General features: G+C 57.2%; 55 protein-coding genes (1 of these 55 only partly in view). 31 read left to right on the forward strand and 24 right to left on the reverse strand.

Translation table 11 applies throughout. The features are described from left to right. The 16 genes from WNY39_RS16030 to WNY39_RS16105 form a co-directional block, all read left to right on the forward strand. Window positions 1-690, forward strand: a 690-nt coding sequence (locus WNY39_RS16030) for an acyl-CoA dehydrogenase (protein WP_342847131.1), incomplete at its 5' end; no start/stop codon positions are given. A gap of 3 nt (window positions 691-693) precedes the next feature. Then, on the forward strand, window positions 694-1,515 hold the full coding sequence (locus tag WNY39_RS16035) for an SDR family NAD(P)-dependent oxidoreductase (RefSeq protein ID WP_342847133.1): 822 nt from the start codon (window positions 694-696) through the stop codon (window positions 1,513-1,515). 9 nt (window positions 1,516-1,524) lie between these two features. Next, the gene (locus WNY39_RS16040) at window positions 1,525-2,451 is read left to right on the forward strand and encodes an SDR family NAD(P)-dependent oxidoreductase (RefSeq protein ID WP_342847135.1); all 927 of its coding nucleotides are present in this window, start codon (window positions 1,525-1,527) and stop codon (window positions 2,449-2,451) included. Between the two features lie 27 nt (window positions 2,452-2,478). Then, the gene (locus WNY39_RS16045; RefSeq protein WP_342847137.1) at window positions 2,479-3,675 is read left to right on the forward strand and encodes an acetyl-CoA C-acyltransferase; all 1,197 of its coding nucleotides are present in this window, start codon (window positions 2,479-2,481) and stop codon (window positions 3,673-3,675) included. Between the two features lie 6 nt (window positions 3,676-3,681). Continuing rightward, window positions 3,682-4,329 carry a histidine phosphatase family protein gene (locus WNY39_RS16050; protein WP_342847138.1) on the forward strand — a complete coding sequence of 216 codons (648 nt, stop codon included), beginning with the start codon at window positions 3,682-3,684 and terminating at the stop codon, window positions 4,327-4,329. 11 nt (window positions 4,330-4,340) lie between these two features. After that, window positions 4,341-5,369: a phosphotransferase family protein gene (locus tag WNY39_RS16055; protein ID WP_342847140.1), complete on the forward strand. Its 1,029-nt coding sequence runs from the start codon at window positions 4,341-4,343 to the stop codon at window positions 5,367-5,369. 4 nt (window positions 5,370-5,373) lie between these two features. Beyond that, complete coding sequence (locus tag WNY39_RS16060; RefSeq protein WP_341235760.1) at window positions 5,374-6,171, forward strand: IclR family transcriptional regulator; 798 nt, start codon at window positions 5,374-5,376, stop codon at window positions 6,169-6,171. 478 nt (window positions 6,172-6,649) lie between these two features. After that, the gene (locus tag WNY39_RS16065; RefSeq protein ID WP_341235761.1) at window positions 6,650-7,894 is read left to right on the forward strand and encodes a branched-chain amino acid ABC transporter substrate-binding protein; all 1,245 of its coding nucleotides are present in this window, start codon (window positions 6,650-6,652) and stop codon (window positions 7,892-7,894) included. Between the two features lie 82 nt (window positions 7,895-7,976). Further along, on the forward strand, window positions 7,977-8,933 hold the full coding sequence (locus WNY39_RS16070; protein WP_342847146.1) for a branched-chain amino acid ABC transporter permease: 957 nt from the start codon (window positions 7,977-7,979) through the stop codon (window positions 8,931-8,933). After that, entirely contained in the window at window positions 8,930-10,270 is a 1,341-nt protein-coding gene (locus WNY39_RS16075) for a branched-chain amino acid ABC transporter permease (RefSeq protein WP_342847148.1), read from the forward strand. Before WNY39_RS16070 ends, WNY39_RS16075 begins: the two co-directional genes overlap by 4 nt. Beyond that, entirely contained in the window at window positions 10,267-11,028 is a 762-nt protein-coding gene (locus WNY39_RS16080) for an ABC transporter ATP-binding protein (RefSeq protein WP_093917460.1), read from the forward strand. The genes WNY39_RS16075 and WNY39_RS16080 overlap by 4 nt, the downstream gene beginning before the upstream one ends. Then, window positions 11,028-11,732 (forward strand): ABC transporter ATP-binding protein, encoded by a 705-nt coding sequence (locus tag WNY39_RS16085; RefSeq protein ID WP_341235765.1) that lies wholly within the window; start codon window positions 11,028-11,030, stop codon window positions 11,730-11,732. The genes WNY39_RS16080 and WNY39_RS16085 overlap by 1 nt, the downstream gene beginning before the upstream one ends. An 87-nt stretch (window positions 11,733-11,819) precedes the next feature. Beyond that, window positions 11,820-13,022, forward strand: coding sequence for a serine hydrolase domain-containing protein (locus tag WNY39_RS16090; protein WP_342847151.1), 1,203 nt, complete (start codon window positions 11,820-11,822; stop codon window positions 13,020-13,022). Further along, on the forward strand, window positions 13,019-14,977 hold the full coding sequence (locus WNY39_RS16095) for an acetoacetate--CoA ligase (protein ID WP_342847152.1): 1,959 nt from the start codon (window positions 13,019-13,021) through the stop codon (window positions 14,975-14,977). The genes WNY39_RS16090 and WNY39_RS16095 overlap by 4 nt, the downstream gene beginning before the upstream one ends. Window positions 14,978-14,980: 3 nt before the next feature. Beyond that, on the forward strand, window positions 14,981-15,859 hold the full coding sequence (locus WNY39_RS16100; protein ID WP_342847154.1) for an acyl-CoA thioesterase II: 879 nt from the start codon (window positions 14,981-14,983) through the stop codon (window positions 15,857-15,859). Then, window positions 15,856-16,911, forward strand: coding sequence for an amidohydrolase family protein (locus WNY39_RS16105; protein WP_342847156.1), 1,056 nt, complete (start codon window positions 15,856-15,858; stop codon window positions 16,909-16,911). Before WNY39_RS16100 ends, WNY39_RS16105 begins: the two co-directional genes overlap by 4 nt. A gap of 21 nt (window positions 16,912-16,932) precedes the next feature. Here WNY39_RS16105 and WNY39_RS16110 read toward each other — a convergent pair whose 3' ends face one another. The 8 genes from WNY39_RS16110 to WNY39_RS16145 form a co-directional block, all read right to left on the reverse strand. Further along, entirely contained in the window at window positions 16,933-17,304 is a 372-nt protein-coding gene (locus WNY39_RS16110) for a VOC family protein (RefSeq protein WP_342847157.1), read from the reverse strand. Next, window positions 17,301-18,092 (reverse strand): SDR family oxidoreductase, encoded by a 792-nt coding sequence (locus WNY39_RS16115; protein ID WP_341235770.1) that lies wholly within the window; start codon window positions 18,090-18,092, stop codon window positions 17,301-17,303. Before WNY39_RS16115 ends, WNY39_RS16110 begins: the two co-directional genes overlap by 4 nt. 9 nt (window positions 18,093-18,101) lie before the next feature. Then, on the reverse strand, window positions 18,102-18,869 hold the full coding sequence (locus WNY39_RS16120) for an SDR family oxidoreductase (RefSeq protein WP_342847159.1): 768 nt from the start codon (window positions 18,867-18,869) through the stop codon (window positions 18,102-18,104). After that, window positions 18,866-20,152, reverse strand: coding sequence for an acyl-CoA dehydrogenase family protein (locus WNY39_RS16125; protein ID WP_342847283.1), 1,287 nt, complete (start codon window positions 20,150-20,152; stop codon window positions 18,866-18,868). Before WNY39_RS16125 ends, WNY39_RS16120 begins: the two co-directional genes overlap by 4 nt. A gap of 57 nt (window positions 20,153-20,209) precedes the next feature. Then, window positions 20,210-20,989, reverse strand: a complete 780-nt coding sequence (locus WNY39_RS16130) for an enoyl-CoA hydratase-related protein (protein ID WP_342847161.1) — start codon at window positions 20,987-20,989, stop codon at window positions 20,210-20,212. Beyond that, entirely contained in the window at window positions 20,986-22,278 is a 1,293-nt protein-coding gene (locus tag WNY39_RS16135) for a 3-hydroxyacyl-CoA dehydrogenase NAD-binding domain-containing protein (RefSeq protein WP_342847162.1), read from the reverse strand. The genes WNY39_RS16130 and WNY39_RS16135 overlap by 4 nt, the downstream gene beginning before the upstream one ends. 30 nt (window positions 22,279-22,308) lie before the next feature. After that, window positions 22,309-24,000: a class I adenylate-forming enzyme family protein gene (locus WNY39_RS16140; protein ID WP_342847164.1), complete on the reverse strand. Its 1,692-nt coding sequence runs from the start codon at window positions 23,998-24,000 to the stop codon at window positions 22,309-22,311. Window positions 24,001-24,305: 305 nt separating this feature from the next. After that, a complete protein-coding gene (locus WNY39_RS16145; RefSeq protein ID WP_342847165.1) occupies window positions 24,306-24,773 on the reverse strand; it encodes a DUF3237 domain-containing protein in 468 nt (155 codons plus the stop codon). 134 nt (window positions 24,774-24,907) lie between these two features. Between WNY39_RS16145 and WNY39_RS16150 the strand changes: the two genes are divergently transcribed. Beyond that, window positions 24,908-25,390, forward strand: a complete 483-nt coding sequence (locus tag WNY39_RS16150) for a MarR family transcriptional regulator (RefSeq protein ID WP_342847167.1) — start codon at window positions 24,908-24,910, stop codon at window positions 25,388-25,390. Window positions 25,391-25,439: 49 nt separating this feature from the next. On the opposite strand, the gene WNY39_RS16155 is transcribed toward WNY39_RS16150, so the two are convergent. Both WNY39_RS16155 and WNY39_RS16160 read right to left on the reverse strand, forming a co-directional pair. Beyond that, window positions 25,440-26,483, reverse strand: coding sequence for a TRAP transporter substrate-binding protein (locus WNY39_RS16155; RefSeq protein ID WP_342847169.1), 1,044 nt, complete (start codon window positions 26,481-26,483; stop codon window positions 25,440-25,442). A 78-nt stretch (window positions 26,484-26,561) separates the two neighbouring features. After that, the gene (locus tag WNY39_RS16160; RefSeq protein ID WP_342847171.1) at window positions 26,562-27,344 is read right to left on the reverse strand and encodes a crotonase/enoyl-CoA hydratase family protein; all 783 of its coding nucleotides are present in this window, start codon (window positions 27,342-27,344) and stop codon (window positions 26,562-26,564) included. A gap of 112 nt (window positions 27,345-27,456) precedes the next feature. On the opposite strand from WNY39_RS16160, the gene WNY39_RS16165 reads away from it, so the two are divergent. Beyond that, a complete protein-coding gene (locus tag WNY39_RS16165; protein WP_341235779.1) occupies window positions 27,457-28,329 on the forward strand; it encodes an amidohydrolase family protein in 873 nt (290 codons plus the stop codon). A 6-nt stretch (window positions 28,330-28,335) separates the two neighbouring features. On the opposite strand, the gene WNY39_RS16170 is transcribed toward WNY39_RS16165, so the two are convergent. Continuing rightward, entirely contained in the window at window positions 28,336-29,526 is a 1,191-nt protein-coding gene (locus tag WNY39_RS16170) for an amidohydrolase family protein (RefSeq protein ID WP_342847173.1), read from the reverse strand. Between the two features lie 129 nt (window positions 29,527-29,655). On the opposite strand from WNY39_RS16170, the gene WNY39_RS16175 reads away from it, so the two are divergent. The 7 genes from WNY39_RS16175 to WNY39_RS16205 all read left to right on the forward strand — a co-directional run bounded on the left by WNY39_RS16175 (window position 29,656) and on the right by WNY39_RS16205 (window position 37,617). Next, window positions 29,656-30,462, forward strand: a complete 807-nt coding sequence (locus WNY39_RS16175) for a ferredoxin--NADP reductase (RefSeq protein ID WP_342847175.1) — start codon at window positions 29,656-29,658, stop codon at window positions 30,460-30,462. Between the two features lie 87 nt (window positions 30,463-30,549). After that, window positions 30,550-31,386 carry a xanthine dehydrogenase family protein subunit M gene (locus tag WNY39_RS16180; protein ID WP_342847176.1) on the forward strand — a complete coding sequence of 279 codons (837 nt, stop codon included), beginning with the start codon at window positions 30,550-30,552 and terminating at the stop codon, window positions 31,384-31,386. After that, the gene (locus WNY39_RS16185; protein WP_342847178.1) at window positions 31,386-34,133 is read left to right on the forward strand and encodes a molybdopterin cofactor-binding domain-containing protein; all 2,748 of its coding nucleotides are present in this window, start codon (window positions 31,386-31,388) and stop codon (window positions 34,131-34,133) included. The genes WNY39_RS16180 and WNY39_RS16185 overlap by 1 nt, the downstream gene beginning before the upstream one ends. Next, window positions 34,126-35,613 carry a 6-hydroxynicotinate reductase gene (locus WNY39_RS16190; RefSeq protein WP_342847180.1) on the forward strand — a complete coding sequence of 496 codons (1,488 nt, stop codon included), beginning with the start codon at window positions 34,126-34,128 and terminating at the stop codon, window positions 35,611-35,613. Before WNY39_RS16185 ends, WNY39_RS16190 begins: the two co-directional genes overlap by 8 nt. Then, a complete protein-coding gene (locus tag WNY39_RS16195; protein ID WP_342847182.1) occupies window positions 35,610-36,467 on the forward strand; it encodes a UPF0280 family protein in 858 nt (285 codons plus the stop codon). Before WNY39_RS16190 ends, WNY39_RS16195 begins: the two co-directional genes overlap by 4 nt. Then, window positions 36,452-37,036: an amino acid synthesis family protein gene (locus tag WNY39_RS16200; RefSeq protein ID WP_342847184.1), complete on the forward strand. Its 585-nt coding sequence runs from the start codon at window positions 36,452-36,454 to the stop codon at window positions 37,034-37,036. The genes WNY39_RS16195 and WNY39_RS16200 overlap by 16 nt, the downstream gene beginning before the upstream one ends. After that, on the forward strand, window positions 37,033-37,617 hold the full coding sequence (locus tag WNY39_RS16205; RefSeq protein WP_342847186.1) for an amino acid synthesis family protein: 585 nt from the start codon (window positions 37,033-37,035) through the stop codon (window positions 37,615-37,617). The genes WNY39_RS16200 and WNY39_RS16205 overlap by 4 nt, the downstream gene beginning before the upstream one ends. Before the next feature lie 3 nt (window positions 37,618-37,620). Here the strand turns inward: WNY39_RS16205 and WNY39_RS16210 are convergent, their stop codons facing one another. Further along, a complete protein-coding gene (locus WNY39_RS16210; protein WP_093917439.1) occupies window positions 37,621-38,058 on the reverse strand; it encodes a MarR family transcriptional regulator in 438 nt (145 codons plus the stop codon). Window positions 38,059-38,214: 156 nt separating this feature from the next. Between WNY39_RS16210 and WNY39_RS16215 the strand changes: the two genes are divergently transcribed. The 5 genes from WNY39_RS16215 to WNY39_RS16235 all read left to right on the forward strand — a co-directional run bounded on the left by WNY39_RS16215 (window position 38,215) and on the right by WNY39_RS16235 (window position 43,957). Further along, entirely contained in the window at window positions 38,215-39,282 is a 1,068-nt protein-coding gene (locus tag WNY39_RS16215; RefSeq protein WP_342847189.1) for an aromatic ring-hydroxylating dioxygenase subunit alpha, read from the forward strand. 52 nt (window positions 39,283-39,334) lie between these two features. Beyond that, the gene (locus WNY39_RS16220; protein WP_342847191.1) at window positions 39,335-40,552 is read left to right on the forward strand and encodes an ABC transporter substrate-binding protein; all 1,218 of its coding nucleotides are present in this window, start codon (window positions 39,335-39,337) and stop codon (window positions 40,550-40,552) included. Between the two features lie 75 nt (window positions 40,553-40,627). Beyond that, entirely contained in the window at window positions 40,628-42,490 is a 1,863-nt protein-coding gene (locus tag WNY39_RS16225) for an ABC transporter permease (RefSeq protein ID WP_342847193.1), read from the forward strand. After that, window positions 42,487-43,263: an ABC transporter ATP-binding protein gene (locus WNY39_RS16230; protein WP_342847195.1), complete on the forward strand. Its 777-nt coding sequence runs from the start codon at window positions 42,487-42,489 to the stop codon at window positions 43,261-43,263. Before WNY39_RS16225 ends, WNY39_RS16230 begins: the two co-directional genes overlap by 4 nt. Continuing rightward, the gene (locus WNY39_RS16235) at window positions 43,256-43,957 is read left to right on the forward strand and encodes an ABC transporter ATP-binding protein (protein ID WP_342847197.1); all 702 of its coding nucleotides are present in this window, start codon (window positions 43,256-43,258) and stop codon (window positions 43,955-43,957) included. The genes WNY39_RS16230 and WNY39_RS16235 overlap by 8 nt, the downstream gene beginning before the upstream one ends. Before the next feature lie 11 nt (window positions 43,958-43,968). Here the strand turns inward: WNY39_RS16235 and WNY39_RS16240 are convergent, their stop codons facing one another. The 7 genes from WNY39_RS16240 to WNY39_RS16270 all read right to left on the reverse strand — a co-directional run bounded on the left by WNY39_RS16240 (window position 43,969) and on the right by WNY39_RS16270 (window position 50,216). Further along, entirely contained in the window at window positions 43,969-44,715 is a 747-nt protein-coding gene (locus WNY39_RS16240; RefSeq protein WP_342847199.1) for an amino acid ABC transporter ATP-binding protein, read from the reverse strand. Further along, a complete protein-coding gene (locus WNY39_RS16245; protein ID WP_342847201.1) occupies window positions 44,712-45,386 on the reverse strand; it encodes an amino acid ABC transporter permease in 675 nt (224 codons plus the stop codon). Before WNY39_RS16245 ends, WNY39_RS16240 begins: the two co-directional genes overlap by 4 nt. 5 nt (window positions 45,387-45,391) lie before the next feature. Beyond that, entirely contained in the window at window positions 45,392-46,144 is a 753-nt protein-coding gene (locus WNY39_RS16250; RefSeq protein WP_342847203.1) for an amino acid ABC transporter substrate-binding protein, read from the reverse strand. A gap of 299 nt (window positions 46,145-46,443) precedes the next feature. Continuing rightward, window positions 46,444-47,229, reverse strand: a complete 786-nt coding sequence (locus tag WNY39_RS16255) for a heme ABC transporter ATP-binding protein (protein ID WP_342847205.1) — start codon at window positions 47,227-47,229, stop codon at window positions 46,444-46,446. Beyond that, window positions 47,226-48,266 carry an iron ABC transporter permease gene (locus WNY39_RS16260; RefSeq protein WP_342847207.1) on the reverse strand — a complete coding sequence of 347 codons (1,041 nt, stop codon included), beginning with the start codon at window positions 48,264-48,266 and terminating at the stop codon, window positions 47,226-47,228. Before WNY39_RS16260 ends, WNY39_RS16255 begins: the two co-directional genes overlap by 4 nt. Before the next feature lie 28 nt (window positions 48,267-48,294). Further along, a complete protein-coding gene (locus WNY39_RS16265) occupies window positions 48,295-49,161 on the reverse strand; it encodes an ABC transporter substrate-binding protein (RefSeq protein ID WP_342847285.1) in 867 nt (288 codons plus the stop codon). Continuing rightward, window positions 49,161-50,216 (reverse strand): ChuX/HutX family heme-like substrate-binding protein, encoded by a 1,056-nt coding sequence (locus WNY39_RS16270; protein WP_342847209.1) that lies wholly within the window; start codon window positions 50,214-50,216, stop codon window positions 49,161-49,163. Before WNY39_RS16270 ends, WNY39_RS16265 begins: the two co-directional genes overlap by 1 nt. Before the next feature lie 226 nt (window positions 50,217-50,442). Here WNY39_RS16270 and WNY39_RS16275 point away from each other — a divergent pair, with 226 nt between their 5' ends. Then, window positions 50,443-52,470: a TonB-dependent receptor gene (locus WNY39_RS16275; RefSeq protein WP_342847211.1), complete on the forward strand. Its 2,028-nt coding sequence runs from the start codon at window positions 50,443-50,445 to the stop codon at window positions 52,468-52,470. Between the two features lie 170 nt (window positions 52,471-52,640). On the opposite strand, the gene WNY39_RS16280 is transcribed toward WNY39_RS16275, so the two are convergent. The 5 genes from WNY39_RS16280 to leuC all read right to left on the reverse strand — a co-directional run. Further along, window positions 52,641-53,948: a TRAP transporter large permease gene (locus tag WNY39_RS16280; protein WP_342847213.1), complete on the reverse strand. Its 1,308-nt coding sequence runs from the start codon at window positions 53,946-53,948 to the stop codon at window positions 52,641-52,643. Continuing rightward, a complete protein-coding gene (locus tag WNY39_RS16285) occupies window positions 53,948-54,454 on the reverse strand; it encodes a TRAP transporter small permease (RefSeq protein ID WP_342847215.1) in 507 nt (168 codons plus the stop codon). Before WNY39_RS16285 ends, WNY39_RS16280 begins: the two co-directional genes overlap by 1 nt. A gap of 60 nt (window positions 54,455-54,514) precedes the next feature. Beyond that, window positions 54,515-55,513, reverse strand: a complete 999-nt coding sequence (dctP, locus tag WNY39_RS16290; RefSeq protein WP_341235802.1) for a TRAP transporter substrate-binding protein DctP — start codon at window positions 55,511-55,513, stop codon at window positions 54,515-54,517. Window positions 55,514-55,597: 84 nt separating this feature from the next. Next, window positions 55,598-56,188, reverse strand: coding sequence for a 3-isopropylmalate dehydratase small subunit (gene leuD, locus WNY39_RS16295; RefSeq protein WP_342847218.1), 591 nt, complete (start codon window positions 56,186-56,188; stop codon window positions 55,598-55,600). Next, window positions 56,185-56,655 carry the 3' portion of a 3-isopropylmalate dehydratase large subunit gene (gene leuC, locus WNY39_RS16300; RefSeq protein ID WP_342847220.1) on the reverse strand. It continues 927 nt past the right edge of the window, so only the last 471 of its 1,398 coding nucleotides appear in the window; its start codon lies beyond the right edge, outside the window; it ends in the stop codon at window positions 56,185-56,187. Before leuC ends, leuD begins: the two co-directional genes overlap by 4 nt.

The raw sequence follows: 56,655 nt of genomic DNA on the forward strand, positions 1-56,655 counted from the left end.
GAGGGGAATGGTTTCCGCCTAAGCGGTAAGAAAACATTCGTCGTCGATGGCGCATTGGCGGATCGTTTGCTGGTGCTGGCGAAAACCGATGATGGCCTGACCCTGTTCGATATCCCGGCTGACCGCGCGGGTATCACCCGCAACGCGCAAAATATGATCGACGCACGGGATTCCGCGCGGATCGATTTCGACAATGTCGAGGCGACGGGCGAGGATGTCTTGGGTCAGGTCGATAGCGCGATGAGCGTGTTGAAACCCGCGATTGAAGCAGGTCAGGCAGCGCTGGCCGCTGAAATGGCGGGGCTGTCGGCGGGTGCCTTTGGGATGACCGTCGCGTACCTGAAAGAGCGCAAGCAATTCGGCACAGTCATCGGTAACTTTCAGGCGCTGCAACATCGCGCCGCGCATCTGTGGTGCGAGATTGAAGTAACGGCATCGGCAATCGTGAATGCAGGCCGTTTGCTGGACGAAGACCCTGATAACGCCACCATGGCCGTATCACTGGCCAAAGCCCGCGCCACATCGACGGCGCAACTGGCGGTGCAAGAGGGTGTTCAGATGCATGGCGGGATTGGCATGACCGACGCTTATGGCATCGGATTTTATATGAAACGCGCCCGTGTCGGCGCTGAATGGCTGGGCGACTATGGCTATCACGCAAACCAAGTCGCCAAGCACAGAGGATTTTAAACCATGGATATCAATACACTTTTCGGACTTGAGGGTAAAACTGCCCTTGTTACAGGTGGTGCGACAGGCATTGGCCGCATGGCCGCCGAAGGTTTGGTGCGTGCAGGCGCGACCGTGCTGATCGCAAGCCGCAAAGGTGACGCCTGCGAGGCCGTTGCGAAAGAGCTGAACGCCATGGGTGCCAGCGGCAAAGCCATCGGATTTGCGGGCGATGTCGGTACCGAAGAAGGTGTCGATGCGATGGTGGAAGCCGTGCAAGCCCACACAGATCGCCTTGATATCCTGATGAACAACGCGGGTATCACATGGGGTGCACCCTTGGGTGAATTTCCGTTCAAGGCTTGGGAAAAGGTGATGAACGTCAATGTGGCCGGTCTGTTCGACCTGACACAAAAACTGCTGCCGATGCTGAAAAAGCACGCGACCATCGAAGACCCAGCACGGGTTGTGAATGTCGGGTCGGTCATGGGCGAACGCGAGATGGGCGATGGTGCCTATAGCTATTCCGCGTCCAAGGCGGCCGTGATCCACCTGAGCAAAATTCTGGCCAAGGAACTGGCGGGGGATGCGATCACTGTGAACGCTTTGGCACCGGGGCCGTTCGTGTCGCGCATGACCGCGTTTGCCACCCATGACGAAGATATGCGCAGCAAAGTGGGCCAAGACGTGCCGCTGCGCCGCGTCGGGACGGACACCGATATTGCCGGCTGTATGCTGTTTCTATGCGGGACCGGCGGTGCCTATATCACCGGCGCTGTCATTCCGGTGAGCGGCGGCATCAACGTGATGAGCGGGCCGAACATCTTTGAACAAGCACTGCATTAAGGGGCGATGATGGACATCCGATTTGATAACCGCGTGGCGATTGTCACAGGTGCCGGTACCGGTCTTGGCCGCAGCCACGCCTTGGGGCTGGCCGCACGTGGCGCGCGCGTTATGGTGAATGACCTTGGCGTGACGACGGACGGGCAGGGCGCATCATCGACCGCTGCCGAAGCCGTTGCACAGGAAATCCGCGATGCGGGTGGCGAGGCGATGTCGCACGGCTGCGATGTGTCGGACGAGGTTGGCGTGGCCGATATGGTCGCAGAGGTGATGGAGGCATGGGGCCGCATTGATATCTTGGTGAACAACGCCGGTATCCTGCGCGACAAGACGTTTTCCAAGATGGAGATGTCTGATTTCCGCAAAGTCGTAGACGTGCATCTGATCGGCTCTGCCAATGTGACCCACGCCTGCTGGCCGATCATGCGCCAACAGAAATACGGGCGCATCGTGCTAACGTCGTCGGCATCGGGGCTTTATGGCAACTTTGGTCAGTCCAACTATGGGGCGGCCAAGGCGGCGATGATGGGGCTGATGAATGTGCTGCATCTGGAAGGCGCGCGTGACAACATTCGCGTCAACACGCTGGCCCCCACGGCCGCGACCCGGATGACCGCCGATTTGTTGCCCGAACAGGCGCAGGAATTGCTGGCACCCGAAACCATTACCCCCGGCCTGCTATATCTTGTCAGCGAAGACGGCCCCAGCCGGGTGATCCTTGGCGCAGGGGCTGGCAGCTTTGCCCAGACCCGCGTTTACGAAACGGAAGGCGTGACGTTGACTGGTCAGGACAATACCCCTGAGGGCGTCGCAGCTGCATTCGACAAAATTACGAACGAGGCAGGCCAGCAAGAGCTGACCGACGCCTTTAGCCAGACCAAGAAATACGCTCTCAATGCAGCCAAGGCCCAAGGTCTTGATCTGGATTGGGGCTAACAGACTATATTTTAAAGGGAGATCACCATGCGTGACGCAGTAATCGTATCCACAGCCCGTACCCCGATTGGCAAAGCCTATCGCGGTGCGTTCAATGCCACCACACCTCAGGCCCTTGGCGGCCATGCCATCAAACATGCGGTTGAACGCGCGGGCGTTGACCCTGACCAAATCAGCGATTGCGTGTTTGGCGCGGCGCTGCAGCAGGGGCATTCCGCCGGCAACATCGCCCGCCAGGTTGCCATGCGCGCCGGTCTGCCTGTCACCGTTGGTGGCATGTCGCTGGACCGTCAATGTGCGTCCGGCATGATGGCAATCGCCACAGCAGCCAAGCAGGTTGTGATGGACGGCATGGACATCGTGATCGGTGGCGGCGTTGAAAGCATTTCGATGGTGCAAACCCCGGAAATGCGCGTCAAGGCAGACCCTTACCTTAAGGAAAACATGCCTGACCTGTATGTCACCATGCTTGAGACGGCAGAAAACGTTGCATCGCGTTATGGCATCAGCCGTGAAGCACAAGACGAATACGCAGCGCGCAGCCAAGAGCTGACCCATCAGGCGCAACAAGCTGGCAAGTTCGACGATGAAATCGTTGCCATGACCACCACAATGATGACCCAAGACCGCGAGACCAAAGAAATCTCGTCGCATGAGGTCACGTTGGACAAGGACGAAGGCAACCGCCCCGGCACATCCAAGGAAAGCCTTGGTGGTTTGCAGCCCGTTTTCAAAGACGGCTTGGTCGTTAAAGAAGGCAAGTTCATCACTGCCGGTAACGCATCGCAGCTGTCCGATGGCTCCTCTGCCTCGGTTATTATGGAAGCCAAGCTGGCTGAACAGCAGGGTCTAAGCCCGCTGGGTCGTTATGTTGGCGTGATGGCTGCGGGCTGTGAACCTGACGAAATGGGCATTGGTCCGGTTTTCGCGGTGCCAAAACTGCTTGAAGCGCATGGCCTCAAGATGAGCGACATCGGCCTGTGGGAACTGAACGAAGCCTTTGCATCGCAAGTTCTGTACTGCCGTGACAAGCTGGGCATCCCTGACGAATTGCTGAACGTAAACGGCGGCGCGATTTCCATCGGTCACCCTTACGGCATGTCGGGCGCTCGCATGGTTGGCCACGCGCTGATCGAAGGCAAACGTCGCGGTGCCAAATACGTTGTCTGCACCATGTGTGTGGGCGGCGGCATGGGTGCTGCTGGCCTCTTCGAGGTTCTGTAAACCAAAATGGGAGAGCTTTTGGTCATCCGCCACGGACAGGCGTCATTCGGGGCTGACAACTATGACAAGTTGTCGGACCTCGGGCACCAGCAATCTGCGGCGGTTGGTCAGGCTCTTCGAGATATGGGATGGGTGCCGGATCGGACGATCACCGGCACCCTGACCCGTCAAAAAGAAACGCTTGCCTCGATGGGATTTGAGACGGGCGAAGAACACGCAGGATTCAACGAATATGATTTTCAGGATCTGTTAAGCGCGCGCTATAAGGGCGATGTGCCGGATCTGGTCAAAGGCGACCGCAAGGTTCATTTCCGCACCCTGCGCGAGACGGTGTTTCAGTGGCAGGCAGATGAAATCGAGAACCCCGCTGAAAGCTGGGGCACGTTTACCGGTCGCGTCGAAGCGGCACGTCTTGCCGCCTGTGCCACCGGGGCCGACCGCGTGTTGGCCGTCAGTTCGGGCGGGGTGATCGGGCAATTGACGGCGGCGTCACTGGGCGCGCCGGATAAGATGATGATGACCCTGAACCTGCAGATCAAGAATACGTCGATCACCAAATTTGTTTTCACCAACTCCGCGTTTTTTCTGCATGAATTCAACGCGACTCCGCATATGATGTCCGGCGACGCCGCTGGCATGATGACCTATAGTTAAGGAATGAAACCATGAGTACCGATACGCAAACGCTCGATATTCCAAAGGTCACTGCCTATCTGGAAAAGCATCTTGAGGGCTTTGAGGGCCCGCTTGAGGTGTCAAAGTTTCAGGCTGGCCAGTCCAACCCGACGTTCCTTTTGAAAACACCCAGCCGCAATTTTGTGCTGCGTCGCAAGCCCCCCGGGGTTCTGCTGAAATCGGCACACGCGGTTGACCGCGAATTCCGTGTGCAAAAGGCGTTGCAAGACACGGACGTACCGGTGTCGAAAATGCATCTGCTGTGCGAAGATGATGATGTTATCGGGTCGGCGTTCTATATCATGGACCACGTCAACGGGCGCAATTTCATGGATCCGCGGATGCTGGACGAGACCAATGAAGTGCGCGCCGGGATCATGGATGAAATGAACCGCGTTCTGGCAGCTTTGCACGAGGTCGACATTGATGCCGTCGGGTTGTCCGATTACGGCCCCCCCGGAAACTATTACGAGCGCCAGATCGCCCGATGGACCAAGCAATATCGCGCCTCGGAAACCGAAGATCAGCCCGCCATGAACGAGTTGATCGAACGTCTGACAGCCAGCATCCCAACCGATGACGGGCAACGCACGTTGGTGCATGGCGATTATCGCATCGACAATATGATGTTCGAAAAAGACGGCACAAAATGTCTGGCCGTGCTAGATTGGGAACTGTCCACCATTGGCCACCCCTATGCCGATCTGGCGGCAGTGATTATGCAATGGCAGATGCCAGCCGGCACCGAAGGGCGTGGTTTTGGGGGTGCTGATCGCGCCGCACTTGGCCTGCCAACGGACGAGGAATTTATCGCTAAATATTGCGAACGTCGGGGTTTGGACGGGATCGATAACTTTGGCTTTTACGTCGCCTTTTGCTTTTTCCGCATGGCGGGGATCATCCAGGGCGTGCTGAAACGTGCGCTGGATGGCAACGCGTCAAACCCGGAACGCGCAATGAAGGTCGGTGCCTATGTGCCGGTCTTTGCCGCTAATGGCTTGAAAGCGTTGGAAAGATAATAAGATGGCAAACCACGAGTTCGCAACCGATCCGTCAGAGGCAAAGGATAGGAACTTTGTCACGGCCCTGGCGCGTGGGCTCGATGTTTTGCGCTGCTTTCGCCAGAATGAATCCGCGCTGACGAACACGGACTTTTCCGAACGCACTGGATTGCCCAAGGCGACGGTCTCCAGATTGACCCACACATTGTGCGAACTGGACTATCTGATCGCTGATCCGCGCACGGGCACTTACCGGTTGGGCGCGGGCGTGCTGCAACTGGGCTTTGGCGTGCTGACGAGCATGGAAATCGGTGACCGCGCTGCCGAAGAGATGAAGGCGCTGCGGGACGGCCCAAACTCTTATATTACCGTCGCGATTGGTGAGCCGTATCGGCTGGATGTCGTTTATGTTTGTACGAAACGATCCCGCGAGGACGTCGCGCTGCAAATGCGTGTCGGATCACGTTTGCCGCTGTTCGACTCCGCGATTGGCCGCGCCATTATGGTGGGCATGGACGAGGCGATGCGCGAACGGGCCTTTGGCATCGCTGCGCAAACCGATGCTGCATTAGAAAAACGCGGGCGCGAAAGCTATGCCGCTGCGGTCACCGAATTTGCGGAAAAAGGGTTCTGCTCAAGCTATGGGGACTGGCGGCCAGATGTGAACGGGATCGCCGTGCCTGTGTTTTCCCCCAACGGGTCTTTGGTCTATGGCTTGAACATTGGTGGCCCCGCGTTTCACGTTAAAAAGAAGCAGCTTGAAACGGTCTATGCAAAGCGTCTGATCAAGGCGGCAGAGGCGATCAGCATCCGGATTTAACTGCTTGCCGGGCCGTGCCGTGGCCCTCCAGAATCAAGTGAAAAACCCTGCTCGAATTCGCGTCCCCCGCGAAAATTCTGTCATGTTGCGAATATGATAGCGGTTTCAGAATGCGCCAATTTGCATCGTCAAAAAAAAGTGACGTAAGGGAAAAAAATTTCGTTCCATTGTCTGGCGGACGTTTGTCAGGAAGCTGTTCAATTTGTTTGCAACGCCTCAAATTTCGCTGGTTTGGGAAACGATATAAATAACAAACGCTTAACGACCTCTCTGCTCAAAATATCGGCGACAGAGGTGAATTTGATCATATATTGCGCAAATATTTGATGGCGCAACATATGACATAACATGCCCCATACTGCCGCAACTTTTGAACAGAGGCGCTTGACAATGTAAGCCATTGTGCAAGGCTTCGACCAAGGCTTGGCATTCCATAAAAAACGCATCAAAGCGCCGGGCCGTCCTTGGGAGGATTAAAATGAAAAATATCACTAAACTGGGCGCTGTATCTGCGCTTTCTTTGGTCTTGGGCGCAAGCGCTGCCTTTGCCGAAAATATCAAAGTTGCATTCATTGACCCACTGTCTGGCCCGTTTGCCAGCACCGGTACGAACGGCCTGCATCAGTTTGAATTCGCTGCTGATTATATGGTCAACGAAAAGGGCGGCTTGCTGGATGGCCAGATGATGGAAGTCATCGGCTATGACAACAAAATCAGCCCCAAGGAATCGCTCATTCAGCTTCAGGTCGCGATCGACCAAGGTGTCCGTTTCATCGTTCAGGGTAACTCCTCGGGTGTTGCAAACGCGCTGACCGAAGCCGTTGACAAGCACAACCGCCGGAACCCTGACAGCCGCGTTCTGTTCTTGAACTACGCCGCTGTTGACCCTGCATTGACCAACGACAAGTGTAACTTCTGGCACTTCCGTTTTGACGCCAACGCAGACATCAAAATGGACGCGCTGACCGATGTGATCGCCGAAAACGACAGCATCAACAAGGTTTACATCATCGGCCAGGACTATTCCTTTGGTAAGTCGGTTTCCGCCGCCGCGAACAAAATGCTTGGCGAAAAACGCGCTGACATCGAGATCGTTGGTGACGAACTGCACCCAATCGGCAAGGTAAAAGATTTTACCCCATATGCCCGCAAAATCGTTGCTTCGGGTGCGGATGCTGTCATCACCGGTAACTGGGGCGCAGACATGCTTGGCCTTGGTAAGTCCATCATCGAAAACGGCTTTACCGGCCCGATCTACACCTATTATGCGGCAGGTTCCGGTATCACAGCGGCATTTGGTGAATCCGGTAAGGGTATCATCCGTTTGGTGGGCGAAGGCCAAATCAACCCGCCCGCAAGCCAAGAAGCGTCTGACTACTACAACGCGTACAAAGCGAAATACCCAGACGGCAATATTGACCAGGCGCGTATCTCGAACACAATCGGGATGCTGGCCAAGGCGATTTCAGAAGCAGGCACTGCTGATGACGTCGTAGCGATCGCCAATGCGCTTGAAGGCATGGAATACGAAACCATGTGGGGCGGCAAAGTGTTTATGCGTCCGCAAGACCACCAAGCGATCCAGGATATGCACATCAACGCGCATACCAACGAAGGCGTGACATTTACCTATGATAACTCGGACTACGGTGTTGTCACCGAATCCACAGTTGTCATGGCGTCGATGGACAGCCCAACCACTTGTGAAATGAAGCGCCCATAATCAGCGTTTCCCCGGCCCGTCTGGTATATCCTGGCGGGCCAATTTTCTCTCGTTTTTGCCACCACTCACCTGGAGGGGCCCAATGGACCTCATTCTCGTCAATCTGATCGACGGGCTGGTAACTGGATTGCTGTTGTTCATGCTTTCCGCCGGTCTGACCCTAATTTTCTCGATGATGGGTGTTCTAAACTTTGCCCACGCCAGCTTTTACATGCTTGGTGCCTATTTTGCCTATCAGATCAGTATTGCCGTTGGCTTCTGGATGGGGCTTTTGATTGCACCGCTGATTGTTGGTGTGTTGGGGGCAGGGGTCGAACGCTATGGCCTGCGCCGCGTCCACCAATACGGCCACGTGCCGGAACTGATCTTTACCTTTGGTTTGGCCCTGCTGATCGAAGAGCTGGTGCAGTTTATCTGGGGTAAGAACCAGATGCCCTATTCGGTGCCAGATGTGCTGAACTTCACCGCATTCGCGATCTCGGGCAACTCTATCCCCGCGTATAAAATCTTTATGATCTTCATCTCGATCGCGATCTTTATTGGTCTGCTTTATGTTCTGACCAAGACACGCGTTGGCATGATCATTCAGGCGGCCCTTAGCTATCCCCGCACGGTCGAGGCATTGGGGCACAACGTGCCGTTGATCTTTATGGGTGTGTTTGGTGTCGGGACGGCGCTGGCCGGTCTGGCGGGCGTGATCGCCGGCCCTGTTCTGGGTACCTTCCCGGGAATGGCCTTTGTGCTTGGCTCTATCGTGTTTGTGACAATCGTGATTGGCGGGCTTGGGTCCCTTTGGGGGGCCTTGGTGGCGTCCTTGCTTATCGGTTGGATCACAACCTTTGCCAAATCGTACAATATCGAAATGGAGGATTTGCTGAACGCGATAGGTATCTCAACACCTGAAAACCTAAGCGATAGCGTCTTTCGCGACTTCTGGAGCCTGACAAGCCCGCAGATCGCTGACATTCTACCCTATATCCTGATGGTGCTGATCCTCATCTTCCGCCCAGCAGGTCTTTTCGGAAAGCGCCAGTCATGACAGTTTCAGACCCTAAACACGACGTTCCAGAAGGCGCGCGCGAGCAAGATCAAATTACGACTGATCCTGCAAAGGCGTCCGAGAGAATGCGCGCAGGTTCCATGACACTGACGCTGGCCCCTTGGGTGATTGCGACTGTTGTCTTGGTGTTCTTGCCGATGTTTTTCACGAACAATTCGGCGCTGACAATCATGAACCAGATGTCGATCACCATCGTGTTCGCGCTGGCCTATAACATGCTGTTGGGGCAGGGGGGCATGCTGTCCTTTGGCCACGCGGTTTATGCGGGTGTGGGCGGGTTCGCCTGTATGCACATCATGAACATGTCGGATTTCTTTGAGACAATTCCGCTGGTAATCCTGCCCGTCTTTGGCGGCTTGTTCGGTATGGGTCTTGCGATGATTGTCGGATCGTTTTCAACGCGGTCAGCGGGGACTGTGTTCGCCATGATCTCGCTGGGTGTGGGTGAATTGATCGCCGCGTGCTCTGTTATCATCGTGGCCTTTTTCGGTGGCGAAGAAGGGATCAGCGGAGACCGTACATACGCGCAGCCTTTCTTTGGTGTCGAATTCCTTCAGCAGATCGAAGTGTACTACCTCACCATTGCGTGGCTCGTAATCTCCGCAGCCCTTATGTACCTGTGGAGCCGCACACCCGTTGGTCGGATGGCAAACGCGGTACGCGACAACCCAGAGCGTGCGCAGTTCTTGGGCTATTCCGCACGCTGGGTTCGCTACTACAGCTTTATCGCGTCGGGCTTTTTCGCAGGTATTGCGGGTGGCCTCTTCGCCATCAACTACGAGATCCTGACTGAAGAGAACCTGAACACTGCATCCTCTGGCGTGATCTTGTTGGTGACCTTCCTGGGCGGCGTTGGCTTCTTCTTTGGGCCGATCATCGGGGCGATTGCCTTTACCCTGCTGCAAACGGTTCTCAGCCTGTCGACTGAGCTGTGGGCGTTTTACGCAGGGACGCTTTTCGTGGCGACGGTGATGTTCTTTCCGGGCGGTTTGGCCGGACTGATCATGATGCATGTGCCCGCGTTCCGGCTGCGCAAGGCCAGCGGTCTCGTCGTGCCCTACCTCAAGACGTTGCTACCGGGGGCGATTGGGCTGTTGGGTCTGGCGGCACTTGTCGAGATGACATTCCATTACAGGCACGCAGCCACCGGAGACGTCGAAATGACGCTCTTTTGGACGACCTTTAACAGCCACGAGATCCTTCCTTGGATCATAGCAGGGGCCATTACGGTGATCGGGCTTGGCATCGCCAAAGTCACAGCACCATCCCTGAAAGAAGCGTGGAACGAAGCAAACACAGCAGGAGGCGCATCATGAGCACACCAGCCCTTGAACTGACCGGCCTCAAGAAAAGCTTTGGCAAAGCCGAGATTATTCGCGGCATTGATCTAAGCATCGGCAAGGCCGAACGTCACGCCATCATCGGCCCGAATGGTGCCGGTAAATCGACACTGTTCAACCTGATCACCGCGCGGTTTGCACCGACGGCAGGTACGGTGAAACTGCACGGCGAAAATCTGGCGGGGCTAGAGCCGTTCCAGATCAACCGCAAAGGCCTTAGCCGGTCTTTCCAGATCACCAACATCTTTCCGGCGATGACCGTGTTTGAAAACGTACGCTGCGCTTTGCTTTGGGCGCAGGGGTACAAGTACAGTTTTTGGCACTTGGTCAACAGCAAGCGCGACCTGACCGAAGGGGCCGAGGCCATTCTGGATCAGATCAACCTGCTGGAACGGCGCAACCTGCCGGCTGGCACGTTGTCCTATGCTGAACAGCGCGCGCTTGAGATCGGGATTACCATTGCTGGTGGTGCCGATGTGATCATGCTTGATGAACCCACAGCGGGGATGAGCAACACCGAAACGGATTACATCACTGATCTGATCCTCAAGGTTACGGCGGGCAAAACGCTGATCATGGTTGAACATGACATGAGCGTTGTCTTTGGTCTGGCCGACCGTATTTCGGTGCTGGTCTATGGCGAAATCATCGCCACCGGGGCACCCGCAGACGTGCGCGCAGACGCACGCGTTCAAGAAGCCTACTTAGGCGCCGCATTGGAGGCAGAACACTAATGATGCTCGAAGTCACCGATATGCACGCCTATTATGGCAAATCTCACATTCTTCAGGGTGTGAACCTGAACGTAAAAGAGGGCGAGATCGTCGCACTTTTGGGGCGTAACGGCGTTGGTCGTTCCACCACCTGCAAGGCCATCATGGGCGAGGTCGAGCCCCACGGGTCGGTCAAGTTTCAGGGCAAGGAAATTGCCGGCAAGAAGGCGTTTCAGATCGCGAATATGGGCATTGGTTATGTGCCCGAAAACCGCGATATCTTTCCCGGTCTGACGACACGGCAAAACCTGACGCTGGGCCTGAAACCCGGTCAAAAGGATGGCGCGGGGCGTTGGTCGATGCAGGCCATGTTCGAGATGTTTGAAAACCTTGACCGCCGCGCTGACGTCGAAGCGTCGGTTTTGTCGGGGGGTGAACAGCAGATGTTGACCATGTGTCGCACGCTGATGGGCGACCCTGATCTGGTGATGATTGACGAACCGACCGAGGGGCTTTCCCCGCAGATGGTTCAAAAGGTCGCCGAGGTGCTGAAAGAGATCGCAAACCGCGGTATTTCCACATTGCTGGTCGAACAAAAGCTTTCGATTGCCATGGATATCGCGGATCGTGTCTATGTCATGGGCCACGGTCAGGTGGTGTTCGAAGGTACGCCAGCCGATCTAAAAGCCCGCGATGATGTGCGCAAGGAATGGCTCGAGGTTTAATCCTCGGGGCCGTTCTGGCAGGTTAAAAACGTCGCTATTGGCGGCCTCATCCTCCTGAGGCGCTGATGCGTCACAGGAGGATTTTTTATGGGTTTTGATAGCAGTAGATTAGACCGTATTGGCAGCTGGATGGACAGCTATGTGGCGCGCAACCGCTTTGCCGGGTGTTCCGTCTTGGTCGCGCAAGCGGGCAAGGAGGTCTATTTTAACGCGACAGGTCTGCGTGACGTCGAAACCGGCAAACCGTTTGAACGCGACACCATTGCGCGCATCTATTCAATGACCAAGCCGATCACGTCGGTCGCGATTATGATGCTGGCGGAGCGCGGGCTGTTTCACCTTGATGCGCCATTGTCCGATTTCATCCCTGCCTTTGCCGATATGCGCTGCCTTGTTCCAGGGGCAACCAGCATCGATCAGACCGAAGCCTGTCAAACGCCGACCCTGCATCATTTGCTGACGCATACATCGGGCCTAAGCTATCCGTTTAACCCTGGCGTGCTGCCCCAAGCGATGGACGATCAAGACATTCTGTTCCGCGCGGATCAGGGATCATTGGCCGAGATGAGCGACCGACTGACCGAATTGCCGCTGGCCTTCCAACCGGGCAGTCGCTGGGAATATTCGGTCAGCATTGATGTGCTGGGCCGCGTGATCGAGGTGGTATCGGGCAAGACGCTTGAACAATTTTTGGTCGATGAGATCCTCGGGCCGTTGGGCATGGACGAGACTCGGTTTTCTGTGCCGGATGGCACGCAGGATCGGTTCGCCGCGCTCTACACTCCGCTTGCGGGCAGTGCCTATGCGATGAACGAAGCGAAACCGGCAGAACCCACGCTGCGCTGCGTCGACCGGCCTGAAAAATCGCCGTTCTTGAATGCGCAAATGCATTCCGGTGGCGGTGGGCTGGTTGGGACAATTGATGATTATCTCAAGTTTACCGAAATGCTGCGCACCGGCGGGGCGGGGCTGATTTCGCCTAAAACCCTCGACTTTATGATGCGCAATCACTTGCCCGGTGATATCGCATCAATGGGTCCGGCCAGCTTTGCCGAGCAACCGATGGAGGGGATGGGCTTTGGCCTTGGCGGGGCGGTTGTGCTGAACCCCGGCCGTGTGCGTGTGCCGTCCAGCGTTGGTGATTTCAGTTGGGGCGGCATGGCGTCCACCTTCTTTTGGGTTGATCCGGTGCTGGATTTATCTGTCGTCTTTTTCACGCAACTGGCACCGTCCAGTTCCTATCCTGCGCGCCCTGAGCTCAAGGCGCTGATCCACGGAGCAATGACATGAACGAAATCCTGTGGGAACCGGCGCTTGACCGCTATGACGCATCAACCATGGCCGCGTTCGAGAGGTTCTTGAAGGACACCAAAGAGCTAACGTTTGACGACTACAATGCCATGTGGCGGTGGAGCGTTGACGATCTGGAGGCGTTCTGGGGCGCGATCTGGGAATTTTTCGACGTTCAGGCCAGTGCGCCCTACACCAAAGTTATGGCGAAACGTCAGATGCCGGGTGCGCAATGGTGCCCCGGTGCGATGCTGAACTTTACCGACCAGATCATGAAACATGTCGACAGCCAGCCGGATGGTGATGCGCTGATCGTGCAGTCGGAAACCTTTGGTCGCAAGGTGCTGTCATGGTCTGAACTGCGGGCGCAAGTCGCCAGTGTGGCCGCCCGTCTGCGCGGCATGGGCGTTGAAAAAGGCGACCGCGTTGTCGCCGTTCTGCCCAACACAGAAACCGCGATGATCGCTTTTCTTGCGACGGCCAGCATCGGTGCCATCTGGTCGCTGTGCGCGCCAGATATGGGTCACGTCGCCATTCTGGACCGGTTTAAACAGATCGAACCCAAGGTGCTGATCGCGCAAGATGGCTATGTCCATGCTGGTAAAACCATTGACCGCCGCGAGGTTCTGGCAGGGATCGAAGCAGAGCTGCCCAGCCTGATTCAATGCGTCACAGTGCCATTTGTCGGCGACCTGCCAGCAGGGCATATCGCGTGGGATGATTTGCTGCATGACAAGGTCGACTATACCTCGACCCAAGTGCCCTTCGATCATCCACTGTGGATCGTCTATTCGTCCGGCACCACGGGAAACCCTAAACCCATTGTGCATGGGCATGGCGGCATCATTCTGGAGTCGGCTAAACAATCGCTGCACCATGATTTCATACTCGGCGGGCGCTATTGCTGGCTGACCTCATCCGGTTGGATCATGTGGAATTCGCAGTTCACCGCCCTTGGCCAGGGCACCACTGTCGCGATGTTCGACGGGGCGCCGAACCACCCCGATATGGGCGTGATCTGGCGGTTCGTTGCAGATGAAAAGCTTGATTTCTTTGGCGCGGGAGCCGCGTTTTTCAGCGGCTGCATGAAGGCCGGGATCACGCCAAGGGAAGAGGTGGATTTGAGCGCGTTGAAATCGCTGGGTGCCACGGGATCGCCGCTTAGTTCTGACGCTTACGACTGGATATATAAAGACGTCAAAAAGGACGTCTGGCTCGCGCCCATTTCGGGTGGGACCGATCTGGCGGGCGCGTTTGTGCTGGGCCATCCGGGCATGCCCGTGCGGGCGGGGGAAATGCAGTGCCGTGCCCTTGGCAATGCGGTGCGCGCCTATGACGAAGACGGCAATGAACTGACCGGCGTCGTCGGCGAATTGGTTTGCACCGAACCGCTGCCGTCTATGCCGCTGTTTTTCTGGGGTGATGACGACGGCAGCCGCCTGCACGACAGCTATTTTGACACCTACCCCGGCATCTGGCGCCACGGCGACTGGATCGAGATTAACGCTGCAGGCGGGTCGGTGATCTATGGCCGGTCGGACGCTACAATCAACCGTAAAGGTCTACGCCTTGGCAGCGCTGAGATCTATCAAGCCGTTGAAGGTCTGGACGAGGTGATGGACAGCCTCGTTGTCGACCTGGAATTTCTGGGCCGCGAAAGCTTTATGCCGTTGTTCGTTGTGCCTGCCCACGGCGTGGCAGTCGATGATGCGCTAAAAGACAAGATCAACGCGGCCATTCGCAAGAACGTCTCCGCGCGTTTTATCCCGAACGAGATTATCGAAGTCGCAGAAATACCCCGCACGCTTTCTGGCAAAAAGCTTGAGGTTCCCGTGAAAAAACTGTTGCTTGGGCAAGACCCCGAAAAGGTTGTTAACCGCGATTCAATGGCCAATCCGGACAGCTTTGATTTCTATATCGCCTATGCCGCAAAACGGGCGACCCAAAAGGACTAACCCATGACAGACGTCGCCCGCCAATTGCTTGAACTGCTCGATATTGAACAGCTTGAGGTCGATCTGTTTCGTGGCATCGGGTCGGGTGGGGAAACCACCACGCGTATCTTTGGCGGCCATGTTATCGCGCAGGCGCTTATGGCCGCCTATCGCACGGTGCCCGACCGGATGTGCCATTCGCTGCACGCCTATTTCATTCGCCCGGGCGATCCGTCTATTCCGGTGATCTATCAGGTCGACCGCGCCCGCGATGGTGGCAGCTTTACCACCCGCAGGGTCGTCGCGATCCAGCATGGTAAACAGATTTTCAACCTGTCTGCGTCTTTCCATGTGGAGGAAGAAGGCTGGGATTATCAGCACGCCATGCCTGACGTGAAAGGCCCCGAACATTGGCTGGACCGGCCCGACCTGCGAGAGCCTTACATTCAGAAAATCCCCGAAAAGCACCGTGCTGATTTCCTGCGTGAGCGCCCCATAGAAATCCGCGAGGTCGATCCGCGCGATCTGTTCGAGCCTGAGAAAACCTCGGACAAAAACTATCTTTGGTTCCGCATGGAAGCGGCCAAAGGCCAATCGCCGATCATGCAGCAATGCCTGCTGGCCTATGCGTCCGATATGAACCTGCTGGGATCATCGCTGCGCCCGCATGGGCTGACGTGGTTTCAGGGCAAGGTGATGACCGCCAGCCTTGACCACGCCATGTGGTTTCACGCCCCCATCGATTTTTCCGACTGGCATCTCTACGAACTGGACGCGCCGTTCACAGGTGGCGCGCGCGGATTTAACCGCGGGTTGATCTACAACCAAAATGGCCAGTTGGCCGCCACCACGGCCCAAGAAGGCCTGATGCGCCCCTATAAAAAGAGAGACCCTTCCTCATGACCGAGACCGGTGGCCGCTATCCGGGATGGCGCCCCGGTATTGAACTTCGCGATGATTGGTTGGGTTTGGTGACTGAGGAGATAATCGACCCTGAGCGCGAGATCGTGGACCCGCACCATCATCTGTGGCGGCACGGCACCGATGAAAACCCCGCAGTCTACGAGATGGACGCGCTGTGGCGCGATACCGGGTCAGGGCATAACGTTGTACAAACCATGTATATCGAATGCCGGTCGTATTGGGATTTGGACGCACCCGCACATCTGCAATCCGTCGCCGAAACGCGTGAAGTCGCGCGGATGGCGGCGACCGCCGGCGCGGGACAGGCCAAGATCGCAGGCATCATCGGGCAGACCGAACTGGTGCTTGACTCCGCGCTGCTGCATGAGGCGCTGGATGCCCATACCGAGGCGGGGCAGGGCTTGTTCAAAGGCATCCGAAACTCCGGTGCGCGTGACCCTGAACCTGCCAGCCTGGCCATTCCGGGGCGTGGTGTGCCGAACCAATATGGCGACCCAGATTTCAGACGCGGTGCTGCGATCTTGGGCGAACGCGGGCTGACGCTGGACAGTTGGCATTATCACCACCAGCATCAGGAGTTCCTTGATCTGGCCCGCGCGGTGCCGGGCACGACGCTGGTCCTTGACCATTTTGGCACGCCATTGGGCGTTGGCCGTTTTGAGGGCAAGCGCGACGAGATTTTCGAGGTATGGAAGGATCACATGGCCGAGCTGGCCGAATGCCCCAATGTGATGGCCAAGCTGGGCGGCTTATGTATGCCCGACAACGGCTATGGATTTATGCACCGCGATCTGCCGCCATCATCAGACGAGATCGTGGAGGTACAGGGCAAATGGTATGCACATATGCTTGAGGTTTTCGGCCCAAGCCGCTGCATGTTTGAAAGCAACTTTCCCGTGGACCGTACTGCTGTCAGCTATCCGGTGATTTGGAACGCGTTCAAGAAGATGTCGGCCCATCTAAGCGAGGCCGAGAAGACAGCACTGTTTTCGGGCACGGCGCGCAGGATCTATAATCTGCCGCCCGCGTGACGCGGACGGCAGTTGGTTCGCTTAGGCAAACTTGAAAAAGCAGATCTTATTGCCATCATGGTCGCGCACATAGGCACCGTAAAAACGGTCCGGAACCCGCTGACCCGGAGGGCCATCACAGGTCGCCCCCAACTCGATCGCGCGGGCATAGATTTCGTCGACCTCTGGTTTGGTCTCTGCGGTAAAGGCCACCATCACACCGTTGCCGGGGGTAGGGGCCTCTTTGTTATAGGGTTCGCAGACCGCGATCATCGGCGTGCCACGACCCGTCCCGATCATCGCAAGGCGCCCGACATCTACCAGTACCTTGGCACCCTTGCTCTGGAACAGATCACAATAAAACTGTTTGGCGCGTTCCATGTCGGTTGTGCCGACCGTTGTGTACCCGATCATGACGATGCTTTCTTTGGGTTGCGAACGTCGCCAAACTGACGGTTCAACTTGCGCATCCCACCAATCCAACGATCATAGTTGTCGGTTTTCTTGCGCATGTAATCCAACACCTGCGGGTGCGGCAGAACAAGGAACGTTTCATTTCTGATCGTCTCGACGCAGGCTTCTGCGACGGGTTCAGGCTCTAACATGCCGTCCAGAGCCGCTACAGATTCCTCGTGACCGCGGGTCATTTCGCTGCGCACGGCCTGTGGGCACAGAACCGAAACTTTAATCCCGTCATCACCATGGGTCATCGCGAGCCATTCAGCCAAGGCAACAGCGGCATGTTTTGTGACACCATACGGCGCGCAGCCGACCTGGTTTAGCAGGCCAGCGGCTGAGGCGGTGTTTAGCAGATAGCCGCCGCCCCGTTCGGTCATACGTGGCACCAGATGACGTGCGGCCCAGACATGGGACATCACATTGATATCCCAAATACGCTGCCAATCATCGTTTGAGACATCGACGCCACCCGCCGTCAAAATACCAGCGTTCGAGCAGAACAAATCGATCGGACCGATATCAGCCTCGACCGCTTCGATCATGTCCGCGATCTCTTGTTCGACACCAACGTTTACGCCAAACGCGACGCCACCGATGCTGTCTGCCACCTCTTGCGCGCCGTCCTTGTTCAGATCGACGCAGACAACTTTCTTGGCACCCTCAGCAGCAAAGCGAATGGCCATAGCCTTGCCGATACCACTTGCGGCACCGGTGACGACGACAATTTTATCCTTCAGTTCCATATCAGCCCCTCACGTCCACATGTTTGACCCGCCACACACGGTCAGCGCCTGACCTGTCATGTAGCGGCTGGCATCAGAGGCCAGAAAAACAGCAAGGCCCGCGAAATCTTCGGCCTCGCCCAAGCGGCGCAGCGGGATCTCGTTTTTGATGCGGTTCTCGACTTCGGGATTGTCCCACAGCTCGCGCGCGAATTCGGTTTTCACCAGCCCGGGGCAGATCGCATTAAAGCGAATGCCTTTGGGACCAAATTCCGCCGCAAGGTTCCGCACAAGGCCGATCAACGCCAGCTTGGACATGCCATAGGTGCCCAGCATGACCGACGGTTTGAACGCCCCGATAGACGATGTGAACGCCATGGAGCCTGCGCCTTTTTCGACCATGTCAGGGGCCACCATTTGCGCCAGCCACAGGTTGGACTGCACATTGGCATTCATGGTTTTCTGATAGGCGTCGTCGGGAATTTCCGACGTGGGGCCGTAATACGGGTTTACGCCCGCATTGCCGATCACGATGTCGATTTTTCCAGCCAGCTCGTGCGTTTTATCGACCAACGCTTGCAGTTGATCCTTGTAGCCGACGTTGCAGGCCACGCCATATGCCTTGCCTTTGCCAAGCGCGTTAATCTCGGCCGCAGCAGTATCAAGCTGATCCTGCTTGCGCGCGGAAATCACCACGGTCGCGCCATGTTCGGCAAGGGCGGTGGCCATCGCCAACCCCATGCCTTTGGAGGCGCCGGTTAACAGCGCCACCTTTCCGGTTAGATCAAACAGGGTCATACGCCCCCCCGTGTCCGGCCTGTGGCGATTTCCTCGCGGGCGCGGGATGTGCGCAGGTTGGATTCTTTGTAGTCCTTGACCTCGGCGCGGGCGATAACATGGTGGTGTACCTCATCGGGGCCATCCGCATAGCGCAAGGTGCGCTGCGATGTGTACATGCCGGACAACGGCGACCATTGCGAAATACCGGTCGCACCATGCACCTGCATGGCTTGGTCGATGATGTTGCAGACTTTTTCCGGCACCATTGCCTTAATCATGCTGACCCAGATGCGGGCTTCTTTGTTGCCCAGAACGTCCATCGCCTTGGCGGCCTTAAGAACCATCAGGCGCATGGCTTCAATCTCGATCTTGGCACGGGAAATGGTTTCCATGTTTTTGCCCAGATCGATGATCTTTTTGCCAAAGGCTTCACGGCTCAGACCGCGTTCGATCATCAGATCCAACGCCTTTTCCGCCGCGCCGATAGAGCGCATGCAGTGGTGAATACGACCAGGTCCAAGACGGACTTGGGAAATTTCAAAACCTTTGCCCTCACCCCACAGGATGTTGCTTTCTGGTACGCGGACGTTGGTGAATTTGATGTGCATGTGACCGTGTGGTGCGTCGTCGTGACCAAACACGTGCATGGGGCCAATGATTTCGACGCCGGGGGTGTCGATCGGCACCAGAATTTGCGACTGCTGACGGAAAGGTTCAGCGTCGGGCGATGTTTTCACCATTGTAATCATGATCTTACAACGTGGATCGCCGGCACCGGAGATATAATATTTCTCGCCGTTGATGACCCATTCGCCATTTTCAAGCACTGCCGAGGTCGAGATGTTTTTCGCATCCGAGGACGCCATATCAGGTTCGGTCATCGCAAATGCCGACCGGATTTCACCGGCAAGCAGCGGCTTGAGCCATGTGTCTTTTTGCTCCTGCGTACCAATGCGTTCCAATACTTCCATGTTGCCGGTGTCAGGCGCGGAGCAGTTCAGCGATTCAGACGCCAGCGGGCTCTTGCCAAGCTCGGCCGCGATGTACGCGTAATCAAGGTTCGACAGACCTTCGCCAGTTTCGGCATTGGGCAAGAAGAAGTTCCACAGCCCGCTTTCGCGCGCTTTCTTTTTGGCAGTTTCCAGCAGTTCCAACTGGCCCGGTGCATGGGACCAGCGATCGGCGCGCCCTTCACCAAGGCGGAAATATTCATCTGTAATCGGATCGACATTTTCGCGGATATGTTTGATTACGGCAGCCAAAAGCGGCTTGGCCTTTTCAGACATTTCCAGATTGTTCATTCCGGCCATTGCTTCGTTATGTGACATTCGGTGCCTCCCGGCTGTTAATTTCGGCTATTATTTGTTGACCCAATTGGGTTTGCGTTTCTCGACAAAGGCTTGCACGCCTTCTTTGAAATCTTCGGTTTGCGCCAGATCACCTTGAACCACACGGCTGTATTCAAGGCTTTCGGGCAGGCCTTCGGCCACGTTCATGCTGTTCAGAATACGTTTGGTCGCTTTGACCGACGACGGCGAGACAGAGCAGAGCTGTTCCGCCAGGTCCATTGCGCGCGCCATCAGCTGATCGGCTGGCAGCACCTCGTTACAGCACCCCAGTTTCAACGCTTCGGCGGCATCAATCGTACGGCCCGTCAGCATCAGTTCCTGCGCGGCAAGGCGCCCGATGTAGCGTGACAAACGCTGCACACCGGAGGCAGAGGCGAAAAAGCCGACTTTAACTTCGGGAAGCGCGAACTTGGCCGTATCAGCGGCAAGGATAATGTCGCATGACAGTGCGGTTTCAAAACCGCCGCCCATGGCAAACCCGTTCACGGCGGCGATGATCGGCTTTTCCAGATCAAAGCGCGAGGACAGACCGGCAAAGCCCGTGGGTGCCAGCGTTTTCTTGGACCCGCCCGATGCGGTCGCCTTGAGGTCATTGCCGGCAGTAAAGGCTTTGTCACCCGCACCTGTCAGCACCGCGACCCACAGGTCTGGATCAGCGGCGAATGCATCCCAGCAATCGCTCATTTCCTGATGCATCTCGGCATGAACGGCGTTGTACACTTCGGGCCGGTTCATGGTGACGATCAGGATATGACCTTTTTTCTCAGTCTTGATGAATTCATAGCTCATGTTTTCAGCCCTCCGGTATCAATCTCGGTAAATTTTCCGCCGTTTTTCGCCAGATCCCGCAGCAATTGCGCGGGGGCAAAGGCGGGGTCTTCTGCGCCCAAACGTTCCATCACGTCCAGCACGGCCTGCGCGCCAACCATATCGCCATAGAACATCGGGCCGCCCTTGTCGGCGGGCCAGCCATAGCCGTTCAGCCAGACCACATCGATGTCCGACGGGCGCTGCGCCTTGTTTTCCTCAAGGATTTTGACGGCCTCATTGATCATTGGATAGATGCAAATTTCGATGATTTGATCGGCGGACATTGATGATGCTTCCGCACCAGTGATGTCTTTGATCACGTCTGCAACCACATCCGACGGGATCGGGCGGCGGGCTTCGTCATAGTCATAAAAACCGGCTTTGGTCTTCTGGCCGCGACGGTCCATCTCGCACAGCGCATCCCGGATCGGGTTGTCGGTTTTGGCCCCTTTGGACCAACCGATATCAAGGCCCGCAAGGTCGGACATCTGGAACGGACCCATTTTAAACCCAAATGCGTTCAGCGCAGCATCGACATCCCAAGGCATCAAGCCTTTGGCCAGCAGTTTGTTCGCCTGAATTTGGCGGGCAAACAGAATACGGTTGCCCACGAAACCGGGGCAAACACCCACCAGCGCCGCGATCTTGTTGATCTTTTTAGCAAGGTCCATCGACGTCGCGACCACATCATCTGCCGTGTGTTTCGCACGGACGATTTCCAGCAGCTTCATCACGTTCGCAGGAGAGAAGAAGTGTAACCCGATCACATCTTCGGGGCGTTTCGTCATCGCCGCGATTTCGTCGATGTTCAGCGCCGATGTGTTGGTCGCCAGAATGGCACCGGGTTTCATCACGCGGTCAAGCTCGGTGAAAATTTTGCGTTTCAGCTCCATGTTTTCGAACACGGCTTCGATCACCAGATCGCAATCAGCAAGGGCAGAAATTTCAAGCTGGCCATTAAAACGATCCATCCGCGCTTCGACTTCGTCTTGTGGGAAGCGGCCCTTGTCACTGCTGCGCTGATAGTTGCCGCGCACAACCTTTAAACCACGATCCAGCGCCTCTTGCGTGGTTTCGACGATGGTCACAGGAATGCCCGCCGTGGCAAAGTTCATCGCGATGCCGCCGCCCATGGTGCCGGCACCGATGATGCCGACCGATTTAATCTCGCGCAGTTTGGTGCCCGCAGGCAGGTCAGGAACCTCCCAAGCGGCTTTACCGGCAGCGCCAATATAGGCACCGATTTCTTCGTCTGTGGGGTGGTTCATCTGTCTTCCTTTCAGCAAAGGCTCAAGGGCCTAAAGTTCCAGACACGCGGCGCGGATCGCACGGCGGTCAATTTTGTCGGTGGCACCACGGATCAAAGGCCCGTCTTGGCACCACAATTGTTCGGGGATTTTGAATTTCGCAATATGACCATCAAGATGTGCGGCCATCTCGGCAGGGGTCATCATCTTGCCGCTGCGGGTCTGCACTGCGGCGCCGACGACTTCGCCCAGACGTTCGTCCGGCACGGAAAAGGCGCAGGCCTCGATCACGTCGGGATGCGTGTGCAGCGCCCCTTCGACATCCAAACAAGCAATGTTTTCGCCGCCCCGAATGATGATGTTTTTCTTGCGATCCAGAATGGTAATGAACCCTTCTTCGTCGATCACACCCAGATCACCAGTGCGCAGCCAGCCGTCTTGCATGGTTTCGGCGGTGGCGTCGGGCTTGTTGAGGTAACAGCGCATGTTAGCTGGGCTTTTGACGGTGATTTCACCCAATTGGCCAACCGGCACGTCATTGCCGTTATCATCCAGAAACCGCACGTCTTGCAGCGGCGGGTGCAGCTTGCCGGCGGCATTGGGGCGTTTGTTATATTCCTCGCCGACCATGCCGATACCAAGGGCGTTGGTTTCTGTCATGCCCCAGCCGGTCGCAATCTCGGCGGCAGGAAACTGGTCTTGCAACTGTGCGACCTGGGCGGCGGGGCGTTTTGCACCACCGGCACCCAGCCATGTGAGCGTGGGCAGGGCTTCGCCCATCAGTTTTGCGGCCTCAAGCAAATCGGCGGACTGCGTAGGAACACCCAGAAACCGCGTGACTTTTTCACGGTTGATCACGCGCACGGCTTCCTCTGCGTCCCATTTATGCAGCAGCGATATCTTGGCCCCCGCTGGCAGGCTGAGCAGGAACAGGGGATGCGTTGCAGTGACGTGGAATAGCGGCGTCACAACCAGCCCCGAAGGGCGGGGCGGTTCAGGATCGCCGGGCTGCGGCGGGTTCACCAAGGGGGCGGCGACCGCCTGAATAAGCCAGCTGAATACGGCACTGACAGCGCTGCGATGCGTCTGCACGACGCCCTTGGGTTTGCCGGTGCTGCCCGAGGAATACATGACGGCAAAGTCGTCATCGGTGTCCAGGGTGATCCCGTCAATCGGCGTGTCAGGCATATTGGCGGCGAGTGTGGTTAGCGAATGATCAGTCATCCCCTCGCCATCGCGCACACCGATCAGACGCAGGCCAAGACTGTCTTGCAGCGGCAACATACGTTCCAACCGCGGGCCATCGGCAAAGATCGTTTTCGCGCCGCTGTCTTGCAGGGCGTAGTCCAGCTCTTCTGTCGTCCACCACGCATTGACGAACACCACCACAGCGCCCGCAGATGCGATGGCGAGTGTGAGCATAAGTAGTTCGGGGTAATTGCGCATGGCGATGCCGATACGGTCGCCTTTCTGGACGCCCAAGCTGTCGCGCAGCGCGTGAGAGATACGGTGCACCTGCGCGCAAAATTCATCATAGGTCCAGCGTTCATCCTGATAGACCAGAAATTCAGCAGCACCGTTGTCATGTTGTTCGCGGCTGGCCAGCATCAATGCGGCAACAGTACCGGGAATGTTCTTAAACGTGCGATACGTAACACCGCGTACATCTGCCTCAACAACCTCAAAGGTCGGGTTGGTGGCAACGGTGTGGCGAATGGCCTCCTCCATCGTCATGCCCGTCATAAACGGCCACCCCGCATTGGCAGTCCTTCCGATTTCTCGGCCATATATCCCCCTCCCTAAACGAGCCTTTGCGAACACTCCTCCACGATTGTTCGCGACTCTGATTTGCGTAGCCTAAGCCGTAAAATCCCATCTGCCAATACCGCATAACGGAACGAAGTTCCGCAAACTGACATTTGGCAGGATTTGGCGGGTCTTACCCCTGTGCCATGGCTTGATCTGCGCAATACTAGCGAAAACTGAACATGCTTGCCCCCAGAAAGAAAGCACTTCTTTACGTCACGGGGGAATTTCAGCGCCCGACGTCAGTCAATCGCAAACAAGGACATTTGCACCAACCCGTTTAGCCGTGCGCCGTTTCCGACAAACAAGGTATGGTTCACCCAATCATAGCGGGTATCGCCTGTCTCGAGCCGGGCGTGGGTACGCATATAATAGGCACCCGGCGGCACATCTTCGCCACGTACCAACGCATCCAGCACATCGGCTGGGCCATGCCTATAGCCATAATTCTTGATCTCGATGGTCGCCCCGTCATCGGTTTCGATGGCGTAGCGCGTATCAAGTTCGGTCAATCCGCTGGCAAATTGGGTTTGCCAATCCGCCCCTACATTCAGGATTTTACCGTTGATTGCGGGCCCTTTTGCACTGCCGCCAACGATGGGAATAATCCGGCGCACCCCGGCACGGCCTTGGTTCATGTGCCGGATCGGGTCCAAGGTGACGATAAGGTCGGTCACATGGCGAAGGGGCGGGGCAGGCAAAATAGACATGTGTTTCCTAAGCGGCATATGGGTTGATCCGATCATGCAATGACGGGGCCGACACGAACAAGCCCTCGCATCGGCCTTGCAAAAAATCATTGGTTCGGAATACTGTTCGGTGTCAGAACATAATGGGGCACGTAATGAGCAAACAAGCGGACACTTCGACGGGCGCGCGCCAAAACAGCGAATTACTGTCCCCCATCTGTAACAGTGCCCTTCCTGATTTTACCGGCTATCTGATCAAACGCAGCTGGGTCACCATCCAAAGGGATTTACGTGAATTACTGCTGGGTTTTGGCCTAAGCCAGCGCAGCATGTCCGTGCTCTCCGTTGTCATTGGGAACCCGGACATCAACCAAAGTGACGTCGCCGCCGCCTTGTCTATCGAACGGTCAGGGATGGTGGTTATCGTCGACGAATTGGAAGGCTTGGATTTGATCCGTCGCGAACGGGCGCTTTCCGACCGTCGGGCCTATGCGCTGCGGGCCACGTTGAAAGGGCATCAGCTTCATGACCGGGTGCGCGCAGCGATTATTGCCCACGAAGATCGCGTTTTCGCCAACATCAGTGCAGCTGAACGTGAAAACCTGCATGCAATACTGCTAAAGCTGGTCGAAGACTGATCGCGCCGCGCGAATGAGAGGCGACCCGATATGGGCCGCCTCTGCAAAATCACATGTCTGACTTGTCTTTGATCAACGCCTTGGCCCGATCAATCAGCGCCTGACCGTCAAAGCCTTTGCCTTCAGCTTCTGCCACCCAACGCTGGATCACGGGCTGGGCCGCTTCCTTGAAACGGGCAACTTCGGCGGCGTCCAGTTCGATGATGTTATTCCCGTTCTTCACCGCAATCTCGCGACCCGGCGCGTCATAATCAAACATCACCTGTGCCGCGAATTTGCTAAGCACGGCACCCGATTCCTGATCAATCGCCGCACGCTGTTCGTCGGATAGGGATTCGTATTTATCCTTGTTCATCACCAATACAATTGTCGCCGTATAAAGCGATTCTGGACCCGTGAATTCAGTGTGGTTGGTCACCAGTTCGGTCAGACGGATCGACGGGGTCACTTCCCACGGGATCACGGTGCCCTCGACCACACCTTTGGACAACGCCTCGGGTATGCCGGGCAGGGGCAGACCCACGGGCGTCGCGCCCAGTTCAGAGAGCATGTCGTTGATCACCCGTGTCGGGCCGCGCAGTTTTTTGCCAGCAAGATCTTCCAACTTGGTCACAGGTTCCTTGGTGTGGATCACACCGGGGCCGTGCACCCATGCGCCAAGAACCTTCAGGTCTTTGTATTCACCGGCTTGCAGATCATCTTCGACCAATTGCCAGAAAGCCTCTGACGTCGCGATGGGATCGGTCATCATAAAGGGCAGTTCGAACACTTCGGTCTTGGGATAGCGGCCAGGGGTATAGCCCACGACGGTCATCGACATATCAACGACGCCGTCAATCGCTTGGTCCATCAGCTCCGGCGGGCGGCCGCCAAGGGACATACCATCGAAATGTTCGATTTTCAGGCTACCGTTCGACGCCGCTTCGACGCGTTCGGCCCATGGCTTGAGAATATGTTTTGGCACGGTCGCAACCGGGGGCAAGAATTGGTGCAGGCGCAGTGTTGTTGTTTCGGCCGACGCAGTCGTGCCTGCAAACATGCCGCTTGCGAAAACCCCCGCCGCCACGGTTTTAATCAAAGAACGTCTATCCATCGTTTCCTCCCAGAGTTGATGATTCAGCTTTGTGCTGCTTATAAACTGCCGCAAGGTGCGCGACATTTTGCCAGTCTGCTAGCGAAACTTAGGGGCCCGCTTTTCCAAGAACGCGCGCAAGCCTTCGTCAGCGTCGGGACCTGACTGCGATACCGCCGCGCTCAGGCTTTCGACATACAGACCATCCGCCTTTGACATATCGTCAATGCGGCTGATCGAATTGATCATCATGTAATTGGACATGGGTGCGTTGCGCGCGATCTTGCCGGCCAAATCCATGGCAAGGGCCAGCGCTTCGCCTTCGCCCACTGCGTAATGCGCCAGCCCCAGCTGCACCCCTTCTTCAGAGTTGAACTTGCGGCCTGTCAGCATCATTTCGGTCATCCGGTCGGCCCCAAGGATACGGCCCACACGAACGGTGGCACCGCCCCCCACAAAAATCCCGCGACGTCCTTCGGGAAGCTGAAAGATCGTTGAAGGCTCTGCAATGCGGACATGGGTGGATGTTGCCAGCTCCAGCCCGCCGCCGATGGCCGCCCCAAAGATTGCTGACACAACCGGCAGCCCGCCAAACTGGATCATGTCCATCACTGCGTGCCAGCTGCGCGAATGATACAGCGTTTCCTCGGTCGACCGTTTGACGTGCTCGCTTAGGTCTAGGCCGGAACAGTAATGCCCGGCGGTTCCGGTCAGCACGACGGCCCGCGCGTCTTTGGGCGGATCCATGAAAAATGCCTTGAGTGCGCCAAGCAAATCATCGTTCATTGCATTACGTTTGTCCGGGCGCGTCATGGTCAGCACGGCGATGTTACCTTGCAGGTCAACATTCAGAACATCGGGGTTGGCAACGGCTTGGGTCATGGCGGCATCATCCTTGGGACATTTAATTTAGGTGAATAGAACAATTGTTCTATTGAATAGCAATATATTTTGTACCAAAGTTGCACAAAGCCTAAGCAGGGGAGCGACCTTAATGATCGACTTTGACAAAATCCGTGCCATCGATTTTCACACGCATGCCGAAGAACCCTGCGGCTGCCATTCTGACGACGGCTATGACGATTTGCAGTCGACCATGGCCAGCTATTTCGGTGCCCCTTGGCAGCACCCCCCGACCGTTCAGGAAACCGCAGCGCATTACCGCGAACAAAATATCGCCGCTGTCATCTTTCCCGTCGATGCAGAGCGTGAAACCGGATACCGCCGTTATAAAAACGAAGAGGTGGCAGCCATCGCAGCTGAAAACGACGACGTGCTGATCCCCTTTGCGTCAATCGACCCGTGGAAGGGCAAGATGGGCGTGCGCGAGGCACGGCGTCTGATCAAAGATTTCGGCATTAAAGGGTTCAAGTTCCACCCCACGATGCAGGGGTTTTTCCCCAATGACCGCATCGCATACCCATTGTACGAGGCCATCGCCGAAGAGGGCGGCATCGCGCTGTTTCATACCGGCCAAACCGGCGTCGGATCAGGCATGCCCGGCGGCAACGGCATGCGCCTGAAATATTCAAACCCGATGTATATGGACGATGTCGCAGTTGATTTTCCCGACCTGAAAATCATCCTCGCGCATCCCAGCTTTCCTTGGCAGGAAGAGGCGCTTTCGGTCGCGCAGCACAAACCTAACGTCTATATCGACATGTCTGGCTGGTCGCCGAAATATTTCCCAGACATTCTGGTGCGCTACGCCAATTCGATCCTCAAGAAAAAGATGCTGTTCGGGTCGGACTGGCCGATGATCTCCCCCGAACGCTGGCTGAATGATTTTGAGAAGATCGCAATCAAGGACGAAGTGCGCCCGCTGATCCTTAAGGAAAACGCGATGCGGTTGTTGGGGGTCAGCTAGGGGCGCTTACGCCCCTACTGTTCCTTTCACCAACTCCGGCAGGCGTGTCGCAGGCGGGGTGTTCCGGCTGCGCAGACTGCGCACGACACCGTCAATCACGGTCATGCCAACGCCGGGCAGATTGCCCAGTTGCACCGATTCCAGCAGGTTCTTACCCGGCGCGTGCTGTGCCTGATCCATCACGACGAAATCGGCGCATTTGCCAACCTCGATCAAGCCGGTATCCAGCTTGCGTTGCCGCGCGGTGTTACCGCTGCCAAAGCAAAACGCGATCTCGGCAGGAACGTCGCCCAGTGATGACAGCAAGGCCACCATCCGCATGATCCCCAAGGGCTGCACGCCAGAGCCTGCAGGCCCGTCCGTGCCTAATATCAGCTGGTCCAACTTATCCAATTCGCGTGCGGTATTCAGCGTCAGCAATGCCGCGCGTTCGTTGCCGTTATGCACAATCTCAAGCGCGGCTTGGCAGCCTTCGCAGATGCAAATGATCTGATCGTCCGGCAGGGCAGTATGCCCGCCATTGATATGGCCGACCACATCTGTACCGGTTTCCAGCACCATATCCGCATCGATCAACCCTGATCCGGGGATCGACGGGCCGCCAGTGTGGATCGTGCTTTGCATGCCGTATTTACGCGCCCAGCCAACCATCTCGTTCGCGGTTTTGCCGTCCTTGACGGTCCCCAGGCCAACCTCGCCAATCAGCGTCACGCCAGCTTCGCCCATTTGTTTGAAATGATGCTCCTCCAGCCCTTGTTGCAGCAGCGGTGCCCCTGCGTGCACCTTGACGCCGGACGGGCGGAAATTTTCGTACCAGCGCTGCGCCGCAATCGCCATTGCGACGGTACCAACAGGATCGTTGGGCCGCCCGGGCATGTGGACTTCGCCCGCCGAAATCAGCGTCGTCACGCCCCCGTGCAGGGTCGAATCGATCCACCCCAATTGCTGCTGGCGCGGGGTGTAGTCGCCAACGACCGGATGCACATGGCTGTCGATCAAGCCGGGGGAAAGCGTGGCACCATGGGCGTCGACCTCGGTCGTGGCCCCCTCGCAATCCAAGTCCTTTTCCTTGCCCCATTCAGTGATCTTGCCATCAATCGCGATCAGGCAATCCCCGTCTAGGATCGGTTCTTCCATCTTGCCAGACAGGATCATGCCAATATTGCGGATCACAAGCTTTGCGGGGGTGTCTGACATGGGGTCGCCTTTCAATCAGCTGGGTTTCATTTGAACGCTAACAGAAAAACCAGTCCGATCAAGATGAAACGCTTGACAGATAATCATATGTATACAAACAATATCAGAAATCGCAAAAAGGACGCCCCGATGCAGATAGCAGCAACACTCGACACCCCGTTCCCAATACCTGCAGGCGTCTTTGCGCAAACAGTGACCCAAGTGGAACATTACACGGACAGCCTGTTCCGCTTTCGCATCACGCGCCCGGACAGCTTTCGCTTTCGGTCCGGTGAATTTGTGATGATCGGCCTGCCCAATGCGGAAAAGCCGTTGTTCAGGGCCTATTCCATCGCCTCCCCCTCGTGGGATGAGGAGGTCGAGTTCTATTCGATCAAGGTGCCCAACGGCCCGCTCACCGAACACCTGCAAAAAATGCGGGTTGGGGACACGGTCCTGATGCGGCGCAAACCCACGGGCACGCTGGTCAATGACGCGCTGTTGCCAGGCAAGCGGTTGTGGATGTTCGCCACGGGCACCGGGGTCGCCCCTTTTGCGTCGATCATCCGCGATCCGGAAACATACGAGAAATTCGACGACCTAATTTTGTGCCACACCTGCCGCACGGCGGGCGAGTTAACTTATTCGCGTGATCTGGTCGAAAGCCTTAAGACGGACCCCTTGATTGGTGAATTTGCCCAACGGTTGACCCTATACGACACGCTGACACGTGAGGATTGGCCGCGCATGGGACGGCAGACAGATTTGCTGGCCTCGGGCAAGATTTTTACCGATTTGGGCCTGCCACCCATCAACCCTGAAACCGATCGCGGTATGATCTGCGGGTCGATGGAAATGCTCGCCGATACAAAGCGGGCGCTCGAAGGGTTCGGCCTTGAAGAAGGTGCCAACAACCGTCCCGCCACTTTTGTGGTCGAAAAGGCATTTGTGGGCTAACGCGCAGGCGAATTGATTTGACAGAATCCGCTGCATCGAATTCTTATTAGTACACCAACGACTTTTGGCAGATAGGAGCACGCCCCCATGAGCTATATCACCGCGACCACGCTTGAGGATGCGCTGACGGCTTTGGCGGCAGGGCCTGCGTCGGTGATTGCTGGCGGCACCGATTGGTTTCCCGCCCAAGGCGACCGCCATTTTGATGGCACGCTCATCGATATCTCGCGGCTGGCCGATTTGCGCGGCGTGACAAAAACGGACCGGGGGTGGCGCATTGGTGCCGCGACCACGTGGACCGATATTATTACGGCCGATTTACCGCCTGCTTTCGACGGGCTGAAACTGGCCGCGCACGAGGTCGGGTCGGTTCAGATCCAAAACACCGGCACCATTGCGGGCAACCTTTGCAACGCATCCCCCGCGGCCGATGGGGTGCCGCCGCTGCTCACGCTCGATGCCTCGGTCGAGCTGACCTCGCCCCAAGGCACCCGCGAGATGGCATTATGTGATTTTCTGCAAGGGGTGCGCAAAACCGACCGTGCGGCGGATGAAATTCTGACGGCGATCCATATTCCCGATCTGCCAGACGGGTCCAAGGGCGCTTTTGTCAAATTGGGTGCGCGCAAATATCTGGTCATCTCGATCTGCATGGTGGCGGTCGTGGTGCAGGTTAAGGATGGCACCGTCACTGACATCCGCGTTGCCATCGGCGCGGCGTCCCCCGTGGCGCAGCGGCTAACGACGTTGGAAACTGCATTGCGCGGATTGCCAGCAAAGGGGCTAACCAATGCGATCACCGATGATCTAATCCACGGGATCACGCCCATTTCGGATGTGCGCGCCACAGCTGACTATCGTCAAACAGCAGCAACACAGGTCATTCGCCGTGCTGTTATCCTGGCCTTGGAAGGGGATGCCTGATGGATAAATCTGCTGCCACGATGGCCACGTCGTTCACGCTGAACGGTGAAATCGTCCAAGTCGATCCGACCGCGGGCGAACGGCTGTCCCATTCCTTGCGGGAACGGCTGGACCGCAAAGATGTCAAGATCGGGTGCAATGCGGGCGATTGCGGGGCCTGCACCGTATTGGTTGATGGCGCACCGGTTTGCGCCTGTTTGATGGCCACGCAACAGGCAACCGGGCGCAAGATCGAAACCCTTGCCGGGCTGGTCAAAGCAGACCCAGATGCCCAAGCGTTGATGGAAAGCTTTCAACACCACCAAGCGGCCCAATGCGGGATTTGCACGCCGGGGATGATGGTGTCTGCCGTGGCTTTGCTGCGTGCCACGCCCCAGCCAAGTGACGCGCAGGTCCAAGACGCGCTTGGCGGTGTTTTGTGTCGCTGCACCGGCTATCGCAAGATTATTGATGCCGTCGTGGGTGCCCACACCGCCGATCAACTGGTTCAAGCGCCCTTCGAACTTGGCCATAACGCGCGGCGCTTTGATGGCTTGGCCAAGGTGGATGGGTCCGAGCGTTTTGGCGATGACGTCGCCCCCGCCGGTGCGCTGGTCGCCCGTGTGATCCGGTCGCCCTATCCCTCGGCCAGCTTTACCTTTGGTGATATTGATCTTTGGCAGGCCAATCACCCCGGGGTAGAGACTGTTCTTACGGCAAAAGACGTGCCCGGCCTAAACGCATTTGGCGTCATTCCCGGATTTATCGATCAGCCAGTATTCGCCGTTAACCACATTCGTTTCCGTGGCGAAGCGGTTGCCTGCGTTGTCGGTGATGCTGATACGATGGCGATGCTGGACATCGCGGGCTTTCCCGTCGAATGGACCCCGCAAACCACGCTATCCGACATTGGTGATGCACTCGCCCCCGATGCCCCACTGCTGTTTGAGGACCGCAAAGGCAACATTATGTGCGGCGGTTTTGTGCAATGCGGCGATGCGGATGCGGCGCTTGAGGCGGCGGATGTAACCGTCGAGGCGTCCTATAAAACCAGCTTTGTCGAACATGGCTATATCGAACCCGAGGCTGGATTTGCCGAGATGGTTGATGGCCGCCTGCATGTCCACGCTTGCACCCAAGCGCCGGGCATGGACCGTGAAACGCTGGCCTCGGTTCTGAACATGCCGATGGCCGATATTCGCATCGTTCCGACGGCCGTCGGGGGCGGGTTCGGGTCCAAGATCGACGTGTCTTTGCAGCCGTTTATCGCTTTGGCCACGCTGAAAACCGGCCGTCCCGTGCGCATGACCTATTCGCGAAATGAAACGATGAAATCGACGACCAAACGCCACCCGGCCCAGATCAATATCAAGCTTGGGGCCAAGGCAGATGGCACCTTATCCGGTATGCGTTTTGACGGCGATTTCAACACCGGTGCCTATGCCAGTTGGGGGCCGACGGTCGCGAACCGCGTGCCGGTTCATGCCTCTGGCCCGTACCACATTCCCGATTACCGTGCGCGCAGCAGGGCCGTGCATACGCATTGCCCACCATCAGGCGCGTTTCGTGGTTTTGGCGTCCCTCAGTCAGCGATTGCGCAGGAAACCGCCTTTGACCTGCTCGCTGAAAAGCTGGGGATCGACGCGCTGGACTTCCGCCTGAAAAACGCGCTGGACGACAATGTCCCAACCGTCTGCGGGCAGGTGTTCACCCAAGGTGTGGGCATCAAACCCTGCCTCGAGGCACTGCGCCCAGCTTGGGAAATGGCCAAGGCGGAATGCGCCGAATTCAACGCGACGCATAGTGGGTTTAAACGCGGCGTCGGTATTGCCAGCGCATGGTACGGTTGTGGGAATACGTCACTGCCGAACCCGTCAACGATCAAGGCGGGGGTACGTGCCGATGGCACGGTCGTCATGCACCAAGGGGCGATGGACATCGGCCAAGGCTCTAACACGGTCATTCCACAGATATTCGCCAAGGCGCTTGGCGTGTCGATTGACGGCGTGACCCTGCTCGGTGCCGATACCGATATTACGCCAGACGCCGGTAAAACCTCCGCTTCGCGCCAGACCTTCGTGTCGGGTAACGCCGCCCTGAAAGCGGGCAAAACCCTTCGCCGCGAGATACTCTTGCAAGCCAACGTGGGCCCTGATGCGACAATCACCCTTGAGGGCGGCAAAGTGACCGTGACCGATACGGGGCAGGCGCAGACCCTTGACCTGTCACGGCTTGAACCAAACGCTGATGGCTATGTGTTGATGGCCCAAGAAACCTATGACCCGCCCATCAAACCGCTGGATAAAAACGGGCAGGGTATCCCCTATGCGCAATTTGGCTATGCCGCGCATCTGGTGGTAGTCGAGGTCGATATCGCCTTGGGCCTCTGCAAACCTTTGCGCTTTGTTGCTGCCCATGATGTGGGGCGTGCAATCAACCCACTGCTGGTCGAGGGGCAGGTGCAAGGCGGCATTGCCCAAGGTCTGGGCATGGCGCTGATGGAGGAATATATCCCCGGCCGTACCGAAAACCTGCACGACTATCTAATCCCCACAATTGGCGATATTCCCCCGATTGAGACACTGATATTGGAAATCGCAGACGCCCATGGCCCCTATGGTGCCAAAGGTTTGGGCGAACATGTGTTGATCCCGACGGCCCCTGCGATATTCAACGCCATCTACCACGCGACGGGCGCGAAAATGACCCACGCCCCTGCAACCCCCACGCGCCTGCGTGCTGCCCTACAGGAGGCCAGACATGCCTGACGATCTGCGCGACGCCAAGCCCGCCAAAATTCGCTGCGACGCCTGTCCGGTGATGTGTTTCATCGCCGAAGGAAAATCCGGCGCCTGTGACCGCTATGCCAATCATGCGGGCGAATTGGTGCGTCTTGATCCGCTGACGGTGATCCAATCGGGGGCCAAGGCCGTCGCGTTTCTGGATCAGGGCAACAACGCGCAAGACTGGGATGGCGATGTTATTCAAGGTGGGCGCGATTTTGTGACCGCCGTCGGCGCGGGCACGACCTATCCGGACTATAAACCCGCCCCCTTTATCGTCAGCCAAGAGGTCGAAGGCGTCGATATGGTCACCGTGGTGACCGAAGGGATATTTTCCTACTGCGGGGTCAAGGTAAAGATCGACACGGACCGTCACATTGGCGACGAACGCGCCGTGGTGCGGGTGGATGGTGAGGCCATCGGCCATGTCATGACCTCCGAATACGGGTCGAAAATGCTGTCCTTGGGTGGGGTTGAACACCTGACCGGCGGGTCCAAGAAAGAGGGTCGCGTGACCTGCGATGCGTTGCTGCGTCTGTGCAATCGCGATGCGGTTGAGATGACGATTGATGGTGGCGTGACCATGGTGGTCGAGGCGGGTAAAGCGCCCGTTATCAATGGCACGCCGGAAAAGCTGATGCGGGTTGGCTGTGGATCAGCGACCATCGGCATGTTCGCCAAACAATGGCATGGCCACGTGGACGAGGTCGTTGTCGTCGATGACCACATCACCGGTGTGCTCAGTGAACACGAGGCGGGCAAGGGATTGGACATGACCCCGTCAGGCATCCGCATCAACGGGCGGAGGTCCACGCCGGGCCGCTATTTTCAGGTCGCGGATCCCGGCACCGGCTGGGGCGGAACCGATGTAGAAGACCCCCTGACCATCCTGCGCCCCGCTGATCCCAAGCGGGCATGGCCCGGGCTGCGGTTGCTGATGATCTCGACCACGGGGGAGCAGTGGGCGTACTTCACCCTCGATGATGATCTTGAGCCACAACCGGCAGACATCACCCCCGAACTGCTCACCGTTGCCGAACGCATCGCGGAAAACTGCGAACCATCGCTATGTTCGGTTTTGTTCATGGGCGGTGCGGGTGGCAGCTTGCGCGCCGGCGTCACGGAAAACCCTGTGCGCCTGACACGGTCCGTCAAGGAATCGCTGACCCATGTATCTTGCGGCGGGGCCGCCGCCTATGTCTGGCCCGGCGGGGGGATCACCGTCATGGTTGACGTGATGGACATGCCCACGAATTCCTTCGGCTATGTCCCCACACCTGCTTTGGTCGCGCCCATCGAATTCACCCTGCGCCGCGAGGATTACGGGACCCTTGGCGGCCACATGGAACATATCCAACCTGTCGGCGATGTTGTCACCAGCGACGTGCGCCGCGTTGCGCAACAAGCGCTGCAATCCGATCCGAACGCCCGTGAAAACTATGGCTGGTCAAAGGGCGACACATGAACGCACACGCCGCCCTTTTGCCCGGTGACAGGTTGCATCTGTCACATGGGCCAATTGATCTGATCATCGGCGCAGATGGCGCGCGCGACCTTGCGTATCGCGCCGCATACGCGCGGTTTGAGACTGTTTTGACTGAGCTGATGGACGAGCTTCCCCTGTTACGCCAACCCGTCGGCACCAAACCAACCGGTAAAATTGCCCGCCGTATGTACCGCGCCGCGCTACCCCATGCCGACGGCCTGACCACGCCAATGATCTGCGTCGCTGGTGCCGTGGCCGAGGAAGTGCTGGCAGCCATGGTCGATGCAACTGACCTGACCCGCGCCTATGTGAACAACGGCGGCGATATCGCCCTGCACCTGACGGAAGGGACCACATTTAACATCGCCGTTGCCTCGCCGGATGGCCAAAACCTAGGCACCGTCGCGATCGCCAGCACCGACCCCATTCGCGGCATTGCTACAAGCGGGCAACGTGGGCGCAGCCTCAGCCTTGGGATCGCAGACGCCGTAACCGTGCTCGCGCGGTCTGCTAGCACAGCAGATGCAGCGGCGACAAAGCTGGGCAATACCGTTGATCTGCCGGATCACCCCGCCATCAAACGCGCACCCGCAAACAGCTTGCGCGACGATACCGATTTGGGCATCGCGCCCGTCGTCACCCATGTGGGCATGCTTTCCCAAACAGATGTTGCGCGGGCCCTTGAACGCGGTGAGACTGCGGCCAACGGGATGCGCACGGCGCATCTGATCCACGGTGCGGGGCTGTTCCTACAAGGGCAGAACCGAACGCTGGGACTGCCCGAAAGAATGAAACACATACAGAAAGACCCGCACCCATGCCTGACGTCATAATCCGCAAGATGGTCACCAGTATCGAGGAAATCTTTCACGAAGGAGGGCCGCGCGCCAACACACCGCTGAAACGCGGATATGTGATGGCGGTCATCCAAAACCCCTATGCAGGGTCTTATGTCGAGGACATTCAACCCTTTATGGAGGACCTCAAACCGTTGGGTGTCGAGATGGCGCAAAAGCTGCTGGCCGCCCTTGGGGTAGATGCAAAACAAGTCGAAGGGTACGGCAAAGGGTCCATCGTCGGCACCGGCGGGGAGTTGGAGCATGGCGCGCTTTGGCATGCGCCGGGCGGCTATGCGATGCGCGATGTATTGGGCGGGGCCAAGGCAATTGTGCCATCTACGAAAAAGGTCGGCGCAGCTGGGGTGCGGCTGGATGTGCCCGTCACCCATGTCGACGCGTCCTATGTCCGCAGCCATTTCGATTCAATCGAAGTTGGGCTGAACGACAGCCCGCGCGCGAACGAGATGGCCGTGATCCTGGTCATGACCACAGGGGCGCGAGTACATAGCCGGGCAGGGGGCTTGGACGCCCAAGACATCAAAGGGGAGGATGGATTAAGATGAGCGCCGAAATTCGCAAAATCGCCGTTTGGGTCGAAGAAACACACCGCGAAATCGGGCAGGTTATATCGCCCGCAACCCGCAAGGCCGTCGCCGTCGCGGTGATCAAAAACCCTTTTGCAGGCTCCTATACCGAAGACCTGACGCCTTTGATGGATATCGGGGCCGAATTGGGCGGGTTGCTGGGCGATAAATGCGTGGCCGCCCTTGGGATCGAACCGGCAGAGGCCGAAAGCTATGGCAAGGCCGCCATGGTCGGCGAGGGCGGAGAGCTGGAACATGCCGCCGCAATTTTGCATCCAAAACTGGGCGCGCCCTTGCGTGTGGCTGTTGAAAAGGGTGCCGCCCTTGTGCCGTCATCGAAAAAGATGGGCGGACCGGGGCAGGTGCTGGACGTGCCATTGGGTCACAAAGACGCCGCGTATGTGCGCAGCCATTTCGACGGGATCGAGGTGCGTTTGAACGATGCGCCCCGCGCCGACGAGATCATGGTCGCCGTCGCCGTAACCGACAGCGGGCGGCCTTTGCCGCGCGTGGGCGGGCTGACACATGCGGACGCCGAAGGCAAAGATGGCCTGCGATAGGGTCTAAAGCTTATCCAACAACGTCAGCAACCGCTCCACCTCGCGCGGGGTCAGGTTGCCGACAGTTTCGGCCGAGATATCAAGCGCGGTCTCAACCGCGTCGGTCGCAAAGGCGACACCCGCATCGGTCAATGAAATCTCAAGCCGGCGCATGTCGGTCGCGGAGGGGCTGCTTTGCACCAGACCCTTTTTGCGCAGGCGGTCTACCACACCTTTGGTTGTGGCGGCGTCCATACCCACAAGACGGCCCAGCTGGTTCTGGCTGATCTTGACCTCGTCGCGCAGCTTGGCCAGCACGGCAAATTGGGTCGGTGTGATGTCCGGCATCCGGCGATTGAAAATCTCAAGATGGCGCTGGTTGGCCAAGCGCAGCTTGAAACCCACTTGATCCTCAAGCTGGTAGGGGGCCGTTTGGGTTTGTAGTTCCGCCAGGTTGGTCAATGTATCGTCCAGTATTTTACTGCAATCGCGTATTTGTTGTGCATTATCATCCCATGGTTTTTATCTGGGGTCCACAACAGAACCGATCATAAATATTGTTTGACAGCTAACAAGTTTTTGGTCCTTCATGAAGACAGTTAATACAAGGAGTCGCATGTGTCCTTTGTCAGAAACGCCTGGTATGTCGCCGGATGGTCCACGGATTTTGACCACGATCTAGTGCCGCTGACACTGCTTGCGCAGAACCTTGTTATGTTTCGGTGCAGCGACGGAAACCTTGCCGCTTTAGAGGACCGCTGCCCGCACCGCTTGTTGCCGCTGTCCAAAGGTAAGCGTATCGGCGACACCATTCAATGCGGCTATCACGGGATGACATTCGGGGCCGACGGCAAATGCGTGCGCGTGCCGGGACAGTCGAATTTACCCGCCTCTGCCTATGTTGACAGTTTTCCTGTGCTTGAACGTCATGGCATCGTGTTTGTCTGGATGGGCGATGCCGACAAAGCAGACCCCGCGCTGGCCTTTGATATGCCGGAGCTGTCGCAAGACGGTTGGCATCTGCACCACGGGGACAAGCTGCATATCAAAGCGAACTACCTGAACGTCGCCGAAAATCTGGTGGACCCTGCGCATGTCAGCTTTGTTCACCCGACGACCTTGGGGAATGCAGCCTCGGAAAACGTGCCAGTGCATGTGAAAACCGCCGACGAGGTCATCGTCGCATGGCGCTGGATCAGGGATGCTGAACCCATCGGGTTCTTCAAGGAGTTCGGTGGTTTTGACGGTAATGTCGACCGCTGGCATTATTACTATCTGCACATGCCATCGACCGCTGTGATTGACTTTGGGTCCGCCGATGCTGCGCTTGAACTTCCCGAGGAACAACGCAACAAAGGCGTGCGCATTTTTGCGCTGCATTTCGTCACCCCCGTGACCGAGGATTATACAATCGACCACTGGATGCATCTGCGCAATACCGCCCTTGGTGATGATGCCGCGTCTGATCAGATGGACGCGATGTTCCGGATTGCCTTTGCCGAAGACAAAGCGATCCTTGAAGCCGTACACGAGGAAGAACAGCGCCCGCAAAAGCGCAAACCCATCCGTATCGCCATCGACAAAGCGCCAAATGTGTATCGCAAGCGCATTCGCGACCGGGTCGAGGCCGAAGCCACAGATGATCTGGGCGATCCCGTTTCGCCGGTCTTTGTCCAGCATGATTAACGAATTAAAAATGCCGCAAAAGACGGCACCCACCCACCAGAGAGGACACCAAATGAACAGAAGTACATTCCTGAAAACCCTTGTCGGGGCCGCGGCCCTTAGCATGACGGGCATTGCCGCTTTTGCCCAATCGGGCGAACCAATCAAGGTTGGCGAAATCAACCACTACAAGCGTATGGCTGCGTTTGCTGAACCTTATAAAAAGGGCATCGAACTGGGCCTAGAAGAAATCAACGCCGCTGGCGGTGTGCTGGGCCGCCCGCTCGAGTTTATCTTTCGCGATGACCAAGGCGACCCCGGCGAGGCGATCAAAATCGCCGAAGAGCTGATGACCAGCGAAGGGGCTGTGATGCTCACCGGCACGATCTTGTCGAACGTGGGTTTGGCCATTTCATCTGTCGCCGCTGAAAAACAGTGGGTGTATCTGGCCGCCGAACCGCTGGCCGACGCGCTGACATGGTCGCAAGGCAACCCTTGGACGTTCCGTTTGCGCACATCGACCTATATGCAGGCCGCGATGCTGGCTGAACAGGCCGCCAAAACCGATGCGATGAAATACGCGACCATCGCGCCGAACTATGCCTATGGCAAAGATGCGGTTGCCGCGTTCAAGGAAGTGCTGACCGAACTGAAACCCGGCGTTGAATTCGTGGGTGAACAATGGCCGGCCCTGTTCAAGATCGACGCAGGTGCCGAAGTGCAAGCGCTGGAACGGTCCAAGCCCGATGCGATCTATAACGTGACCTTTGGCCCCGATCTGGCAAAGTTCGTACGCGAAGGCACGACACGTGGTCTGTTTGACGGCCGTACGGTTTATGGCCTGCTGTCGGGCGAGCCTGAATATATGGAACCGCTGGCCGATGAAGCACCCGAAGGCTGGGTTGTCACCGGTTACCCTTGGTATGACTTCACCGAGGAAGACGGCGCGAACAAAACCTTTGTTGATGCCTATCAAGCGCGTTTCAACGAGACACCCAAGCTGGGGTCGCTTGTTGGGTACATGACGGCAGCAACCGTTGCGGCGGCGATCCAGAAAGCTGGATCAACGGATGGCGATGCGATCCGTCAGGCGTTTGAAGGGTTGGATGTGGCGACGCCCGTCGGCGACATCACCTTCCGCGAGATCGACAATCAGGCGACCATGGGTGCCTTTGTTGGTACGACCGCATTGAAAGACGGGGGAGGGGTCATGACCAACTGGACCTATCTGGATGGTGCGGATTATCTGCCGTCTGACGAAGAAGTCGCAAAACTGCGCCCTGCAGAATAACGGCTGGCACCGCTCCGGAAGGGAACATCTTTCCGGAGCGGTCGCCCCTATTCCCCAAATTGATCGAGGTGGCTGATGGGCCTTTTTATCGCACAGATTCTGACTGGGCTTGCAAACGCTGGCGCACTTTTCATGGTTGCCTCGGGTCTATCACTGATTTTTGGTGTGACCCGCGTTGTAAACTTTGCCCATGGGTCATTTTATATGCTGGGGGCCTATGTCGGCTATTCGCTGATGCAGGTACTGCCCGGCATGGTCGGATTTTGGGGCGCTATTTTGCTGGCGGGGATTATCGTTGGCCTGATCGGTGTGATCGTCGAAATCTGCGTGCTGCGCCCTGTCTACAGCGCACCTGAACTGTTCCAACTGGTTGCCACCTTTGGCGTGATCCTTGTTATCCAAGACCTCGCGCTGATGATCTGGGGGCCCCAAGATCTGCTGGGCCCACGCGCGCCGGGCCTCAAGGGTGTGATCCGCATCATGGGCGAACCGGTACCCCAATATGACATCGCGCTGATCGTGATCACGCCCTTTGTGGCGATTGGTCTGTGGTATCTGATCACCAAAACCCGCGTCGGCACATTGGTGCGCGCCGCCACCCAAGACCGCGAGATGGTCAGCGCCCTTGGTGTAAACCAAGCGTGGCTGTTTACTGGCGTGTTCTTTCTGGGCTGTGCCTTGGCGGGTCTGGGTGGCGCGCTTCAACTGCCCAAAGGCGGCGCTGACTTGCTGATGGACTTCACCATTCTGGGATCGGTCTTTGTGGTTGTGGTGATCGGCGGCATGGGGTCGCTGCCGGGGGCCTATCTGGCGGCGGTGATCATCTCTGTGTTGAACGTCTTTGGCGTCACCTATGCACCGCAATCCACGCTGGTTCTGATGTTCGTGGTCATGGTTATCGTGTTGATGTTCCGCCCCTTTGGCCTGCTGGGGAAAGAGGAAATCGCCGGTGAACACGGCCAGGTTGGCGAACCGGAACGTCCCATCAAACCTGCGGGCAATCGTATGCGTTTGCTGGTCGCTGCCGGGCTGCTGATCCTTGGGCTGTTGCCCTTCTACAGCGGAAACTTTGCCGTCGTTCTGGTGACCGATATCATGATCTTCTGCCTGTTCGCCGCATCGCTGCATTTCATGCTGGGTCAAGGTGGGCTTGTTAGCTTTGGCCACGCGGCATTCTTTGGGGGCGGGGCTTATGCGGCAGCGCTGTTTGTCACCTACGCTGATACACCGATGGAGCTGGCATTGGTGCTGGCACCCATCTGTGCGGGTCTCGCCGCTATCGTGATCGGCTGGGTCTGCCTGCGGTCAACCGGTGTGTATTTCGCCATGCTAACCCTCGCCTTTGGTCAACTACTGTGGAGCCTTGCATTCCAATGGGGGGATGTCACCGGCGGCGATGATGGTTTGGTGAATATCTGGCCGTCTGACTGGGCCTCTGACAATGACGTTTATTATTACCTCGCCTTCGTGCTGTGTGTCGGCGGTATCTTGTTGCTGCGCCAAGCCGCCCATGCACCCTTTGGCTATGCCATGCGCGCCGCACGCGACAGCGCCCGTCAGGCCGAGGCGATGGGCATCAACACCAAGCGCATTCAATGGGTCGCCTTTACCTTTGCCGGTATCATGGCCGGTCTTGCGGGTGGGTTGTTCGTGTTCTCAAAGGGTAGCATTTTCCCGAACGAGCTGGAAACCGCGCGCAGCTTTGACGCGCTGATCGTGGTGTTCCTGGGCGGTGTGAAAACCCTGTCTGGCGGTTGGGTCGGTGCGGCGTTCTTTGAGGGGATCAAAGATTACCTGACGCGGTTTGAATACTGGCGCCTTGCCTTGGGCCTGTCGATTATCGTCGTTGTTATCCTTGGCCCCGAAGGCATCGTCGGATCGCTGCGCAAGGCGGGTGAACGCTTTGGCATTCTCAAGGTACCGGAGGACGCGAAATGAGCCCGATCCTGTCTGTTCGCAATCTGTCACGCAATTTCGGGGCCATCAAGGCCGTTGATAATGTCAGCTTTGATCTGGCCAAGGGTGAATTGCTGGCCCTGATCGGCCCCAATGGCGCGGGCAAAAGCACCTGTTTCAACATGTTGATGGGCCAGCTCAAACCATCCTCGGGCACGGTTCAGCTGATGGGCAAAAACATCGCTGGCATGCAGCCGCGCAAAATCTGGCGGATGGGTGTGGGGCGCACGTTTCAGATCACCGCGACCTATGCGTCGATGACCGTGGTTGAAAACGTGCAAATGGCGCTGATCTCGCATCACCGGCGGCTGTATTCGCTGACAACCTTTGCCCATAAGCTCTACCGCGACGAAGCGCTGGCCCTGCTTGATACCGTGGGCATGGTTGATCAGGCAGAACGCCACTGCGCCGTGCTGGCCTATGGTGACCTTAAACGGTTGGAGCTGGCCGTGGCGCTAGCCCATGATCCGATCCTGCTGTTGATGGATGAACCCACCGCCGGCATGGCCCCGCGTGAACGCATCGCGTTGATGCAGCTAACGGCTGACATACTAGACGCCAAGGGCATCAGCGTGCTCTTCACCGAACATGACATGGATGTGGTTTTTGCCCATGCCCACCGCATCATGGTTTTGAACCGGGGTGAGTTGATCGCCAATGGCACGGTCGATGAAATCCGCAATAACCCGCAGGTCCAAGAAGTATACCTTGGCGGCGGCACCCTGTTCAAAGCGCAGGAGGACGCCCATGCTTGAGGTCAAAGACGTCAATTCATTCTATGGCAAGGCGCATGTTCTCAATGACCTGAACTTTAGCGTGGATGCAGGCACTGTTGTTGCGCTGCTGGGGCGCAACGGCGCTGGCAAAACGACCACCATGAAATCGATCATGCAGCTGGTGAAACCCCGCAGTGGGACCGTCACCTATAAGGGTCAGAACATCACCGGATGGGCTAGCCACAAGGTCGCGCGGGCCGGCTTGGGCTATGTCCCCGAAGAACGCCGGATCTTTACGCAGCTTACTGTGTTGGAAAACCTCGAGGTTGGCCGCCAGCCCCCGCGTGAGGGTTGCACCACGTGGACAGAAACCATGGTGTTTGATCTGTTTCCCAACCTTGCGGAGCGGCGGCATAATCGCGGCAAGGCGCTGTCGGGTGGCGAACAGCAAATGCTGACCATCGCGCGCACCTTGATGGGCAACCCTGCATTTATCCTGCTGGATGAACCCTCCGAAGGCATCGCGCCCGTGATCGTCGAACAAATGGCCCGCGTCATCCTTCAGCTGAAAAGCGAAGGCCTGACCGTGTTGTTGTCCGAACAAAACCTGCATTTTGCCCAAGCTGTGGCAGATGGGGTGGTGATCATCGAACATGGCACGCAGAAATTCGTGGGCAGCCTGTCAGAGCTTCAGGCACATCCGGAAATCCGCGATCAATACCTGTCTGTCTAACCCGATACGCCTCAGGAAACGCGGCGCAAAAACGCCTTGGTGCGGGGGTCTTGCGGGGCCTCAAGCAGTTGCTTTGGCGGCCCTTGTTCAACGATCTTGCCGCCATCCATAAAGATAATCCGGTCCGCAATCTCGCGTGCGAATTGGATTTCATGGGTAACGATCAACATGGTTTGCCGTTTCTCGGCCACCCGCCGCATTAGATCAAGAACCTCGCCCACCCATTCAGGGTCAAGGGCCGAGGTCGGTTCGTCAAAAAGCATCAGATCGGCATCCAACGCCATCGCGCGCCCGATCCCAACACGTTGCTGCTGCCCCCCCGAAAGCGCTGCTGGATAGGCATCCGCCTTATCCGCCAGTCCGGTCTCGCGCAGGGTCGCATCCGCGCGTGCAATCGCATCGGCCTTGGATTGCCCTTTGACGGTAATCAACGCTTGAGTGATGTTTTCGCGGGCAGTTTTATTGGCAAACAGGGCGTAGTTCTGAAAAACAAACGACGTTTTGCGCCGCAGAGCCAGAATATCAGCGCGCGACGCCGTATCAGCATCAACACTCAGATCACCGATGCGAATGTTGCCGCCGTCAGGGTGATCCAGATAGTTCAGGCAGCGCAGCAACGTCGATTTACCCGTGCCGGAGGGGCCAATCACAACGACCCGCTCGCCCGGCGCGATATCGAGGTCGATATTCTCAAGAACATGGGTCGCGCCAAAGGACTTGCTGAGACCTTTGATGGAAATAGCGGCTGGTTTGGTCATCTTGCATGCGCCTTGTTCAAATAAACCTCTAGGTGACGCTGTAGAAATGCCAATGCCTCGACCATGATCCAATAGATTGCCGCCACCACGAGGAATGCTTCGAAATACAGGAAACTACCTGCCGCTTCTTTCTGCGTGGCCCCCATCAGTTCAGTCACACCAAGGGTAAAGGCCAGGGAGGTCCCTTTGATCATGTCGATGAAATAGTTAACGAGCGTCGGCGCGGCGACGCGGGCCGCTTGGGGAAGAATGATGTGATACATCATCTGGCCCTGCGTCATGCCAACGGCCTGCGCGGCCTCCCATTGGCTGCGGTCCACCCCAAGGATCGCGGCGCGGATGCTTTCAGCCATATAGGCGGAAAAATGCAGCGTTAACCCCATGATCGTGGCGGTCACACCATCGATATTCGTCAGAAACGACATGACCTGCGGTACGCCATAATAGAATAGAAACAACTGCACCAAGAGAGGCGTGCCGCGGAAAAAGCTGATGAACAGGCGTACAAAGCCGTCCAGCACAGGGATTTTAAACACCCGCTCCACCGCCAGAATGGACGCCAGAATAAGCGCAAAGAACATGCCGATGATGGCCATGAACAATGTCAGCGGCACATAGCCCAGCAGGACGGGCACCAGATCCAGCATGTATTCGAAATCCAGTGCCCGCATCAGCGTTACTCCGCTACTGTAATGTCAGTTCCAAACCACTTTTCCGAGATTTCGGCCAATGTGCCGTTCTCGCGTAGCGTTACAATCGCCGCGTCGAATTTATCGCGCAGCGCTTGTCCTTCTGCGTCATCGCGAAACGGCAACGCATTGCGGATTTCGCTGAACGGTTTACCAGCCAAAGCCAAAGGCAGCGGGCTTTCGGCGATCAGCTGTGCGGATGACACACGATCCATCACAAACGCATCGACGCGGCCCAACGCCGTGTCTTGCGCGATGTTGCTTTCATAGGTGCGAATGTCGATCTGGTCTGCGTTCGGCAATTGGCCAAGCAGCTCTTCGAAATTCGACCCAAGGTTCACAGCAACGGTTTTGCCGCTCAGATCCTCAACACTGCCGATGGTTGCCTCGTTACCCGCTTTGACCACGACCTGCGCACCGTCGAAAACATAGGGCTGCGAGAACGCGAATTTCGCCTCGCGGTCGGGTGTGATCGTGATTTGGTTGGCAATCGTATCAATGCGCCCGACTTCCAGCGCCCCGATCAGGCCCGAAAATGACATGGTGACAAAATTCACCTCATCGCCCGTCTCGGCGGCAATGGCGTTGATGAAATCAACCTCGAACCCTTGCAACTGATCCAGTTTGACAAAGGTGAAGGGAAAATAGCCACCGGACATCCCGACATTCAGGGTTTCGGACTGCGCCGAACCGACTGAGGCTGCAAAGGCGAGCGTGGCTGCTACAAGTACATTTTTCATAATCTGCTCCGTTTGTTCCCTGAGCAAATAGTCTAAGCACAGCCGCCTTCAATAGACGTAGTTACGACAAGTCCACTGTGATTGGATTACAGCCGCTATCAGAACAAAGTTCTGCAGGCGGTGATTTTTCTGGAACGCTCTGAAACGAAGATAGCGATAGATGCGTCAATTACGCGATGTTGTTCTATCGGTAGCTTGGGGAAACCCTTGTTGCGGCACCACCTTGAGAGAATCAGATTTCGGTAAAAAGATTACATAACTAACCTTATGGCGCATATTCTCCACAGTCGGGCGAAGCCCTAAAGCGCAGCAACATGAGGCAGAATGAAACTGCTGTTGTCCACCGGTGCCTGGTTTACCCTTAGCGAGCAGCCGTAGGCCTGCGATAGCACCTCGTCGGTCATGACGTCTTGCGGCGTGCCAGCGGAAAGAATGCTGCCTTGGACCACCATCACCATGCGATCGGCAAACATCGCGGACAGGTTCAGGTCGTGCATCACCGCGACAACCCCACCCCCGCGCGCGGCATAGTCTTTTAGCAAGCGCATCACCATCAGTTGGTGGCCGATATCAAGGCTGGCAACAGGTTCATCCAGCAACAGCCACCGCGGGGTGCCTGCTTGGTCAACAGGATCCCACACTTGGCACAGAACCCGTGCCAGTTGGACACGTTGTTGCTCGCCGCCTGAAAGCTCTTGATACAATCTGTTGCTGTACCCCTCCAGCCCGACGCGGGCCAGCGCGGTGTCGGGCAAATGCTCTTTCTGCCCCGAATGGCCGCTTAGCAGCCCCATGCGCACGACTTCGATCACGGTAAAGGGGAACGCAAGCATCGTGGATTGCGGCAACACACCGCGAATGGCGGCCAGATCCCAAGGACGCGCCTGCCCGGCTTCTTTGCCGTTAAAACGTACCTCGCCGGAAAAATCGATCTCGTTTGTGATGGCCTTGAGCAGACTTGATTTGCCCGCACCGTTCGGGCCGACAATGGCCGTAAACTGCCCCGCTACCGCGCGAAAGGACACATCCTGTAGAATGGTTTTATGGCCAATCCACGCCTTTGTGACATCTGCTTCTAACATCATAGGTCCACCAACCCGCGGCGGCGCAGCAAGATCCACAAGAACACAGGCGACCCGAGAACCGCCGTAATAATCCCGATCGGCAGTTCAGCGGGGGAAATAATCACCCGGCTGATCACGTCGGCAATCAGCAAAAGGCAGGCCCCCAGCAGTGCGACATTGACCAGCAGCGGCCGATGATCCGGCCCCGTTGCCAGACGCATAAGATGGGGCACAACGATACCGATAAACCCGATGCCACCCGATACTGCGACCGCAGCGCCTGTCGCAGCCGCGACGGCCAGCATCGCGATGCTTTTGACCCTTTGCACCGGGATACCCATGTGGGCAGCCGTTGCTTCGCCAAAGGCAAGGCCGTTCAACCCACGGCCCAGAAAGGTCGCACAGCCAACGGAGATCAGGATAACCGGCACCGCCACCATCGTCTTCTCCCAGGTGGCACCAGCCAGCGATCCAAGGCCCCAAAAGGTCAGATCGCGCAGCTGTGCATCGTCGGCAATATAAATAAGGATACCGGCCGCGGCATTCGCCAATGCGGCCAAGGCGATGCCAGCCAGCAGCATGGTCGCCACCGATGTGCGGCCCCGTCTGGTGGAAATCCGGTACAATAACATCGTCGCACCCCAGCCGCCGATAAAGGCCGCCATAGGAACCAACCAAAAGCCAAGGACCCCCTTAAGCCCCAGAGGCAGCAAACCACCCAATACAATGGCGAGAATAGCGCCCAGTCCGGCACCAGCACTAACGCCGACCAAACCCGGATCGGCAAGAGGGTTGCGGAACAACCCTTGCAACACAGCGCCTGACACGGCCAAGGACGCCCCAACGCAGATACCCAGAATGACCCGCGGCAGCCGAATATCCCACAGAACGATCCGTTCCATCTGGGTCAGCGGTTCGCCGACGACCAGCTTTTGCAGCGCACCCCATAGCGACGTGCCCGACGCGCCAATGGCAAGGCTGGTAATACTGATCACCACCAACGCGCCGGCCAGCCAGAAATGGGCCAGCCGGGCGGTGGTGCGACGATCACGTGGCATTGTGATATCTGCAACCTGCACCATTTGATCAGCTGCCGTATAGTGCGGCAGACAGGTCAGACACAGCATCCGCAGTCCGTGGTCCGAACCCCAACAGATACAGACCATCCATGCGGATTACCGCCCCTGTTTCACCAGCAGGTGTCGACGCGATCACGGGCAAGGCCAACAGCTCGGCAACGGTGCTGTTATGATCGCCTTCCCGTTCCATCATCAAAATCGCATCGGGCGCGGCAGAGATCACGGCCTCGTCGGTCATGGGCTTGTAGCCTTCAAACCCTGTTGCAGCATTCTGCGCGCCCGCCATTTGGATCATCGCCGAAGCGGCAGTATTCTGACCCGACGCCATAATCCGCCCGCCTTGTGTGCTAAGAATAAACAGCACTTTCTTGGGCTCCTGCCCCGCGTTTTTCTGGGCTGTCTGCACAACCGCATCCAGTCGCGCTTTCAGATCATCGGCCAGTTGCTTGGCCTTGTCCCCTTCACCAATCGCCTCGCCAACCGCGTTGATCTTGGCGGCGACACCCTCGGCCGAGTATTCCTCGGGAACGGTCATGAACGGGATATTCGCCGCCTCAAGCACGTTGATCGTCTCAAGCGGGCCAGCGCCGTCTTCCGAAATAATCAATTTCGGATCGACAGACAGCACCCCTTCGGGGGAAAGCGCGCGCATATAACCGACATCGGGCAGATCCTGCGCTGCGGCGGGATAGTTTGAGGTGGTATCGCGCGCAATCAAGCGGTCACTGGCACCTAGGGCAAAGATGATCTCGGTGATTGAACCGCCGATGGCAACGATGCCATCGGGTTTTTCTTGGGCCAACGCCGGGAATGCCGTCGCAACCAACAGGGCAAAAGCAGACGCCCGCAGCGTGAGACCTGAACGACGCCCCATCATGCTGGCACCTCGGTTTTCAGACCTTCAAGGCCCTCGACTAGCTTGCCCCATGCCGGGCGGCTGTCACGACCTTCTTTACCGACACCAAAGACCTGAAAGATCAGCCCGCCGTCTTTGTTAAATGCCTCGACCGATACGGCCGGGCCGCGTTGCGTTGGTTTATCAACCGCCCACACTTCGGCGATGTGATCCAGACGCAGGTGCAGGTTGAACCGTGGGTCCAGCACGTTCTGCCATGGCCCCATCGCCTTGAGTGTGTCAATCGGGCCGGAGTGGATTTGGATACAGCCCCGGTTGCCGGTGAACACCATGATTTCAAGATCGCTGGCCGCAACCTGTTGCAGCATCTGATCGACAGCACCCGGCTCCAACGCGCGGACAAACGGCGCGCCCGCGATGCGGTAGGCACCCAAACGGTTCATCTTCAATTTCGACGTCAGACGCATGAACTGATGCGTGTCGGTCATTCTGGCCCATTCCTTGCGCAGGATATCGACCTTGGACTCGTCCGCCTTTGGGGTTTCATCAGGCTTGCGCTCGGCGACCTCAACCGTCTGCGACTGGTCGTCCAGCTTCAGGTCTTCCTTGGCTTGCGCCCATGCGTTCAAGTCAGAGCCGTCGCGCAGGAAAATCTTGTGAACGGCATCACCTGCCGCATCAAACACTTGCAAGCTGCGCCGCACGCCGGTTTCAACTTCTTTCTCAACCATAAAGGCGTGGCACCAATGGCTGGGGAAAATCCGCAGGTCGATTTCATCATTCAGGATCATCGACGCATGCGGGCCGGACCGGTAGTTGTCGTACACGCCAACCTTTTCGTTCACACAAGACGGGTTGCGCGTCAGGGCCATCACCTCGCCCAGGGTTTGGGCAACGCCCATCACCTTGTCAGGGTGCGCGTCAATCCGGGTTACCCCTTCGCCACAGGACGCAGCGATTAGCTGGGCCTCGCTGATGTTAAGCTTATCCGCTACGTCGCGTTCGCGCAGTTTTGCATGTTCGGCGCGAAATTCGCGGATGTATGCGGGGGTTACCGCGTCTTGATTGGTCATGATGCACCTATTGGCTGATATATTGATCGGTGATTGGGCTGGCGTCGTGCATCAAGACACGGGCTGGCATGAGCTGAGTAAAACACTCAACTATTATTGTTGACACTTTTAGTAAGCCTTTCTAGAAACCGCAAGAGCGCATCGATAATCGGCGCAGATATTCAGAAACGCCGTAGCCAGCCCCCAGCAAGCACTAGGCCACCTACATGCTTGCGAGGCAAAAAATATGACCCCGACCAGAAAACGTACCCTATTGCTGGGTACCACCAGCCTGTTATTAATCACGATCAATACTGCAGCATTGCACGCGCAAGAAGCCGACCAAGGGTTTTTGGGCACGCTGGTTCTGGGTGAAAGCAAGCGTAAAGTTCAAACTGATACGGCGATTCCCCAAACAACTGTTGATCAAGAAGAAATCAACGACCGCCAAGCTGGCACCGTCGCTCAGCTGATCGATTCCGTACCGGGCGTTAACCTTGTGAACGGGTCCACACCCCAAGGGTCGGGCATCAATATCCGGGGCTTTGGTGCCAACAGCACCTACGGCACCGACCAAAAAGTTGCGGTTCAGATTGATGGCGCAAATGTCGGTGCCGAAGAACTGTACCGGATCGGGACGCAATTGTTCACCGATCCCTTCTTGTACAAAAACGTCAACGTTATCCGCGGCACGGTTGGCAGCTTTGAATTCGGGTCCGGCATCGTCGGCGGTGTTGTTCAACTGGAAACCAAAGACGCCTCTGACCTGACAGGTGGCGAACTGGGTCACGTTCTGGCGCAAACGCTCGAGTTTTCGAGCAACGGCAACGGCCTGACGTCTTCCAGCGTACTGGCATGGCAGCCGACCCAAGACATGGAGTTCCTGCTGAACTACACATGGCGCGATCAGGACAACCAACAAGACGGCAATGGCGATGACATCGGCAACAGCGCCTTTACCCTGCCATCCGGTTTGTTCAAGGCAAAGTACACCTTTGGCGAAAACCACGATCAATCGCTGACGTTCAGCGCGACCAAAACAACATCCAGCGAGCGCGACGTGCCGTATGACACGTTCATCACAACAACGGACATGTTTGGTAATGTCGATCGCGACATTGAAACAAGCGCCGCGACGCTGACCTATAACTTTAACCCAGAAGACAACAATTTGATCGATCTGGATGTGCAGCTAAGCTATGCGGACCAACAGATTGACCAGACCTATATCGAGGGCAGCTCATCGCTTGAAGGTTCGGCGCAAGAAGGGCAAGTGCGGGCACTGACAAACGCCGATCACCGCTACCGGACCACAAAACTGTCATTCAAGAACACCAGCTTGTTTGATACGAACACAATCAGCCACGAATTGCGCACCGGGCTAGAGTTGATCCGCAAAAAGCGGCTTGATGCGAATTCGGCCACCGGTGGTGTGGATGACAGAATTGCCGTTTACGCCGTTGACGACATGCGCATTGGCAATGCTTGGACAATCACGCCAGCGCTGCGCTACGAGACCTCTGAAATCACCGGGTCCACAGCACCAAATGATGGCGTTTATGACAATGATGCGCTGATGGGCGGTCTGTCCGTACGCTACGCCTTTGACAACGGCTTTGCCGTGTTCGGCAGCGGCGCATACACTGAATCGCTTCCCATCCTCGATGACCTCAACAACGCGGCGTATATGACCTTGTCCGAAAAGGCGAAGACATACGAACTGGGCGCATCCTATGATGGGGGCGATCTGTTCCGCAGCGGCGACAGCTTTGCGATCAAGGCGAACGTATACAAGACCGAACTCTCTGACGTAACATCCTATACGAATGGTGGCCGCCCTTCCGTCAATGTGGACAGCATCGATACCGAAGGGTTCGAGCTTGAGGCGTCCTATGCGATGGAAAGCGGTTTGTACCTCGATATGAACGCCAACGTCACCGACGGCACACAGCATCTTGCCGATGGCACCCAAAATGATTGGAGATTTACAGGGGCTGACTCACTGCGGTTCACAGTGGGTAAAAAATTCGGCGAAGAACTGGATCTAAGCTGGGAAATGGTTGCCAATGCATCGATTGAAGTAAACGGCACCGAAACAGCCGGCTTTGGCGTACACAACCTGCGCGCCACCTATATCCCGCAGCAAGGGGTGTTGAAGGACACGCAAATTCGCGTCGGTTTGGAAAACGTGTTTGACCGCGATTACACGCCACATCAGTCGACACGCTCTGCACCCGGCCGCAACCTCAAGCTGACGTTGTCGCGCACGTTCTAAGAAACAATGAGGAGCAGACCGCGCTTCGTTATTGCGCGGTCTGCCCTCTCCCGAATCTGCTGGGCTTGATTGGTGGCTTTAGCGGACGGCGGGGTGCCTGTCCCCTCGGGTGGGTGCCCCGTTTAAACATCAATCACCGGCAAAACCGGCCATCTACAACGGCGCGTACCCTACATCCCGGGCAACCAAAGCGCCAGTTGCGGAAACAGGATCAACAACGCCACCAACAGCATCGAACATCCCATATAGGGGAATGCGGACAGATAGATTTCGCGCATGGTCGTGTCTTTGGGGGCCACCCCCTTCATCACGAACAGCAGCAGCCCAAAAGGCGGCGTGGTAAAGCTGATCTCGAGCGCGAGCAGGATAATCAAGCCGAACCAAACCGGATCAAACCCAAGGCTTGCGGCCAAAGGAAAGAATATCGGCACGGTCAGCAACATCATCGAAATCTGCTCCATGAACATACCCAAAAGCAGCAGTACACCGAACATGACCAGCAGCATCGCAACCGGTGCCAGATCAAACGACGTCGCCCAGCGGATCAGCCCCGATGACGCCCCGGAAAAGGCCAGCAATTGGCTGAACGTGGCAGAGCCGAACACGATCAGATAGGCCATCAAGGTGACGCGCAATGCGCCGATGACCGATTTCTTCATCGCTTCCCATGTCAGACAACGGAACAATACCGCAAGGATCAACACGCCAAGCGCACCAAATGCCGCCGCCTCGGACGGGGTGATCAGACCACCAACCATACCAATTACGATCAGCACCATGACCGACAGCATCGGCATCACATCGCCAAACAGCAGCCGCATCTTTTGGCCCCATGTCAGCGTCTCAACGTCATAGGCGGGCGCGGCCGACGGGTCGATCTTGGTCTGGATGTAAATCGTCGCGATATAAAAGCTGGCCAAGATCAAACCGGGGATGATCCCCGCAATCAGCAAAGCACCCACATCGATCCGCGCCAGCGTCGCCAGCAGCACCGCCAAGGCGGACGGCGGGATAATGATCGCCAAACCACCCGTGCCAAGGATCGGCCCGATGGACATGTGTTTCTTGTAGCCGCGCGTCGTCATCTCGGGCACCATCAGACTGCCCAGCAACGCCGTTGACCCCATTGAGGACCCCGACAATGTCGAAAACGCGGTGCCCCCCAAAACGGTGACATAGGACAAGCGGCCGGGCAGTTTGCCCAACAACCGGTCAATCGCGTTGAACATCCGCGCCCCAAGACCGGTGTGAAAGAAAATTTCGCCCATCAGCAAAAACAGCGGGATCGGCACCAGCGCGTAATTCGTCAGCCCACCAAAGCCGTTGTTCAACAACAGGGTGATGCCCTTGGCACCGCCCATGAAAAACCACGCCCCAACGATGTTTGCCGCCAGAAAGGCCAGTGCCACCGGCATGCCAATCGCCATCAAAACAAGGATCGAGCCCAGCAAAAGGGCCAGCGATTCAAACCATTCCATTATTCGTGTATCCCTGCTTCGCCGGAATGCATCAGGTCATCGCCAAAAACAAAACGGGAAAATTCAATTGCCATCAGGCCAAAGCTGACCGGAAAGGCGATGGTAAGTATCCATTTCGGAAAATAATACGCGCGCACATCCAGATCATTGCGCGTGATATTCCCCAGGAACAGCTCCGTCCCTTTCCACGCAAGGATCAACGACACCAACACGCAAAGCGCGGCCACCAAGCGGCTGACGATCCTGCGCACCCCCGTGGGCAACGCCGCCGTCACCAATTCGATATGCACATGACCCTTTTCACGCACCAGCCAAGGCGCGCCCAGCATGGTCATGTAAAGGATCGCATATTCAGACGATGTGAACAGCCACGCAAAGGGCTGTAGCCCGCTGTTGCGCATCACCACCGACATAATTACGGAAATCATCAGCCAAACCAGCATGACGCCCGCAATGCCCGCCATCGCATACAGGAACCCCCGATATAGCTTGCCGACCGTTTCCATACGCTGCCCCTCGTTCACAAAAATGCGGCGCGCCAGACATCCGGCGCGCCGCTTAGGGTTTTACTTTTTATAGAAAAGCTCGATCAGCTTGTCATAGTTACCATCACCCTGTGGACTGTCGGCCATCAGGCCTTTCATGCGGTCCCATGTGTTTTGCGTCGCAGCCGCCAGATAGGCGTCAGCCGCGTCACCTTCCAATGTGACCACTTTCATCCCAGCCGCTTCCAGCTTGGCGAAATCTTCGTCACGCACGGCACCCAGTTTCTCGGTGCTTTCAGCCTCATGCGCGATGGCGACATCTTGCACGATGGTGCGCGCTTCCTCGGACAGGGAATTCCACTTTTCCAGGTTCACAATCGTGCCCAAGTCAGTCGAGAAAAAGCACGGCTCAATCCGGTAGTTCAGGAACTCGTTCCACTTCAGATCGATCAGGCCAATCTGTGTCCAGCCCGTCGCATCAACCACACCGCGTTCAAGCGCCGAATATACTTCGGTCGTGGGCAAATCGATGACCTGCGCGCCCAGATAATCGGTAAAGAACGCGTTATAGACTGCATTACCACGCAGCTTCAGGCCCGACACATCAAGGTTACCGCCATCGTCCAGCGTTGGTGCTTCGCGGGTCCACAGGTTGTAGCACACACCGGAATCGAACCAGCCCAGGTATTTAACGCCCATCTTCTCCTGATGGATCTGGTCGATCAATTCGATGCCGCCATTGGCGCGGGTTTCAGGTGCCGTCATGTTCGACGTCACCAGCGCATCCTTTTCGGGCAACGCACCGGCATAGAAACTGCCCGGCGTATAGACCATATCGACGACACCATCGCGCACGGCGTCAGGCTGTTGGAACATGCCGATGGCCTCTGGCCCGCCGCGCACTTCGATCTGAACCACGCCTTCGCCGGCTGCGTTCACCTTGTCGACAAACTCAAGGAACGACTTGGTGTAAATCAACGATTCAGGAAAAGCGTGAACCGCCGTAATCGTCTCTTGTGCAAACGCCGCTGACGTCAGCGCCGTGGTGGCAAGAATACCACCAAAAATTGTATGTTTCATCGTCTCGTTACTCCCAGTTGGTGGGGTTCCTTTGTGGACCCCTTTTGATTTTTGCCTTCGGCCACTGTGCAGCGCGAAAACGTCTTAGGATGCGGGCAAGGCCCACGGGTGCGCCGCAATTCGTGCCGCGCGAAACTTGGTAATCTTGTCACTATGCTGGGCCGTCAGATCGATATCATCCCAGCCATTCACCAGCTTTTGTTGCCATGCCGGGTCCAGATCAAAAGACAGCTGCCGCCCGCCGATCACAGCCGTACCGGCGGTTAAATCAACGGTGGCTGGCGCGTCCTTTTCGCCCATTTGACCAATCAGCGTTTCGATCTCGTCCTCGGTCAACCGCGCGGGCAGCAAACCGTTATTGACCGCATTGCCACTGAAAATATCGCCAAAGCTGGGGGCAAACACGGCTTTGATCCCGAAATCCACCAGCGCATACACGGCAGCCTCGCGGCTGGACCCGCCGCCAAAGTTGCTGCGTGTGACCAACACATCGGCGCGGTCGTATCTGTTCAACACATGATCCGGCTGATCCTGCCGGGCGTCGTGCAACAAAAACTTTCCGTATCCTTCGCTGCGCGGGGCCGACATGAACCGCGCGGCAATCAGTTGATCGGTATCGATATTGGCTTGCGGCAAGGCCACGGCGCTGCCGTTAATGGTGGTCCAACCGCTCATGATCGTCCCTCCAACAGCGGGCGCACATCAGCGAGGTGCCCGGAAACCGCCGCCGCAGCCACCATGGCGGGGCTCATCAAATGGGTGCGCGCACCGCGCCCTTGGCGACCCTTGAAATTCCGGTTGGTGGACGAGGCACAGCGTTTGCCCGCGTCAACGCGGTCTCCGTTCATGCCGACACACATCGAACAGCCCGAACCGCCCCATTCCAATCCGGCATCTGTAAATATCTGCGCCAGCCCTTCGGCCTCGGCCTGTTTCTTGACCCCTGACGATCCGGGCGATACCAAACCCGGTACCTTGGCCTTGCGCCCTGCCAGCACCTTGGCGGCCAGTCGCAAATCCTCGATCCGGCCATTGGTGCAAGACCCGATAAACACCTCGTCCACCGTGACATCCTTTAGCGGCATGCCAGCACGCAGGCCCATATATTCCAGCGCCGCGCGGGCTTGCCCCTGCTTTGCCCC

This window comes from Sulfitobacter sp. AS59 (assembly GCF_038899995.1).
Taxonomy (GTDB): Bacteria; Pseudomonadota; Alphaproteobacteria; order Rhodobacterales; family Rhodobacteraceae; genus Sulfitobacter.

What these genes read in the sequence shown, in the direction of transcription:
- WNY39_RS16120 (WP_342847159.1), bottom strand. Translation starts at nt 18,869, where the DNA reads ATGACCCTGTTTGATCTAACCGGAAAGGTGGCGCTGTTAACCGGCGCC.
- WNY39_RS16080 (WP_093917460.1), top strand. Translation starts at nt 10,267, where the DNA reads ATGAGCACACCAGCCCTTGAACTGACCGGCCTCAAGAAAAGCTTTGGC.
- WNY39_RS16190 (WP_342847180.1), top strand. Translation starts at nt 34,126, where the DNA reads ATGCCTGACGATCTGCGCGACGCCAAGCCCGCCAAAATTCGCTGCGAC.
- WNY39_RS16055 (WP_342847140.1), top strand. Translation starts at nt 4,341, where the DNA reads ATGAGTACCGATACGCAAACGCTCGATATTCCAAAGGTCACTGCCTAT.
- WNY39_RS16275 (WP_342847211.1), top strand. Translation starts at nt 50,443, where the DNA reads ATGACCCCGACCAGAAAACGTACCCTATTGCTGGGTACCACCAGCCTG.
- WNY39_RS16140 (WP_342847164.1), bottom strand. Translation starts at nt 24,000, where the DNA reads ATGACGGGCATGACGATGGAGGAGGCCATTCGCCACACCGTTGCCACC.
- dctP (WP_341235802.1), bottom strand. Translation starts at nt 55,513, where the DNA reads ATGAAACATACAATTTTTGGTGGTATTCTTGCCACCACGGCGCTGACG.
- WNY39_RS16160 (WP_342847171.1), bottom strand. Translation starts at nt 27,344, where the DNA reads ATGACCCAAGCCGTTGCCAACCCCGATGTTCTGAATGTTGACCTGCAA.
- WNY39_RS16285 (WP_342847215.1), bottom strand. Translation starts at nt 54,454, where the DNA reads ATGGAAACGGTCGGCAAGCTATATCGGGGGTTCCTGTATGCGATGGCG.
- WNY39_RS16180 (WP_342847176.1), top strand. Translation starts at nt 30,550, where the DNA reads ATGAGCTATATCACCGCGACCACGCTTGAGGATGCGCTGACGGCTTTG.
- WNY39_RS16110 (WP_342847157.1), bottom strand. Translation starts at nt 17,304, where the DNA reads ATGATCGGGTACACAACGGTCGGCACAACCGACATGGAACGCGCCAAA.
- WNY39_RS16075 (WP_342847148.1), top strand. Translation starts at nt 8,930, where the DNA reads ATGACAGTTTCAGACCCTAAACACGACGTTCCAGAAGGCGCGCGCGAG.
- WNY39_RS16135 (WP_342847162.1), bottom strand. Translation starts at nt 22,278, where the DNA reads ATGAACCACCCCACAGACGAAGAAATCGGTGCCTATATTGGCGCTGCC.
- WNY39_RS16260 (WP_342847207.1), bottom strand. Translation starts at nt 48,266, where the DNA reads ATGCCACGTGATCGTCGCACCACCGCCCGGCTGGCCCATTTCTGGCTG.
- WNY39_RS16270 (WP_342847209.1), bottom strand. Translation starts at nt 50,216, where the DNA reads ATGACCAATCAAGACGCGGTAACCCCCGCATACATCCGCGAATTTCGC.
- WNY39_RS16060 (WP_341235760.1), top strand. Translation starts at nt 5,374, where the DNA reads ATGGCAAACCACGAGTTCGCAACCGATCCGTCAGAGGCAAAGGATAGG.
- leuD (WP_342847218.1), bottom strand. Translation starts at nt 56,188, where the DNA reads ATGAGCGGTTGGACCACCATTAACGGCAGCGCCGTGGCCTTGCCGCAA.
- WNY39_RS16165 (WP_341235779.1), top strand. Translation starts at nt 27,457, where the DNA reads ATGATCGACTTTGACAAAATCCGTGCCATCGATTTTCACACGCATGCC.
- WNY39_RS16065 (WP_341235761.1), top strand. Translation starts at nt 6,650, where the DNA reads ATGAAAAATATCACTAAACTGGGCGCTGTATCTGCGCTTTCTTTGGTC.
- WNY39_RS16185 (WP_342847178.1), top strand. Translation starts at nt 31,386, where the DNA reads ATGGATAAATCTGCTGCCACGATGGCCACGTCGTTCACGCTGAACGGT.
- WNY39_RS16200 (WP_342847184.1), top strand. Translation starts at nt 36,452, where the DNA reads ATGCCTGACGTCATAATCCGCAAGATGGTCACCAGTATCGAGGAAATC.
- WNY39_RS16125 (WP_342847283.1), bottom strand. Translation starts at nt 20,152, where the DNA reads ATGAACAATCTGGAAATGTCTGAAAAGGCCAAGCCGCTTTTGGCTGCC.
- WNY39_RS16070 (WP_342847146.1), top strand. Translation starts at nt 7,977, where the DNA reads ATGGACCTCATTCTCGTCAATCTGATCGACGGGCTGGTAACTGGATTG.
- WNY39_RS16230 (WP_342847195.1), top strand. Translation starts at nt 42,487, where the DNA reads ATGAGCCCGATCCTGTCTGTTCGCAATCTGTCACGCAATTTCGGGGCC.
- WNY39_RS16085 (WP_341235765.1), top strand. Translation starts at nt 11,028, where the DNA reads ATGATGCTCGAAGTCACCGATATGCACGCCTATTATGGCAAATCTCAC.
- WNY39_RS16235 (WP_342847197.1), top strand. Translation starts at nt 43,256, where the DNA reads ATGCTTGAGGTCAAAGACGTCAATTCATTCTATGGCAAGGCGCATGTT.
- WNY39_RS16090 (WP_342847151.1), top strand. Translation starts at nt 11,820, where the DNA reads ATGGGTTTTGATAGCAGTAGATTAGACCGTATTGGCAGCTGGATGGAC.
- WNY39_RS16100 (WP_342847154.1), top strand. Translation starts at nt 14,981, where the DNA reads ATGACAGACGTCGCCCGCCAATTGCTTGAACTGCTCGATATTGAACAG.
- WNY39_RS16205 (WP_342847186.1), top strand. Translation starts at nt 37,033, where the DNA reads ATGAGCGCCGAAATTCGCAAAATCGCCGTTTGGGTCGAAGAAACACAC.
- WNY39_RS16130 (WP_342847161.1), bottom strand. Translation starts at nt 20,989, where the DNA reads ATGAGCTATGAATTCATCAAGACTGAGAAAAAAGGTCATATCCTGATC.
- WNY39_RS16095 (WP_342847152.1), top strand. Translation starts at nt 13,019, where the DNA reads ATGAACGAAATCCTGTGGGAACCGGCGCTTGACCGCTATGACGCATCA.
- WNY39_RS16195 (WP_342847182.1), top strand. Translation starts at nt 35,610, where the DNA reads ATGAACGCACACGCCGCCCTTTTGCCCGGTGACAGGTTGCATCTGTCA.
- WNY39_RS16220 (WP_342847191.1), top strand. Translation starts at nt 39,335, where the DNA reads ATGAACAGAAGTACATTCCTGAAAACCCTTGTCGGGGCCGCGGCCCTT.
- WNY39_RS16115 (WP_341235770.1), bottom strand. Translation starts at nt 18,092, where the DNA reads ATGGAACTGAAGGATAAAATTGTCGTCGTCACCGGTGCCGCAAGTGGT.
- WNY39_RS16250 (WP_342847203.1), bottom strand. Translation starts at nt 46,144, where the DNA reads ATGAAAAATGTACTTGTAGCAGCCACGCTCGCCTTTGCAGCCTCAGTC.
- WNY39_RS16035 (WP_342847133.1), top strand. Translation starts at nt 694, where the DNA reads ATGGATATCAATACACTTTTCGGACTTGAGGGTAAAACTGCCCTTGTT.
- WNY39_RS16240 (WP_342847199.1), bottom strand. Translation starts at nt 44,715, where the DNA reads ATGACCAAACCAGCCGCTATTTCCATCAAAGGTCTCAGCAAGTCCTTT.
- WNY39_RS16155 (WP_342847169.1), bottom strand. Translation starts at nt 26,483, where the DNA reads ATGGATAGACGTTCTTTGATTAAAACCGTGGCGGCGGGGGTTTTCGCA.
- WNY39_RS16175 (WP_342847175.1), top strand. Translation starts at nt 29,656, where the DNA reads ATGCAGATAGCAGCAACACTCGACACCCCGTTCCCAATACCTGCAGGC.
- WNY39_RS16245 (WP_342847201.1), bottom strand. Translation starts at nt 45,386, where the DNA reads ATGCGGGCACTGGATTTCGAATACATGCTGGATCTGGTGCCCGTCCTG.
- WNY39_RS16255 (WP_342847205.1), bottom strand. Translation starts at nt 47,229, where the DNA reads ATGATGTTAGAAGCAGATGTCACAAAGGCGTGGATTGGCCATAAAACC.
- WNY39_RS16045 (WP_342847137.1), top strand. Translation starts at nt 2,479, where the DNA reads ATGCGTGACGCAGTAATCGTATCCACAGCCCGTACCCCGATTGGCAAA.
- WNY39_RS16040 (WP_342847135.1), top strand. Translation starts at nt 1,525, where the DNA reads ATGGACATCCGATTTGATAACCGCGTGGCGATTGTCACAGGTGCCGGT.
- WNY39_RS16280 (WP_342847213.1), bottom strand. Translation starts at nt 53,948, where the DNA reads ATGGAATGGTTTGAATCGCTGGCCCTTTTGCTGGGCTCGATCCTTGTT.
- WNY39_RS16225 (WP_342847193.1), top strand. Translation starts at nt 40,628, where the DNA reads ATGGGCCTTTTTATCGCACAGATTCTGACTGGGCTTGCAAACGCTGGC.
- WNY39_RS16105 (WP_342847156.1), top strand. Translation starts at nt 15,856, where the DNA reads ATGACCGAGACCGGTGGCCGCTATCCGGGATGGCGCCCCGGTATTGAA.
- WNY39_RS16265 (WP_342847285.1), bottom strand. Translation starts at nt 49,161, where the DNA reads ATGGGGCGTCGTTCAGGTCTCACGCTGCGGGCGTCTGCTTTTGCCCTG.
- WNY39_RS16050 (WP_342847138.1), top strand. Translation starts at nt 3,682, where the DNA reads ATGGGAGAGCTTTTGGTCATCCGCCACGGACAGGCGTCATTCGGGGCT.
- WNY39_RS16170 (WP_342847173.1), bottom strand. Translation starts at nt 29,526, where the DNA reads ATGTCAGACACCCCCGCAAAGCTTGTGATCCGCAATATTGGCATGATC.
- WNY39_RS16150 (WP_342847167.1), top strand. Translation starts at nt 24,908, where the DNA reads ATGAGCAAACAAGCGGACACTTCGACGGGCGCGCGCCAAAACAGCGAA.
- WNY39_RS16145 (WP_342847165.1), bottom strand. Translation starts at nt 24,773, where the DNA reads ATGTCTATTTTGCCTGCCCCGCCCCTTCGCCATGTGACCGACCTTATC.